This is a genomic window from Klebsiella sp. PCX (assembly GCF_021869705.1).
Classification (GTDB): domain Bacteria; phylum Pseudomonadota; class Gammaproteobacteria; order Enterobacterales; family Enterobacteriaceae; genus Klebsiella; species Klebsiella quasipneumoniae.
In genome coordinates this window covers 3,601,560-3,659,230 of record NZ_CP091527.1, presented here as the reverse complement: position 1 = coordinate 3,659,230, position 57,671 = coordinate 3,601,560, and the positions used below count along the sequence as shown (strand labels likewise).

Sequence of the window (57,671 nt, the reverse complement as noted above, 5' to 3'; positions counted from 1 at the left end):
ACGCTGATGCTGCTCGGCGGCGCGGTCGGTAAATCCGCCCAGCTGCCGCTGCAAACGTGGCTTGCCGATGCGATGGCGGGTCCGACGCCGGTTTCCGCGCTGATCCACGCCGCGACCATGGTCACCGCCGGCGTCTACCTGATCGCCCGTACCCACGGTCTGTTCCTGATGACGCCGGAAGTGCTGCATCTGGTCGGGATCGTCGGGGCGGTTACCCTGGTGCTGGCGGGCTTCGCCGCGCTGGTGCAGACCGACATTAAACGCGTTCTCGCTTACTCCACCATGAGCCAGATTGGCTACATGTTCCTCGCGCTGGGCGTGCAGGCATGGGACGCGGCGATTTTCCATCTGATGACTCACGCGTTCTTTAAAGCGCTGCTGTTCCTGTCGTCTGGTTCGGTGATTCTCGCCTGCCATCACGAACAGAACATCTTCAAGATGGGCGGCCTGCGCAAATCTATTCCGCTGGTGTACGTCTGCTTCCTGGTGGGGGGCGCGGCGCTGTCCGCTCTGCCGCTCATTACCGCAGGCTTCTTCAGTAAGGATGAGATTCTGGCGGGGGCGATGGCCAACGGCCATATCAACCTGATGGTGGCGGGCCTGGTCGGCGCCTTTATGACCTCGCTGTACACCTTCCGCATGATTTTCATTGTGTTCCACGGTAAAGAGCAAATTCACGCGCACGCAGGGAAGGGGATCACCCATCATCTGCCGCTGATTGTGCTGCTGGTGCTGTCCACCTTCGTTGGCGCGCTGATCGTGCCGCCGCTGGAAGGCGTCTTACCGCAGACCACTGAACTGGCGCACGGCAGCGTGATGACGCTGGAGATTGCCTCCGGGATCATCGCTATTGCCGGCATCCTGATCGCCGCATGGCTGTGGCTGGGCAAACGCACCCTGGTGACCTCTATCGCCAACAGCGCGCCTGGCCGCTTCTTCGGTACCTGGTGGTTCCATGCCTGGGGCTTCGACTGGTTATACGACAAAGTATTCGTTAAGCCATTCCTCGGCATTGCCTGGCTGCTGAAGAGCGATCCGCTGAACTCGTTGATGAACATCCCGGCACTCCTCTCCCGCTTCGCAGGTAAAGGCCTGCTGGTGAGCGAGAACGGCTATCTGCGCTGGTATGTGGCGTCAATGAGCATTGGCGCGGTGGTGGTGCTGGCGCTGCTGATGGTATTGCGTTGAGTTTGAGAACGATTGTGTTGCCCGGCGGCGCGGTGCTTGCCGGGCCTACGGGAGCGTAGGTCGGGTAAGCGTTAGCGCCACCCGACAAAACAAGCCTCAAACCGAAGTGAATTTTCTGTGAGAATTCGTTGAAAATCAGGTCGTAAAGGACAGGCGTTATCGGCGAAGTCAAAGTGGACGCCGCCTGCGCGGAGCAATCGGAGCGTACTAAAATACGTGAGGATTGTGAGCACAGCCGGAGTTCGTTATGACGAGTAAGATAGCCTGAACCGGACTTAAATAAGGAATAAAAATCACCATGTTATTGCCTTGGTTGATATTAATCCCCTTTATCGGCGGCTTCCTGTGCTGGCAGACCGAACGCTTTGGCGTGAAAGTGCCGCGCTGGATCGCGCTGATTACCATGGGACTGACGCTGGTGCTTGGCCTGCAGCTGTGGATGCAGGGCGGCTATTCTCTGACGCAATCCGCGGGTATTCCGCAGTGGCAATCTGAGTTCGTGCTGCCGTGGATCCCACGCTTCGGCATTAGCATTCATCTGGCGATCGACGGCCTGTCGCTGCTGATGGTAGTGCTGACCGGCCTGCTCGGCGTGCTGGCGGTGCTCTGTTCCTGGCGCGAAATCGAAAAATACCAGGGCTTCTTCCACCTCAACCTGATGTGGATCCTGGGCGGCGTCATCGGCGTGTTCCTCGCCATCGACATGTTCCTGTTCTTCTTCTTCTGGGAAATGATGTTGGTGCCGATGTACTTCCTGATCGCGCTGTGGGGCCACAAAGCCTCTGATGGTAAAACGCGTATCACGGCGGCCACCAAGTTCTTCATCTATACCCAGGCGAGCGGCCTGGTGATGCTGATTGCCATTCTGGCGCTGGCATTCGTCCACTTCAACGCCACCGGCGTGTGGACTTTCAACTATGAAGAGCTACTGAAAACCCCGATGTCCCACGGCGTGGAATATCTGCTGATGCTCGGCTTCTTCATCGCCTTCGCGGTGAAAATGCCGGTGGTGCCGCTGCACGGCTGGCTGCCGGACGCCCACTCCCAGGCGCCGACCGCCGGTTCCGTCGACCTTGCGGGGATCCTGCTGAAAACTGCGGCCTACGGTCTGCTGCGCTTTGCGCTGCCGCTGTTCCCGAACGCCTCCGCCGAGTTTGCGCCTATCGCCATGTGGCTGGGCGTGATCGGGATCTTCTACGGCGCGTGGATGGCCTTTGCCCAGACTGATATCAAACGTCTCATCGCCTACACCTCCGTGTCCCACATGGGCTTCGTGCTGATTGCTATCTACACCGGCAGCCAGCTGGCGTATCAGGGGGCGGTGATCCAGATGATTGCTCACGGTCTCTCCGCGGCGGGTCTGTTTATTCTCTGCGGCCAGCTGTACGAACGTCTACATACCCGTGACATGCGTCAGATGGGCGGTCTGTGGAGCAAAATCAAATGGCTGCCGGCGATGTCGATGTTCTTCGCCGTCGCCACCCTGGGGATGCCGGGCACCGGTAACTTCGTCGGCGAATTTATGATCCTGTTCGGCAGCTATAAAGTGGTGCCGGTGATCACCGTGATCTCGACCTTTGGTCTGGTATTCGCGTCCGTTTACTCGCTGTCGATGCTGCATCGCGCTTACTTCGGTAAAGCGAAAAGCGAAATCGCGGCGAAAGCGCTGCCGGGGATGTCCCTGCGTGAACTGTCTATCATCCTGCTGCTGGTGGTGCTGCTGGTGCTGTTGGGCTTCTTCCCGCAGCCGATCCTCGACACCTCGCATGCTGCGATGAGCAACATTCAGCAGTGGTTTGTTAATTCTGTTTCTACTACAAGGCCGTAATTCGCCATGACAATAACTCCACAACAACTGATCGCACTGCTACCGCTGCTGATCGTCGGCTTGACGGTGGTGGTTGTGATGCTCTCCATTGCGTGGCGACGCAATCATTTTCTCAATGCCACGCTGTCGGTTCTCGGGCTTAACGCCGCGCTGGTCTCGCTCTGGTTCGTCGGCCAGAATGGGGCAATGGACGTCACGCCGCTGATCCGCGTTGACGGCTACGCGATGCTCTACACTGGGCTGGTGCTGCTGGCGAGTCTCGCCACCTGTACTTTCGCCTATCCGTGGCTTGAGGGTTACAAGGACAACAAAGAAGAGTTCTACCTGCTGGTGCTGATCGCCGCCCTGGGCGGCATTCTGCTGGCCGGTGCGAATCATCTGGCGGCGCTGTTCCTCGGCATTGAGTTAATCTCGCTGCCGCTGTTCGGCCTGGTCGGCTACGCCTTCCGCCAGAAGCGTTCGCTGGAAGCGAGCATCAAATACACCATCCTCTCCGCGGCAGCCTCCTCTTTCCTGCTGTTCGGTATGGCGCTGGTGTATGCGAACTCCGGCAACCTGTCCTTCCTTGCGCTGGGCAAGAGCCTGGCGGACAACACGCTGCACGAGCCGCTGCTGCTGGCGGGTCTCGGCCTGATGATCGTCGGTCTTGGCTTTAAGCTGTCGCTGGTGCCGTTCCACCTGTGGACGCCGGACGTTTACCAGGGGGCGCCTGCGCCGGTCTCCACCTTCCTGGCGACCGCCAGCAAGATCGCCATCTTCGGCGTGGTGATGCGTCTGTTCCTGTACATGCCGGTGGGCAACAGCGAAGCGGTGCGCGTGGTGCTGGGGCTGATCGCCTTCGCCTCTATCATCTTCGGTAACCTGATGGCGCTGAGCCAGACCAATATCAAACGTCTGCTCGGTTACTCTTCTATCTCCCACCTCGGCTATCTGCTGGTGGCGCTGATCGCCCTGCAAAGCGGCGAAATGTCGATGGAAGCCGTTGGCGTCTACCTGGCCGGCTACCTGTTCAGCAGCCTCGGCGCGTTCGGCGTGGTCAGCCTGATGTCCAGCCCATACCGTGGCCCGGACGCGGACTCGCTGTTCTCCTACCGCGGTCTGTTCTGGCACCGTCCGATCCTGTCGGCGGTGATGACGGTGATGATGCTCTCCCTGGCCGGTATCCCAATGACTCTTGGCTTTATCGGTAAGTTCTACGTGCTGGCCGTCGGTGTTCACGCCCATCTGTGGTGGCTGGTTGCTGCGGTAGTTGTCGGCTCGGCGATCGGTCTCTACTACTACCTGCGCGTGGCGGTGAGCCTGTACCTGAGCGCGCCGGAGCAGCTGAACCGTGATGCGCCGTCGAACTGGCAGTACAGCGCTGGCGGTATCGTGGTGCTGATCTCTGCCCTGCTGGTGTTGGTGCTCGGTATCTGGCCGCAGCCGCTGATTAGCATCGTGCAGCTGGCGACGCCGCTGATGTAAGTGGATTGACTCAATAAAAAAACCGCCGGAATGGCGGTTTTTTTATGCCCGGAATGTTACGCCACCGTGTAAACCATAAAGTCTTCCGCCAGCAGGGTGTCCGGGAAAATCTCCCGGCATTCCGCCAGCATCCGCAGGCAGCCCTCGGCATCGTAGCGTGAGCTAAAGTGGGTGGCGATAAGCGTGCCGATGCCTGCCTCTTTAGCCAGCGTCGCGGTCTGCTGACTGGAGGAGTGGCCGCGACTATTGGCTTTCTCCGCCATCGCCTGCTCCAGGGTGGTCTCGTGGACCATCACATCCGCCCCGCGCGCCATCTCCAGCGCCTGCGGGCAGGGGGCGGTATCGCCAAAGATGGCCAGCGTTTTACCCGGCGTGGCGGGCCCCAGGTAGCGGCTGCCGTCGATCACCCGGCCATCCGCCAGCGTCACCTGTTCACCGCGCTTAAGGCGGTGAAACAGCGGCCCGGGAGGCACGCCGTCGGCAATCAGCTGGGCGGCGTCGAGGGCGCCGGGCTTGTCGTGTTGCTCAATGCGATACCCGTAGCACTCCACCGGATGGCTAAGCGGGAACGCGGTGACCCGATAGCCCTCTTCGTCGAACACCAGACCGGGGCCGACTTCGATGATGGTCAGAGGATAGTCGGTCCACGAGCCGCTGAGGCGCAGCGCGGTGTCAATGAATTCTTTTATTCCTGTTGGTCCGTAGACCGTCAGCGGCAGCGAATTCCCCTGCATCGAGCGGCTGCACAGCAGCCCGGGCAGGCCGAACAGATGGTCGCCGTGCAAATGGGTAATAAAGATCTTATTCAGTTTGCCAGGATGATGGGGCGTATGCAGAAACTGATGCTGGGTCCCTTCGCCGCAGTCAAACAACCACATTTCGGCGCGGGTTGGCTGTTGCAAATTGAGTATTATCGACGTCATATTACGCGTGCGGGTCGGCACCCCGGCGGATGTCCCCAAAAAAGTTAATTCCATCGTCCAGTGTCCTCAGGGCGAGTCGCAAAACATCAGTATATCAATAAGGAGCAGCAGATGATGACCTGGCAGGATCTCCATCATAGTGAACTCACCGTTCCCCAGCTGTATGCGCTGCTGAAGCTGCGCAGCGAAGTCTTTGTCGTGGAGCAGCAGTGCGCTTATCAGGATGTCGACGGCGATGATTTGGTTGGGGAAAATCGCCATCTTCTCGGCTGGCGCGATGGCGAACTGGTGGCTTATGCGCGGATCCTTAAAAGCGAAGAGATGTACGATCCGGTGGTGATTGGCCGGGTTATCGTCACCCCCGCCGCGCGCGGCGAAAAGCTTGGCCATCAGCTGATGGCGCAGGCGCTGGCCAGCTGTCAGCGGCACTGGCCGCAAAAGTCGATTTACCTTGGGGCGCAGGCGCACCTGCAAGCTTTTTACGCCCACTTCGGTTTTACGCCGGTGACTGAGGTCTATGATGAGGATGGCATTCCGCACATCGGCATGGCGCGGGAAAGCCGCGCTGTTTGACCCCTTAACACTCACATTCCAACCCTGTTCCGGGCCGGCGAGCAGGTGAGATAAAACCCGCTCCCTCGTCATGGGTACTGCTATTCCGCCGACGAACCCCTTATAATGTGGGGTTTTACTACCGTGGAGGTTTGCGTGCTGTCTGTTTCCACTGCGCTGGCCCGTTTACGTGACGGCCTGAGTGAGCCCTTTCCTGACTCACCCGGCACGCGAATTATCGATATTGCCTTTCCGCTGAATGATGCCTTCGATCCGCTGCTATGGTGCGGCCAGCAGCCGCAGTGGCCGCAGTTCTACTGGCAACAGCGCAATGGCGACGAGGAGATGGCGGCGCTGGGGGCGGTAAAAAGCTTTCCCTCGCTCGACGCGGCGAACCGCTTTTTACACCAGGCCGGACGGCAGGATCTGCGCATCTGCGGCCTGAATGCGTTTGCCCCGCAGCAAGGCCGGCTGGTGCTGCCGCGTCTGGAATGGCGTCGGTGCGGCGGCAGGGCCGTGATGCGGCTGGTGCTGCACAGCGACCTCTCCCTGCGCGACGATGCCGTGACGGCGCGTGATTTTCTCGCCAGCCTGACCACCGCCCAGGCGACCCCTGGCGGCGTACCGCCGCTGTTGAGCGAGCGCCACTCCTCCGATTATCCCCTGTGGCAGGCAATGATAGACCTGGCGACGCAGGCCATCGCCGCCGGCGACATGGATAAAGTGGTGCTGGCGCGGGCAACCGACCTGCAGTTTGCCGCGCCGCTGGATGCCGTGAGCATCATGGCCGCCAGCCGCAGCCGCAATCTTAACTGTTTTCATTTCCTGATGGCGTTCAATGCCCGTCAGGCGTTTTTCGGCTCCACGCCGGAGCGGCTGTGGCGCCGGCGCGGCGCGCTGCTGCGCACCGAAGCGCTGGCGGGCACCGTCGCTAATCATCAGGATGACGCGAAGGCGCAGCAGTTGGCCGACTGGTTGATGAAAGACGACAAAAATCAGCGGGAAAACATGCTGGTGGTGGAGGATATCTGCCAGCGCCTGCAGAGTGAGGCCTCGACGCTGGACGTTCTGCCGCCGCAGGTGGTGAGGTTGCGCAAGGTACAGCATCTTCGACGCTGCATCTGGACCGAGCTGGCGGAGCCTGACGACAGCCGCTGTCTGCTGCAGCTGCAGCCTACCGCCGCGGTGGCCGGCCTGCCGCGGCGGGCGGCGCTGGCATTCATTCAGCGCCATGAACCTTTTTCCCGTGAATGGTACGCCGGTTCCGCCGGGTATCTGTCGCTGGCGCAAAGCGAGTTTTGCGTGGCGCTGCGTTCGGCGAAAGTGGACAACGACACCCTGCGACTGTATGCCGGGGCGGGGATCGTCAGCGGCTCCGATGCGCTGCAGGAGTGGCAGGAGATTGACAACAAAGCGGCCGGGCTGCGCTCGCTACTCTGTCCATAAGCGGGAATGACGATGCATATCAAAACGCCGTCACTTTGGCTTATCTATACTTAGCATCAATATTTGATACCGGACAATTTCATGTCAGTAAGCGCATTTAACCGACGCTGGGCGGCAGTGATCCTGGAAGCTTTAACGCGCCACGGCGTGCAGCATATCTGCATCGCGCCGGGCTCGCGCTCGACACCCTTAACCCTGGCGGCGGCGGAAAACCGCGCCTTTATCCATCATACCCATTTTGACGAACGCGGCCTTGGCCACCTGGCGCTCGGTCTGGCGAAAGCCAGTCGCCAGCCGGTGGCGGTCATTGTGACCTCCGGGACCGCCACCGCGAACCTCTATCCGGCGCTGATTGAGGCGGGTCTCACCGGGGAAAAGCTGATTCTCCTGACCGCCGACCGTCCGCCGGAGCTGATCGACTGTGGCGCCAATCAGGCGATTCGTCAGCCGGGGATGTTCGCCTCCCATCCGTCGCAGACGATTTCTCTGCCGCGTCCCTCGCAGGATATTTCCGCCCGCTGGCTGGTCTCGACCATCGACCAGGCGCTGGGCGAGCTGCACGCCGGCGGGGTGCATATCAACTGCCCGTTCGCCGAACCGCTGTATGGCGATATGGATGATACCGGCGTGGAGTGGCAGCATCAGCTCGGCAGCTGGTGGCAGAGCGATAAGCCCTGGCTGCGTCAGGCGCTGCAGAGGGAAAGTGAGAAACAGCGCGACTGGTTCTTCTGGCGGCAAAAGCGCGGCGTGGTCGTGGCGGGCAGAATGAGCGCTGCCGAAGGGAAAAAAGTGGCCGAGTGGGCCCAAACCCTCGGCTGGCCGCTGATCGGCGATGTCCTGTCGCAGACCGGGCAGCCGCTGCCGTGCGCTGACCTGTGGCTGGGCAATGGCAAAGCGGTGAGCGAGCTGGCGCAGGCGCAGATCGTGGTTCAGCTCGGCAGCAGCCTGACCGGCAAGCGGGTTCTGCAGTGGCAGGCCACCTGCGAGCCTGATGAATACTGGCTGGTGGATAATCTGCCCGGTCGTCTCGATCCGGCACAGCACCGCGGCCGCCGTCTGCTTGCCAGCGTTGACCGCTGGCTTGAGCTGCACCCGGCGGAGAAACGCCAGCCGTGGGCGACGGCCATTCCTGAACTGGCCCGTCAGGCGTGGGAGGCGGCGGTCGCCAGCAACGAACCCTTTGGCGAAGCGCAGCTGGCGCAGCGAATTCGCCGCTATCTGCCGGAACAGGGGCAACTGTTTGTCGGCAACAGCCTGGTGGTGCGCCTGATCGACGCCCTGGCGCAGCTGCCGGCCGGCTACCCGGTTTACAGCAACCGCGGCGCCAGCGGCATTGATGGCTTGATCGCCACCGCCGCCGGCGTGCAGCGCGCCAGCGCCAGGCCAACCCTGGCCATCGTCGGCGATCTTTCGGCGCTGTACGATCTCAACTCGCTGGCTCTACTGCGCCAGGCGTCGGCGCCGCTGGTGCTGATCGTGGTGAACAACAACGGCGGGCAGATTTTCTCCATGCTGCCGACGCCGCAGGACGAGCGGCGTCAGTTCTACTTAATGCCGCAGGATGTTGATTTCAGCCACGCGGCGGCGATGTTCGGCCTGGCCTATCATCGCCCGGCTGACTGGCAGGCGCTGGATGAGGCGCTGGCCGGCGCCTGGCGCAGGGCAGGGGCGACGGTGATTGAGCTGGCGGTCAATGAGACCGACGGCACACAGACCCTCCAGCAGCTGCTGGCGCAGGTAAGCCGCCTGTGACTCTCAGCGCGGCTATCGAACATGGCCAGCCGGGTTATCCCTGGCTGGTCTTTCTGCACGGTTTTTCCGGCGACCGCAACGAGTGGCGGGAAGTGGGCGACGCGTTTCGCGCCTGGCCGCGGCTGTATCTCGATCTGCCGGGCCACGGCGGCTCCGCGAATATCGCAGTGCAGGACTTTGCCGGGGTCAATATCCTGCTGCAGGCTACGCTTAATAGTTACAACATACTTAAATACTGGCTGATCGGTTACTCGCTGGGGGGCCGGGTGGCGATGAACTTCGCCTGCCAGCCGCGCGCGGGTCTGCGCGGCCTGATCGTCGAAGGCGGCCATCCGGGCCTGCAGGATGCCGAAGCGCGGCGGGCGCGGCGCAGCAACGACAGCGCCTGGGCGGACCGTTTTCGCCATGAGCCGTTGGCACAGGTCTTTGCCGACTGGTATCAGCAGCCGGTCTTCGCTTCACTGAACGCCGGGCAGCGCGCGGCGCTGGTCGCCTTACGCAGCCGGAACAACGGCGCGACGCTGGCGGCGATGCTGCAGGCGACCTCCCTTGCCGGGCAGGCCGATCTGCGCGCACCCCTGCAGGCGCGCGATTTCCCCTTTCATTACCTGTGCGGCGAGCGCGACGCGAAGTTTCATGCCATCGCCCAGGCGCTCGCGGCGGATCTCCATCTTATTCACCATGCCGGACACAACGCGCACCGGGACAACCCGGCGGCGGTGATTGCCTGTCTGGCGCAGATTTTGGCAAGTTAACTGAAGGACATTCTATGATCTCTCTTGATGAAGCAATGCTCTATGCCCCTGTTGAATGGCGCGATTGTTCCGAAGGCTATACCGATATTCGCTACCACAAATCGGCCGACGGCATTGCCAAAATCACTATCAACCGCCCGCAGGTGCGCAACGCCTTCCGCCCGCTGACCGTCAAAGAAATGATCCAGGCGCTGGCGGATGCCCGTTATGACGACAATATCGGGGTGATTGTCCTGACCGGCGAAGGTGAGAAAGCCTTTTGCGCGGGCGGCGATCAGAAAGTTCGCGGTGATTACGGCGGCTATCAGGATGACTCCGGCGTACATCATCTCAATGTACTCGACTTTCAGCGCCAGATCCGCACCTGCCCGAAACCGGTGGTGGCGATGGTGGCCGGCTACTCTATCGGCGGCGGCCACGTGTTGCACATGATGTGCGATCTGACCATCGCGGCGGAAAACGCCATCTTCGGTCAAACCGGGCCGAAGGTCGGCTCCTTCGACGGCGGCTGGGGCGCCTCCTATATGGCGCGCATCGTCGGGCAGAAAAAAGCGCGGGAAATCTGGTTCCTCTGCCGTCAGTATGACGCCCAGCAGGCGCTGGATATGGGGCTGGTGAACACCGTGGTGCCGCTGGCGGATCTGGAAAAAGAGACGGTGCGCTGGTGTCGGGAAATGCTGCAGAACAGTCCAATGGCGCTGCGCTGCCTGAAAGCGGCGCTGAACGCCGACTGCGACGGCCAGGCCGGTCTGCAGGAGCTGGCGGGCAACGCCACCATGCTGTTCTACATGACGGAAGAGGGGCAGGAAGGCCGCAATGCCTTCAACCAGAAACGTCAGCCGGACTTCAGCAAATTTAAACGGAATCCCTAATGCGCGTATCGCAGGTTTACCGCTGGCAGATACCGATGGACGCGGGCGTGGTGCTGCGCGAACGGCGGTTAAAAACCCGCGACGGCTTGTTCATCCGCCTGCGGGAGGGTGAACGCGAAGGCTGGGGGGAAATTTCTCCCCTGCCGGGATTCAGCGCAGAGACCCTGGAGGAGGCGCAGGCGGCGCTATTGCTCTGGGCGCAGGCCTGGCGCGACGGCGCGGAGCCGGCGCTTCCTGCGCTGCCTTCTGTCGCGTTTGGCATCAGTTGCGCGCAGGCGGAGCTCAGCGGCGAGCTGCCGCTGGCCGCGGATTATCGCGCAGCGCCGCTCTGCTCCGGCGATCCGGATGAGCTGTTCGCCAGACTGGCGGCGATGCCCGGCGAGAAAGTCGCTAAGGTGAAAGTGGGGCTCTGGGAGGCGGTCCGCGACGGCATGGTGGTTAATCTGCTGCTGGAAGCCATCCCCGACCTGCAGCTGCGTCTGGATGCCAACCGGGCCTGGACGCCGCTGAAAGCGCAGCAGTTTGCGAAATACGTCAATCCGGCGTATCGCCAGCGCATTGCGTTTATTGAGGAGCCCTGTAAAACGCGGGAGGACTCGCGGGCCTTTAGCCGCGAAGCCGGGATCGCTATCGCCTGGGATGAAAGCCTTCGCGAGGCGGATTTTCGCTTTGTCGCCGAGCCGGGCGTGCGCGCGGTGGTGATTAAGCCGACGCTAACCGGCAGTTTACACCAGGTTCAGCAGCAGGTCGCCGCGGCCCATGCGCTGGGGCTGAGCGCGGTGATCAGTTCGTCGATCGAGTCCAGCCTCGGGTTAACTCAGCTGGCGCGGGTTGCCGCCTGGCTGACGCCGCAGACCATCCCCGGACTGGACACCCTGTCGCTGATGGGCGCCCAGCTGGTGCGGCCGTGGCCGGAAAGCACCCTGCCGATGATCAACATGGATACGCTGGAGGCGCTGTTGTGAGCTTTTGCGACTGGCCCTGGCGCCACTGGCGCCAGCGGCGCGGAGAGGCGCAGGCGCTGCGCCTGAATGACCAGCCGCTGACCTGGCGCGACCTGTGCGACCACGTTGACGCGCTGGCGGCCGGCTTTGCCGCGCAGGGCGTAACGGCAGGTCACGGGGTGGCGCTGCAGGCTTTTAACCAGCCCTCGACGCTGCTGGCCTGGCTGGCGCTGCTGCAGTGCGGCGCGCGGGTGCTGCCGCTGAATCCGCAGCTGCCCGCAGCGTTGCTGCAGGAACTGCTGCCAGCGTTGACCGTCCAGCATCAGCTGGTGCTTAACGGCGATGCGCTGCCGGGGGATTTACCGGCGTTAACCCTGCAGGCGGCAGCGGGAACCCATGCTGTGCCGTGGCGCGGGGATCGTTTCGCCTCAATGACGCTGACCTCGGGGTCGACCGGTCTGCCGAAGGCTGCAGTGCATGATGCCAGCGCCCATCTGGCCAGCGCCGCCGGCGTGCTGGCGCTGATGCCGTTTGCCGCAGAAGATGACTGGCTGCTGTCGCTGCCGCTGTTTCATGTCTCCGGCCAGGGGATTATGTGGCGCTGGCTGCTGGCCGGCGCGCGGCTGACGGTGCGCGATAAACAGCCGCTGGCGCAGATGCTGCAGGGCTGCACCCACGCTTCGCTGGTGCCGACTCAGCTGTGGCGCCTGCTGAATGACGGTGCTGCGCTCTCCCTCAAGGCGGTGCTGCTTGGCGGCGCGGCGATCCCCGTCGAGTTGACCGAGCGGGCGCGGGGGCAGGGGGTACGCACCTACTGCGGCTATGGCCTGACCGAATTTGCTTCCACCGTCTGCGCCAAAGAGGCCGACGGTGCGGCGGATGTGGGCGCGCCGTTGCCGGGGCGGGAGATGAAAATCGTTGCTGGCGAGGTCTGGCTGCGGGCGGCGAGTATGGCCGCGGGCTACTGGCGCGACGGTCAATTGTTGCCATTGACCAACGACGAAGGGTGGTTTGCCACCCGCGATCGCGGCGAGATCATCAATGGACGGCTCACTCTCCTCGGGCGCCTGGATAATCTCTTTTTCAGCGGTGGGGAAGGGATCCAGCCTGAGGAGGTGGAACGGATCATCGTGGCGCATCCGCAGATACAACAGGCGTTTGTCGTGCCGCTGGACGATGCGGAATATGGCCAGCGTCCGGTCGCGGTGGTGGAATGCGATGATGGCTGCGAAATGAGCGTGCTGGCGGCATGGAGCGCGGAGCGGCTGGCGCGTTTCCAGCAGCCGGTGCGTTGGCTGCGGCTGCCGGAAACGTTAAAGAACGGTGGGATTAAGATCTCGCGCCGGGCGCTGCGCGAATGGGTCAATTCGCCGGCTTAGCCGATATTGGCTTCGGCGCGACGCTGGCGCTGTTTACGCCGTAGACGCAGCAGCGGCGGCACCACCAGCACGGCGATGGCCAGCACCAGCAGCGTTTTGGTCACTCCACTTTGCCACAGGATCGCCAGGTTGCCGTTGCTGATGGACAGCGCGCGACGCAGGTTCTGCTCCAGCATCTCCCCCAGCACGAAGCCAAGGATCAGCGGCGACATCGGGAAGTGCATTTTGCGCATGATGTAGCCAAGCACGCCAAGCCCCACCATCAGCAACAGGTCAAAAGTGGTGCTGTGTACCGCGTAAACGCCGACGGCGGAGACCGCGGCGATGGCCGGGACCAGAAACCACAGCGGAATGGTCAGCATACGGGTGAACAGGCCGATCAGCGGAATGTTCATGATAAGCAGCATCACGTTAGCGATCAGCAGGGCGGCAATCAGCCCCCAGACGATATCCGGCTGTTCGGTGAACATCGCCGGGCCGGGCGTAATGTTATACAGCGTCAGCGCGCCCATCATCACCGCGGTGGTGCCGGACCCTGGCACGCCGAGCGTCAGCATGGGAATAAAGGAACCGCAGGCGGAGGCGTTATTGGCCGCTTCCGGCGCCGCCACGCCGCGAATATCTCCCTTGCCGAAGTTATCGCTGTTACCGCTGAGTTTTTTCTCCGTCATGTAGGTAATGGCGCTGGCGATGGTCGCCCCGGCGCCGGGCAGAATACCGACGAAGAAACCCACCACCGAGGAGCGCAGCGTCGCGCCGACGCACTGTGCGGCCTCTTTGGTGTTAAACAGCATCCGTCCGGTTTTCCGCACCAGGGTTTGTCCGCCGCTGGTGCTCTCCAGCATCAGCAGGATCTCCGAAACCGAGAACAGGCCGATCACTACCACAATAAACTGTACGCCGTCGGAGAGATGGACGCTGTCGAAGGTGAAGCGGTAAACCCCGGTATTAGCGTCTACGCCCACCGTCGCCAGTCCCAGGCCGATTAACGCCGCGAGGAACGACTTCAGCGGGTTCTGCGCCATCATGCTGCCAAGACAGGCGATGGCGAAGACCATCAGCGCGAAGTATTCCGCGGGACCGAACGCCAGCGACCACTGGGCGAGCAGCGGCGCGAACAAAATAATGCCGCCGATGGCGATCAGTGAGCCAAAGAAGGAACTGACGGCGGAAATCGACAGCGCAACGCCGCCGCGACCCTGCTGGGCCATCGGATAGCCGTCGAGGGCGGTCATAATGGCGGCGGCATCGCCGGGCACGTTCAGCAGAATCGATGAAATACGCCCGCCGTATTCGCAACCGATATAGACCGTCGCCAGCAGGATCAGCGCCGACTCCGCGGGTAAATGCAGGGCGAAAGCCAGCGGCAGCAGGATCGCCACGCCGTTGATAGGCCCCAGCCCCGGCAGCAGGCCGACGATAGTCCCGACAAAGCAGCCGATCAGGGCGATCAGCAGGTTCTCCGGCGTCATGGCGACGGCGAAGCCCTGCGAGAGATAGATCCAGGTATCCATAAACGCCTCCGTTAATTAAACCAGATGCCGAGGGGCAAGGTGACATCGAGCAGGGTGTCGAAGGCGTACCATAACGACACGCCCATCGCGACGCCGGCAATGCCCGCCGCCGGCAGCGTCGCGCCGAACAGCAGACCAATGATCGCCGTCAGCAGCGCGGTGGCCAACGGAAAACCGAGCCATTCAAACCCCCAGGCGTACACCACCAGCACCACGACCATGGTCAGCAGACGCTGCAGCACATGCCGTCCCGGCCACTCGACGGCGTCCGGGCGACGCAGCAGCATTAACGCCGAGCACAGCAGCATCAGGCCGATGATCCCGAGCGGGAAGGGGCGCGGGCCGACGGGTTCATAGGAGTATTCGCTATGGATCTGCCAGGCGATAAACAGACCGCCAGTACATAACAACAGCCATACTCCGGCAAAAATACGATCGCTCATGAGCGCCTCCGCGGTTTATTTTGCCAGGCCAAAGGCTTTCGCCTGTTCGCGGTAGTCGCTGACCTGCTGCTTAACGTAGGTATCGAGCGCCTTGCCGTTCATATTGAATTCAAACAGGCCGCGCAGTTCACGTTGCTTTTTGAACGCTTCGGTTTGCTGCAGTTTAGTGAATTCATCGACCCACCACTGGTACTCGGCGTCGCTGACTTTCGGGCCCATAAAGAAGCCGCGAATAATCGGCCAGACCAGGTCGTAGCCCTGCTCTTTTGCAGTGGGGACATCGGCGAGCGCCCCCGGCAGCCGTTCACTGGAGAAGACCGCCAGCACGCGGATTTTATTGCCCTGCAGATAGGGCACCATCTCGCTGAGATCGCCGGAGACTGCCTGCACATGGTTACCGAGCAGCGCGGTCACCGGCTCGCCGCCGCCTTCAAAGGCGACATAGCGCATTTTATGCGGGTCGACGTTGGCTTTTTGCGCCAGCAGCGCCGCTTTCATCCAGTCCTGACTGCCGATAGAGGCCCCGGCGCCAATCACGATACTGGAGGGGTTTTTCTCCATCGCGGTCATAAACGATTTCAGATCTTTCCATGGCGAATCGGCGCGCACGGCGATCATGCCGTAGTCGGTGCCGACGCTCGCCAGCCAGCGCACGTCATCGACGCTGTAACGGCCGAATTTACCCTGCGACAGGTTTAGCAGCGAGCCGCCGGAGAAGGCGACGACGGTCCCCGGCTCTGCCGGGCGTTGGGCGACAATGGCGTTGTAGGCCACCGCGCCCACGCCGCCGGGCATATAGGTGACGCGCATCGGTTTTTCGATGGCGCCGGTTTCCATCAGGCTCACCTGAATCAGCTTACAGGTCAGGTCAAAGCCGCCGCCCGGTTTAGCAGGCGCGATACATTCGGTGCGGGACGGGGCCTCCGCGGCGAAGGCGGATGTGGTACAGAGGCACAGCGCGATGGCGCTCAGATGACGGAGAAATGGCGTTTTCATAGGCTTCCTCAGCAGGTACAGGGCAGGTTTTTTTGATTATGTGAACCGACATATGGCGATTCGGTTGCATGATTGTTAAAACAGTTACCTTTCATTTCCCTTTCAATGCGGCAGCAACGTTACAGGATGTGATATGCGTCTCTTATTAGCCGAGGATAACCGTGAGCTGGCTCACTGGCTGGAAAAAGCGCTGGTGCAGGGCGGTTTTGCCGTGGATTGTGTCGCTGACGGGCGTGCAGCCGACCATCTGCTGCAAAGCGAGCAATATGCGTTGGCGGTGCTGGATATCGGTATGCCGGGGTACGATGGCCTTGAAGTGGTCCAGCGGCTGCGCAAGCGCGGGCAGACTCTGCCGGTGCTGTTGCTGACCGCCCGCAGCGCGGTAGCGGACCGGGTGAAAGGTTTAAATGCCGGCGCGGATGACTATTTACCCAAGCCCTTTGAGCTGGAAGAGCTTGACGCCCGCCTGCGGGCGCTGCTCCGGCGCAGCGAAGGGCAGGTGCATGAGGTGCAGCAGCTTGGTGAGCTGGCGTATTGTGACGAAGGCTATTTTTTACTCCGTGGCCAGATGCTGTCTTTGACGCCGCGTGAGCTGGCGTTATTGAAGGTGCTGATGTTTCGCCGCACCCGCCCGGTTTCGCGCCAGCAGTTATTCGAACAGGTGTTCAGTCTTAGCGACGACGTCAGTCCGGAAAGCATCGAACTCTATATTCACCGTCTGCGCAAGAAACTTCAGGCGAGCAATGTGCGTATAACCACCCTGCGCGGGTTAGGCTATCTGCTTGAGTGCGAGCGCCATGAGATGGGGTAAGCCGCAATCGCTCTATGCCCAACTGTTGCTGTTTCTCGGCCTGCCGCTGGTTCTGCTGTGGGGACTCTCCGCGTTTAATAGCTACGTCAGCGCGCTGCAGGCGGCGACGCAAGCCTACGATCGTACCCTGCTGTCGTCGGCGCGGACGGTGGCCGAGCGGTTGGTGGTTCGCGGAGGACAACTGGAGGTGAATGTGCCCTGGGTGGTGCTGGACAGCTTCGAGCTCAACATGAACGATCGCCTCTATTACAAGGTGCTTGACCCGCAGGGGAAGGTCATTTCCGGCTATGACGATCTGCCCGCGATGCCGCCCTCCACCTCGCGAACTCAGCTCTATCCGGCGCTGGCATGGTTTTATCATACCGAATATCGCGGTCAGGCAATTCGCGTGGCGCGCCTGCTGCAGCCCATCAACGAAGGGGGCATCGTGGGCATGGCGGAGATCTATATTGCCGAAACGCTGCAGTCCCGCCGCTGGCTGGCTGGACAATTACTCTTCTCATCCTGGGTGTCGCAGGGCTTACTGGTCCTGTTGACGCTGGTGCTGGCAGCCTGGCTGCTGCGCCGCGTGCTGCGGCCCATGCGCCAGCTCTCCGCGCTGATGGTGCGCCGTGAACCCGGCCTGCTGACGCCGCTGCCGGAGCTGCTGCCCTGGTCAGAAACGCGGCTGCTGATTGTCGCGTTCAACCGCTATATCGACCGCCTGCGGGTGATGATCTCCCGCCAGGAGCGCTTCAGCGCCGATGCGTCCCATCAGCTGAAAACCCCGCTGGCGGTGCTGAAAACGCAGGCTTCGGTTGCGCTGGCCAGCGACGATCCGCAACTGTGGCGCGAAAGCCTGCAGGCGATGCGCGCCACGCTGGACGATACGGTCTTGTTAACGGAGCGGTTGCTGCAGCTGGCGACGGTAAAACAGCGGGATCAGGCGTTTGCGGTGATTAACTTGCCGGAAATTGTGCGCAACAGCTGCTTTTCGCGTATTGCGCAAGCGCGGAGCAAACATATCGATCTTGGCTATGAGGGCGAGCAGTCGGCGGTACAGGTGGCAGGCGATAGCGTTCTGCTGGGGGAACTGTGCGCTAACCTGCTCGACAATGCCATTCGCTATACCCCGGAATATGGTACGGTCACGCTTAGCCTGCATCGCGACGGCGACGCCGTGCTGCTCAGCGTGGAAGACAGCGGCCCGGGAATTGACGACCAGCAGGTACACCAGGCGCTGATGCCGTTTCGCCGCCTCGATAACGCGGGCGCGATACCCGGCGCCGGGCTGGGGCTGGCGCTGGTAAACGATATCGCGCGTCTGCATCGTAGCCACCTGCAGCTTTCGCGCAGCGAAAGCCTGGGCGGACTGAAGGCGACGCTGCGCCTGCCGACCGTGGCGTCAGAGTAGCCCCTTCATGCTCAGGGTGAGGCGGGTAGCGGCGTTGAGATCGTAGTTTTTAAGCTCATCCGCTTTCACCCAGGCGTAATCGTCAAACTCCTCGTTGATCGTCACGTCACGATTGGCGCTGACGCAGTCGAAGATCAGATAGATCATATAGATCGCTTCCTGGCGCCCGTCGGGGTAAGTTTTAACACGGGTATCATCGCGGAAGCTCCACGGCGCAATATGGGTAAGGATGAGTTTTTCGCCGAGCTCTTCGCGGATTTCCCGGCGCAGCGCCTCTTCAAGACGTTCCCCAGGCTCTACGCCGCCGCCGGATAAGGCCCATTGTCCGGGAAAAACGCCGCGGTCGGCAGCCATCTTGCACAACAGGTAATGGCCATCATTTTGGATTAGCGGGCAAACAATCGTCCTTTGACGCATGATCTTTCTCCTTCGCAGTAAGTCGGGCTGGGTATCGAGGAAACAGTTTGCGAGGCGCCTCGGCAAACCGCAAGGGAAATACGGCGCTGGCTTTACAGAGTGATAAGTTAAGCGAAAATTATCGTATGGAGAGCCACCATGGAAAGGACCACCCATTCCCCACATGACGCCGTGTTTAAACACCTACTGTCGCATCGGGCGACGGCGCGGGATTTTCTGGACATTCACCTTCCTGAACATTTGCGAGAATTATGCAATCTGCAAACGCTGCAGTTGGAGTCCGGAAGTTTTATCGATGAAGACCTGCGCGCCAGCCATTCCGATATTCTTTACTCGCTGCAAACCCAGGCGGGGGACGGATATATCTATCTGCTTATCGAACATCAAAGCTCTGCGGACCGTCATATGGCATTTCGCCTGATGCGTTATGCGATAGCAGCGATGCAGCGCCATCTGGATAAAGGACATACGCAACTGCCATTGGTGATCCCGCTGCTTTTTTATCATGGGCAAGTCTCGCCCTGGCCGTATCCCATGTGCTGGCTGGAAGGATTTGCTCATCCGCAAACCGCGCGGCAAGTATACAATCAGGATTTTCACTTAATCGATATCACGGTGCTTCCTGACGATACAATAATGCAGCACCGACGGGTCGCGATGCTTGAGTTGCTGCAAAAGCATATCCGGCAACGCGATATGATGGAACTGCAGGAGCAACTAGCCAGCCTGTTAGCGCTGGGATACACTAGCCGCAGACAGCTCAGGACGCTGCTTCACTATTTATTGCAGGCAGGAAATGCCGCCGATCCGGTCGCCTTTTTACGTAATCTTGCGCAAAATGTCCCCAGGCGGCTGCATAAGGAGACGCTAATGAACATTGCCCAGTTTCTGGAACAACGCGGCCATCAGCAGGGCCTTGAGCAGGGCCTTGAGCAGGGCCTGCAGCAAGGTCTTGAACAGGGAGAACAATTGGCTGCGCAACGTATTGCCCAGGCGATGCTGGAAAACGGGCTTGATCTGGCGCTGGTGGCGAAGCTGACGGGGCTTGCGCCGGAGCGCCTGGCCCTGCTCGCCCATTAATTTTTCTGCTTCCTTCAAACAGCCTGCGCGACGGCGATTGCGCAGGTAAATATAGATTTATTTAATCAATACAACCTAATTAAATATAATTCCACTGAATTTGAATGCGATGAAATTTACTTTCTTTCGCAAATGCGCGGCGGTATTGCTGTAAAAAGACGCAACTGGTTACACTCTTGTGAAAAATCATTTCGCCAGGTCATTGATTCCTGACGAGTGCGCAGTAGAATTTTCGGGTTTTTTCGGGACTTCTTTGATTTTAATTTTCTGGATAGAGTAAATAATGAAAAAAAGCATTTTTATGGCGCTGGCTGGCGTCATGCTGGTTTCTTCGGCGGCCCATGCGATCAGCGTTACCGGCGAAGCAGGCGAGCATTACACCAACCTTGGGGTCGGCTTCGGCACCGAGTCCACCGGTCTGGCTGTTTCGGGTAACTGGTTGCACAGCGATAACGACGGCGACGCCGCGGGTTTAGGCCTGGGCCTGAATATTCCGCTGGGGCCGTTCCTCGCGACCGTGGGCGGTAAAGGGGTATACACCAACCCGAAACAGGGTGATGAAGGCTATGCGGCCGCGGTCGGCGGCGGCCTGCAGTGGAAAATCGGCGACAGCTTCCGTCTGTATGGCGACTACTACTATTCTCCAGATTCCCTCTCCAGCGGTATTGACAGCTATCAGGAAGCCAACGTCGGCGCCAGCTGGACCATTATGCGTCCGCTCAGCATCCAGGCGGGCTATCGCTATCTGAACCTGGCGGGTAAAGATGGCAATCGCGATAACACCATCGCCGACGGCCCGTACATCGGCGCCAGCGCCAGCTTCTAATCTCCTCCGGCGCGGTCTCTTCTTGCCGCGCCAGATTTTCCTCCTCGTCAGCCTCCCGCTTTGCGTTATAGTATTTGCCACCTGGCAGGCAAGGAGTGAGCAATGTTGAATGTGGAAATGCTGTCCACTGGCGATGAAGTGTTGCATGGTCAAATCGTTGACACCAATGCAGCATGGCTGGCGGATTTCTTTTTTAATCAGGGTTTACCGTTAACGCGCCGTCATACCGTCGGCGACGATCTCGATGCGCTGGTGGCGATTCTGCGCGAACGCAGCGAACAGGCGGATGTGCTGATCGTCAATGGCGGCCTCGGCCCCACCAGCGACGACCTGAGCGCGCTGGCCGCGGCCACCGCGAAAGGCGAAGGGCTTATTTTGCATCCGGAGTGGCTGGATACCATGACCCGCTTCTTTGCCGAACGTGGGCGGCCGATGGCGGAAAGCAACCGTAAGCAGGCGGAAATCCCCGCCAGCGCCGAGATGATCAATAACCCGGTGGGCACGGCCTGTGGCTTTGCCATCCAGCTCAATCGCTGCCTGATGTTTTTCACCCCCGGCGTACCCTCTGAATTTAAAGTGATGGTCGAGCAGGAGATTTTACCGCGTCTGCGCCAGCGCTTTACGCTGCCGGAGCCGCCGGTATGCCTGCGTCTGACCACCTTTGGCCGCTCGGAGAGCGAGCTGGCGCAAAGCCTCAATCCGCTGACGTTACCGCCTGGCGTCGTGATGGGCTACCGCTCGTCGATGCCGATCATTGAGCTGAAGCTGACCGGACCGGCTGAGCAGCGTGACGCCATGCTGGCTCTGTGGCCGGAAGTGCGTAAAGTGGCTGGCGACAGCCTGATTTTCGAAGGCACTGAAGGGTTACCGGCGCAGATTGCACGCTCCCTGCAGGAGCGGCAGCTGAGCCTGACGCTCAGCGAGCAGTTTACCGGCGGTCTGCTGGCGCTCCAGCTGTCCCGCGCCGGCGCGCCGCTGCTGGCCAGCGAAGTGGTCCCGGCGCAGGAGGAGACGCTGGCGCAGGCGGCCCGCTGGGCGGCCGAGCGGCGCATAAACCATTTTGCCGGCCTGGCCCTGGCGGTGAGCGGCCAGGAGAACGATCATCTTAACGTGGCCCTGGCCACCCCGGACGGCACCTTCGCGCTGCGGGTGAAGTTCAGCGTCACCCGCCACAGCCTGGCGGTACGTCAGGAAGTCTGCGCCATGATGGCATTAAACCTGCTGCGTCGCTGGCTGAATGGCCAACCGCTGGCCAGCGAACATGGCTGGATTAACGTGGTGGATTCCCTCTCGCTGTAAGTCGTTTCCCGGCGCACGGGCTTCTCCCTGGCGCCGGTTGTCCAGCCTGTTGTACTCTCCTGAAAAAATTCTGTGCGTTAAGTCGCAATTTTCCGCTGCGAACGGTCCAGCATACGGGAAAGCGATTGCCCCGCGATGTCGCTCACACTTTACCGCCCGGACAACCGCAACACTGATTCCAGTATTCAGGATTGGAGTCCAGTATGTTGGAATCAACGAAAGTCCCGGCGCTGACCCGCGCGATTGAGATCCTCAATTTAATTGGCCGCATCGGACCCTGCAGCGCGGCGACGATAATAGCGGAGCTGGGGATCCCGAAAAGCACGGTTTATCTGCTGCTGGGCGAGCTGAAAAAGCAGCGCTTCATCAGTATGGATAATCAGGATAACTACTGCCTGTGGACCAAACTGGTGGAGCTGGCCGGGCAGGCGCTAAGCAAAATGGACCTGCGCGAGCTGGCGCGGCCACGCCTGACCCGGCTGATGGATGAGTGCGGCCTGCTCTGCCATCTGGGCATTATCGATCACGGTAACGCCTACTACATTCTGAAAATTGAATCACCCGCCACCATTAGCGTGCGTTCGCACGAAGGAAAGAGCCTGTCGCTTTACCGCTCCGGGATCGGCAAATGTTTGCTGGCCTGGCAGCCCGCCGGGGTTCAGGCATCCATTATCGATGAACTGCAGTGGGAGCGGGCTACGCCAACGACCATCAGCAATGCTCAACAGCTGCGGGAGGAGCTGCGGCGGATCCGCGCCCGGGGCTGGAGCTTTGATAATGGCGAGGACTACCCGGATGTGCGCTGCGTGGCCGCCCCGGTTTTTAACGCCAATAACGACCTGACCGCCGCCATCTCGGTGGTGGGCACCCGTCTGCAAATCAATGAAGACAATCGCGATTATCTGGCCGGTAAGGCGATTGCCTGCGCGAAAGATATTTCACGACTGCTGGGGTGGAAAAGCCCCTTCGAACAACTCGCCTCATCATAAGGAGAACACCATGACCCTACCGAAAATTAAACACGTCCGTGCCTGGTTTACCGGCGGCGCCACGGCAGAGCAGGGCGCCGGCGGCGGCGATTACCACGATCAGGGGGCTAACCACTGGATTGACGATCATATCGCTACCCCGATGAGCAAATATAAACAGTATGAGCAGTCCCGCCAGTCGTTTGGCATCAACGTGCTGGGCACGCTGATTGTGGAAGTGGAGGCTGACAACGGGCAGACCGGCTTTGCCGTGTCGACGGCCGGAGAGATGGGCTGCTTTATCGTGGAGAAACATCTCAACCGCTTTATCGAAGGCAAATGCGTCAGCGATATCAAACTGATCCATGACCAGATGCTCAACGCCACCCTTTACTACGCGGGATCCGGCGGTCTGGTGATGAACACTATCTCCTGTGTCGACCTCGCGCTGTGGGATCTGTTCGGGAAAGTGGTTGGCCTGCCGGTCTACAAACTGCTGGGCGGAGCGGTGCGTGACGAAATCCAGTTCTATGCTACCGGCGCTCGTCCGGATCTGGCGCAGGAGATGGGCTTTATCGGCGGCAAAATGCCCACCCACTGGGGGCCGCACGATGGCGACGCCGGGATCCGCAAAGACGTCGCCATGGTGGCGGACATGCGCGAAAAATGCGGCCCGGATTTCTGGTTAATGCTGGACTGCTGGATGAGCCAGGACGTTAACTATGCCACCAAACTTGCCCATGCCTGCGTCCCTTACAACCTCAAGTGGATCGAAGAGTGCCTGCCGCCGCAGCAGTATGAAGGCTATCGCGAGCTGAAGCGCCAGGCGCCGGCCGGGATGATGGTGACCAGCGGCGAGCACCACGGCACCCTGCAGTCCTTCCGCACCCTGTCGGAGACCGGGATTGATATTATGCAGCCCGACGTCGGCTGGTGCGGCGGCTTAACCACGCTGGTGGAGATAGCGGCTATTGCTAAAGCGCGCGGGCAGCTGGTGGTGCCGCACGGCTCGTCGGTGTACTCACATCATGCGGTGATCACCTTCACCAACACGCCGTTCAGCGAGTTTCTGATGACCAGTCCGGACTGCGCCACGCTGCGTCCGCAGTTCGACCCGATCCTGCTCGACGAGCCGGTGCCTGAGAGGGGGCGCATTCATAAATCGGTACTGGATAAACCCGGTTTTGGCGTCGAACTCAATCGCGACTGCAACCTGAAACGTCCTTATCAACACTGATCCCCCGGGCCGCCCGGCGGCCCACGCCTGAGGATATTATGATGAGCAACACTCTGCTGGAGAGCGTGGTGAAGAAAAACCGCGCCCGCTTAATCCCCTTTATGCTGGCGCTGTACGTGCTGGCGTTTCTTGACCGTTCGAATATCGGTTTCGCCAAAGAGACCTACCAGCTGGATACGGGCCTCAGCAACGAAGCCTATGCGCTGGGGGCGGGGATTTTCTTTGTGGTCTATGCCTTTCTCGGGGTACCGGCCAACCTGCTGATGCGCAAATTCGGCGCCAGAAAATGGATCGGCTGCACCACGCTGCTGTGGGGCGTGCTGTCGGCGGCGATGGCGTGGGCGGATACGGAAGCGAAATTCCTGCTGGTACGCACCCTGCTGGGCGCGGCGGAGGCGGGCTTCTTCCCCGGCATGATCTACCTCACTTCACAGTGGTTTCCCCAGCAAAACCGCGCCAGCATTATGGGGCTTTTTTATATGGGGGCGCCGCTGGCGCTGACGCTCGGTTCGCCTTTATCCGGCGCACTGCTGGAGATGCATGGGTTTATGGGCCATCCCGGCTGGTTCTGGATGTTTGTGATTGAAGGCCTGCTTGCTGTCGCCGCGGGAGCGTTCACCTTCTTCTGGCTGGACGATTCGCCGCAGCATGCCCGCTTCCTGAGCGCTGCGGAGAAACAGGCGCTGATCGGCGAGCTGGCGCGAGAGGAGGAGAAAAAGGTCACCTCGCGCCTGTCCGATGCGCTGCGTAACGGGCGGGTCTGGCAGCTGGCGCTGATTTACATGACCATTCAGGTGGCGGTCTATGGCCTGATTTTCTTCCTGCCTACTCAGGTCGCCGCGCTGTTGGGCACCAAAGTCGGCTTCATTGCGTCGGTGGTGACGGCTATCCCATGGGTGGCGGCGCTGTTCGGCACCTGGCTTATCCCTCGCTACTCCGATCGCACCGGCGAGCGGCGCAATATTGCCGCGCTGACGCTGCTGGCGGCAGCGGTCGGGATTGCGGTTTCCGGGCTGGTGGCGCCGGTGCTGGCTATCATCGCGCTGTGCGTGGCGGCGGTTGGGGTGATTGCCGTGCAGCCGGTCTTCTGGACGATGCCGACGCAGCTGCTCTCCGGCACGGCGCTGGCCGCCGGGATTGGCTTCGTTAACCTGTTTGGCGCCATTGGCGGCTTTCTGGCGCCGATCGTTCGCGTGCAGGCCGAAACGCTGTTCGCCAGCAGCGCCGCCGGACTGTTAACCCTGGCCGGCGTGGCCATCGTCGGGGTGATCATCATCTTCTCATTAAGCCTCACCCGCGCGGTTCCTCAGCGCGGCAGCGTACAGCATTGATTAAAGGAATCGCTATGAACGCACTGTTATCTAACCCCTTCAAACGTGGATTATTACGCGGTGAGACGCAAATTGGCCTGTGGCTGAGCTCGACCTCCTCCTATATGGCGGAGATTGCCGCCACCTCAGGATATGACTGGCTGCTGATCGACGGCGAGCATGCCCCGAACACCATTCAGGACCTTTATCATCAGCTCCAGGCCATCGCTCCCTATGCCAGTCAGCCGGTGATCCGACCGGTGGAGGGCAGCCGCAGCCTGATAAAACAGGTGCTGGATATTGGCGCCAGAACGTTGCTGGTGCCGATGGTCGATACCGCCGAGCAGGCGCGGGAAGTCGTCTCGGCAACCCGTTATCCTCCCGTCGGTAGCCGCGGCGTGGGCGCCGGCGTGGCCCGGGCGGCACGCTGGGGCAGAGTGGAGAATTATATGGCGGAGGCGAATGACGAACTCTGTCTGCTGATTCAGGTAGAGAGCCGAACCGCGCTGGAAAATCTGGACGCTATCCTCGAGGTGGAGGGCATTGACGGCGTATTTATCGGTCCGGCGGATCTCTCCGCTTCGCTGGGGCACCCGGACGATGCCGGCCATCCTGACGTGCAGCGGGTGATTGAGCAGAGCATCCGGCGCATTCGCACGGCGGGAAAAGCGGCCGGATTTCTGGCGGTCGACCCGGCGATGGCGGAAAAATGTCTCGCCTGGGGGGCCAATTTCGTCGCCGTCGGGGTCGATACCATGCTCTACACCGAGGCGCTGGACCGCCGGCTGGCGATGTTTAAATCCGCCAGCGCTCAGCCGCAGGGGAAAGCGAGCTATTGACGGCGCAGGCTGGCGCCGGACTCAGGCGAGCGCCTGCGCCAGCACCGTCAGCGGATGTTCGCAGCGTTTGCTGGTGGACATTTCTATCTGCCATTTGCAGGTCTCGCAGTCGGTGACGACGATGTCGGCTCCGCTCTCCTCAATCTGACGGAACAGCGGGGCGCCGATAGCCTGGGATACCGCGTAATTCTCAGTCTTAAACCCGTAGGTGCCGGCGATGCCGCAGCACTGGGAATCCAGCACCTCCAGCTGCAGGCCGGGGATCAGCCGTAGCAGTTCGAGGGTATACAGCGACCAGCCCATTTTCTCCATATGGCACGGGGTGTGATAGACCACCTTCAGCGGCAGCCGGCGCAGCGGCAGCGTTTTGCCACTATCCAGTTGTTTCCAGATCCAGCGAGTGGCCAGTTCCACCCGGTCGCGGAGGTCGCTGTTGTCAACATCCAGGAGGTGAGGGTATTCATCGCGCAGGGTAAAGGTGCAGGTCGAAGAGGTGGCAATGATCGGCAGCGCGTTTTCCCGCATCGCGGCGACGTTGCTCAGCGCCTGCTTACGTGCTTTGTCAAAAAAGCCGTTGGCGATCAGCGGCACGCCGCAGCATTTTTCCCTTGATAACAACTGCACGCCGGTGCCCAGCGCATTGACGACGCGAATCAGGTCCTTGCCCAGCTGCGGGTGGTTATAGTTGACGTAGCAACCATGAAAGAAGGCCACCTGCTCAGGGTACTGCGTCTGGTGGGCCGCGAGCTGGCGGTAAGCGCGGCGGAAGGTACCGAAGCCATATTTCGGCAGCGTGCGGCGATGATCGATATGGAGCGCTGCGTCGAGCAGGCGGCGTACCGGTTTTAAGCCGGTGGTGGCATTAACCAGTGGGGCAAAGGGGGTGGAAAGGGTGCCCATCAGGTCGGTATGGCTGAGGATGGCGTCGCGCAGGGTCGGCTTTTGCTGGCCGTACTGTGCCCGGGCGCGTTGAATGATATCGCCAATTTTCACATCCGACGGGCAGGCCACCTCACAGCGCTTGCAGTTGATGCAGTACTTGAGCGCCTCATCGTACAGCGCGCCATCCTTCAGGCGGAGGCGTTCGCCATCCGGCCCCGCCTGTTTCGGCCCGGGATAACGCGGATTGACCCGGCTTACCGGACAGGTGGTGGTACAGACCGTGCACTTAATGCAGCTTTCAAAATGGGTATCGTTCATGGCCGGCCTCCGGCAAGGGCGTGGATCTGTCTGGCGGCGTGCAGCGCGGTGACGGCACAGACCCCGCCGCCGCAGCCGAGCTGAATGGCATCGAACCCGCCGAGCAGCGAACCGATGGCGAACAGATTGCTGAACGGCTGCCCGCTCAGCAGGGGACGCAGCAGGGCATCGGTTTTCACCCCGAAGCGCTGCCACGGCTGGGAGGCAAAGAAGTCCCGCTGGTACCAGTCGTCGCGCGGCAGGGTCTGTTGCAGATCGAGACCAAGAATGGGTTCGCGCACGCTCTCCCGCGTGGCGACAAGACCGTTACTGAAAAAGCTGCCGCTGGCCAGCACGGTAAAACGCGGACGCAGCGCAATATCGCCGTGATTTCGCGTCCAGACGGCCTCGACGGCGCCCTGTCGATGGCTGATGTTCACCACTTCATCGCCGGCAAGCCAGGTGCCGCCGCCGCGAATAAACTGCCGCTGCAGCAGACTGTGCAGGCGCATCCCGGGAACCGAAGGCGGCAGCGTTGGCAGCAGACGCAGCGGGCAGGGCAGGCGCGCCTGCAGCCAGTGGTACAGGCGATCGTCGGCGAGACCAAAGCAGGCGGGCATGATCAGCAGCTCATGCTGCTGCGCCAGCGGCAGCAGCGCCGCGTGCAGGGCAGGCCAGTGGTTTTCATCGTCGAGGAGGCGGGCGATATTGGCGGCGCGAAATTCGGTGGGGTTGTCACGCAACACATCCAGCAGCGGTAACTCGATTTCCGCCGCCACGGCGGTAACGCCGGTTTGCCCGAGCGCGGCGGCGGCGAGATGCGGCTGAAAATCGGCAAAGCCGCTGATCCCCACCAGGCAGACCCCTTGTCGGGGGAGTGGCGCGACAGGCACCTCCTGCGGCGATAGCCACGCCGCGCGCAGCGTCCCCAGCGGCGTTACTCGCCGGTGCGGGTGGTGCGCGTCGCCCTGCATCACCGCCCCGCAGGTGGTCAGCAGGGCTTCAGTCTGTTTAGCGTATTCGAGCACCGCCCCGGCCCCGAGCCGGGAATAAGGGTGCTCAGGAAGCAGTTCAGCGAGCTGCTGCAGACCTTGCGCGAGGTCAGTGACGTTATCGCCGTTCGGCAGCGCCGAGAGCAGATCTAACGACGCGGAGGAAAAATGCAGCGCGCTTTGCCCGCGGCTGATGATAACGCTGCGCAGGCCGGACTGATTCAGCGTCAGGCCGCACAGCAGACCGGCCAGTCCGCCGCCGATAATCGCGCAGTCAAATTTCATCCTGATGCTCCTGTGGCAGTCCGCACAGGCCGAGGTAGACCCAGCGGGTGAATTCGCTTTCGCGCAGCGCGTCGCCCCAGGCGATGGGCTGCACGCCCTTCCAGCGTTCATTGAGAAACGCCGACAGCTGGGCCAACGACTGCGCGGGGGTGGTGACGTTAAAGCGCTGCAGCAGCCCGGCGGCGCGGCAGGCGCAGAGTTCCCCCTGGCAGGTCCCCATGCCAATCCGGGTACGGCGGCGCAGGTCGAGCAGGGTGTTAACCGCCAGATTTTCCACCGCGTATTTCACTTCACCAGCGGTGACGGCTTCGCATTCGCAGACCAGGCTACGGTGCTGGCGGCTGTCGCCAAGCCAGGCCGGAGTGCGATCGCCATGGCGGTAGACGGCAGAGCCGCGCAGCGGGCCAGGCAGGGAGATAATTTTTCGCAGGGTGCTTTCCGTCGGCTCCTGTGAGCCGGGCAGCGGGCTCTCGGCCGTGGTACAGGGGGTGGTGTTGCCCAGCTTACGACAGACGGCGTCGGTGGCCCACTCGGCCATCAGGCGATAGGTCATCAGCTTGCCGCCGGTGATGGTAATGAAGCCTTCCATGCCGTCACGCTGAGCATGGTCGAGCAGGACGATGCCGCGGCTGACGCTGCGTCCGCTGGGATCGTTGTCGCTGGCCACCAGCGGGCGGACGCCGGAGTAGGCGCGGAGGATCCGGGTGTGGCCCATGACCGGCGCCAGCTTTTCGCCTTCGCGCAGCAGGGTATCGACTTCCGCGGTCGTGACCCGGTTGTCGTCAATTTCATCATAAGGAATATGCATCGAGGTGGTGCCAATCAGCGAGATGGTATCCCCAGGCACCAGAATATCGGCATCGGCCGGCTTACGGCAGCGGTTGATCACCAGGTTGTTAATCCGGTGGTCGAGGATCAACAGCGATCCCTTCGCCGGGAACATGGTGATGCGCAGGTCGGCATATTCCGCAATGCGCTGCCCCCAGATCCCGGCGGCATTAACCACTACCCCGGCGTACAGCGTGCGGGCCTGGTGAAGCTGACTGTCGTATACCTGGACGCCGCAGACGCGATCGCCCTGGCGCAGCAGGCCAGTGACTTCGCAGCCGGTGAGGATCTGCGCGCCGTGTTCGCGGGCGTCGAGCATATTGGCCGCGGTGAGGCGAAACGGGTCAATGGTGCCGTCCGGAACCTGCACCGCCCCCAGCAGCGCCGGGTTGACGGCGGGCTCGCGGCGCAGCGCCTCCTGCGCAGAGAGCGGCGTGGCCTCTATGCCAGCCTGCTGGCAGGCGGCGATAAAGGTCTGCTGATATGCCAGATCGTCTTCAGGCAGGGTTATGAACAGACCGCCGGCTGGTTCGATACAGTGACGGGCGATGCGGCGCAGGATGCGGTTCTCACTGATGCATTCGCGGGCGGATTCGTTGTCAGTCACCGCATAGCGGGCGCCGCTGTGCAGCAGTCCATGATTACGGCCGGTGGCCCCGGTGGCGATATCATGACGCTCAATGAGCAGTGTGCGTAATCCGCGCCGGGCGCAATCGCGGGCGATACCGGCGCCGGTTGCTCCGCCGCCGATGATAATAACCTCGCTATCCAGACGTCCCGTCATCTTCAGCTCCTTTGCTTTCGTTTAACACCATTTAGCCACAGTCTATAAGGTTATTGTTTGATTTCGAGCATATTCGCGCGTTATTTGAGCGTGTTATGTGATTTCGTGCTCACATTGGAACCTTTTGTCATATTTATGTAACAAATTGTGCGATGTTTCACAGTATCAGCTCTACGTATTGCCTACCATCGCGGCCAGATTCGAAGTTAGTGATTAATCTGGGATTGTTGTCGTGACGTTAGTAAAAAACAGCAAGGGCCACGGAGGCTGATATGTTAAGTATTTTTAAACCCGCCGCGCATAAAGCGCGTTTGCCAGCCGCGGAGATCGACCCGCTCTATCGTCGGTTACGCTGGCAGATTTTTATCGGCATCTTCTTTGGTTATGCCGCTTACTATCTGGTTCGTAAGAACTTTGCCCTGGCGATGCCCTATCTTATCGAGCAGGGTTTCTCCCGCGGCGACCTCGGTTTCGCCCTTTCCGGCATCTCCATTGCCTACGGATTTTCGAAATTCATCATGGGATCGGTCTCTGACCGTTCGAATCCGCGCATTTTCCTGCCGGCGGGGCTGATCCTCGCCGCGCTGGTGATGCTGGTGATGGGCTTCGTACCGTGGGCCACCTCGAGCATCATGATCATGTTCGTGCTGCTGTTCCTCTGCGGCTGGTTCCAGGGGATGGGCTGGCCGCCGTGCGGCCGTACCATGGTCCACTGGTGGTCGCAGAAAGAGCGTGGCGGAATTGTTTCAGTGTGGAACTGCGCGCATAACGTCGGCGGCGGGATCCCGCCGCTGTTGTTCCTGTTGGGTATGGCCTGGTTTAACGACTGGCACGCGGCGCTCTATATGCCGGCGTTCGCCGCTATCCTGCTGGCGATTTTCGCCTTTGCGATGATGCGCGATACTCCGCAATCCTGCGGCCTGCCGCCAATCGAAGAATATAAAAATGACTACCCGGACGATTACAGCGAAGAGCATGAACAAGAGCTGACGGCGAAGCAGATCTTTATGCAGTACATTCTGCCGAACAAGCTGCTGTGGTACATCGCGGTCGCCAACGTCTTCGTTTATCTGCTGCGCTACGGCATTCTCGACTGGTCGCCGACCTACCTGAAAGAGGTGAAGCACTTCGCGCTGGATAAATCCTCCTGGGCCTACTTCCTGTACGAGTACGCGGGGATCCCGGGCACCCTGCTGTGCGGTTGGATGTCGGATAAAGTGTTTAAAGGCAACCGCGGCGCCACCGGCGTATTCTTTATGACCCTGGTCACCATCGCCACCGTCGTGTACTGGCTGAACCCGCCGGGTAACCCGGGCGTCGATATGGCCTGTATGATTATTATCGGCTTCCTGATCTACGGCCCGGTGATGCTGATTGGTCTGCATGCGCTGGAGCTGGCGCCGAAGAAAGCTGCCGGTACCGCGGCAGGCTTCACCGGTCTGTTCGGTTATCTCGGCGGCTCCGTGGCCGCGAGCGCCATCGTCGGCTACACCGTCGATTTCTTCGGCTGGGACGGCGGCTTTATGGTAATGATCGGCGGCAGTGTGCTGGCGGTCGTCCTGCTGGTTATCGTGATGCTCGGTGAACGCCGCCATCATCAACAGCTGAAACAAGCCTAAGGAGCGGCGATGAACATGAAACTCACCGCGCTAATGAGCGGCATGATGTTGGCCAGTTCGGCGCTGTGCTTCAGCGCGACAGCGGCGGATAAAATGGTTATCGCCCACCGGGGCGCCAGCGGTTATCTGCCCGAACATACCCTGCCGGCGAAAGCGATGGCCTACGCGCAGGGGGCGGATTACCTTGAGCAAGACCTGGTGATGACCAAAGACGACCGGCTGGTGGTGTTGCACGACCATTATCTCGACCGGGTGACCGACGTCGCTCAGCGCTTCCCGCAGCGGGCGCGTCAAGATGGCCGTTTCTACGCCATCGACTTTACCCTGGCCGAGATTAAGTCGCTGAAGTTTACCGAAGGCTTTGAGCCGAAAGATGGCAAGAACGTGCAAACCTACCCCGGGCGTTTCCCGATGGGCAAATCCGATTTCCGCATTCATACCTTTGAAGAGGAGATTGAGTTTGTCCAGGGGCTGAATCATTCCACCGGCAAAAACATCGGTATTTACCCGGAAATCAAAGCGCCGTGGTTCCACCATCAGGAAGGCAAAGATATTGCTGCCAGCACCCTGAAAGTGCTGAAAGAGTATGGCTACACCAGCAAGCAGGATAAGGTCTATCTGCAGTGCTTTGACGCCAACGAGCTGAAGCGCATTAAAAATGAGCTGGAGCCGAAGATGGGCATGGATCTTAATCTGGTGCAGCTCATCGCCTATACCGACTGGAATGAAACCCAGCAGAAACAGGCCGATGGCCAATGGGTGAACTACAGCTATGACTGGATGTTCAAGCCGGGGGCCATGGCGCAGATTGCACAATACGCCGACGGCATTGGTCCGGATTACCATATGCTGGTGGCGGAAGGCTCAAAGCCGGGGGCGGTGAAGTTGACGGCGATGGTGAAAGAGGCGCACGCCAGCCATCTGCAGGTGCATCCGTACACCGTGCGCGCGGATCAGTTGCCGGAGTACGCGACTAACGTTAATCAGCTCTATGACCTGCTGTATAACCAGGCGGGCGTCGACGGCTTGTTTACCGATTTCCCGGATAAAGCGGTGCAGTTCCTGGACGCGAAACGCTAAAAAGCCGGGTGGCGGTTGCGCCTTACCCGGCGTACGAACTGCGGTTTTGTTGACACGGTTCTCGGCGTGCAACGATTTCGACCCGGGAATAACGTTTGTTCTATGATATTTCCTGGAAGATTGCGCTCCCGATATTTCTTCTGCGTTATGCCTTTCATAGCGCAGGGAGTGCACAGGGGGAGGCCAGTCGCCGCCTCCCCCTGTACCCCCGGGCTCCGGCCAGCAAAATCGCCGCTGCGCGGTCCCTTCGACTTATCCCTGCAGGCTTCGGATCGGGCCGAGGCAGCATCCAAGCAAAACACGGCCCTCAGCCCGCATCCATGCGGGCTGCCCCGGCCTTCCGGGAACGTCTCAGCGATTTTGAGGCCGTCAACACCGTCAGTTTCAGCAGCCCAGGGCGGCAGTACGTAAACGGCCGGTCCTGGAACAGTAGCTCAGGTAAGTGTAGCGCCACCTGACAAGACTACATCTCGATCTCAATATCGCCTTTCGCCCGGCAGCAGCAGGGCAAAATCTCGCCCGGCTGGATAAAGGCCAGCGGCTCGGTCAGCCAGTCAACCTGGCCGGAGACCAGACGGGTGCGGCAGGAGCCGCAATAGCCTGCGCGGCATTGATACTCGACGTCGATATTATGCGATTCAAGAGCAGCCAACAGGGAAGGGTGTTCATCCTGACACTCAAGGCGAGTGTCAGAGATTTTCAAGAAGATCCGCTTCATTACAGCTGGAAGTTGCTCAGATCGTCAGCGTCGACTTCAGAATCGATCTGGCCGACGAGATAAGAGCTGACTTCCACTTCCTGCGGCGCGACCTGAACGTTGTCGGAGACCAGCCAGGTGTTGATCCACGGGATCGGGTTGGAGCGGGTCTGGAACGGCAGATCAAGGCCCACCGCCTGCATGCGGATATTGGTGATGTACTCGACGTACTGGCAGAGAATATCTTTGTTCAGGCCAATCATCGAGCCGTCGCGGAACAGGTAGTCCGCCCACTCTTTCTCCTGCTGGGCCGCCAGCACGAACAGATCATAGCACTCCTGTTTGCACTCTTCGGCGATTTCCGCCATTTCCGGATCGTCGCTGCCGGAGCGCAGCAGGTTCAGCATATGCTGAGTGCCGGTCAGGTGCAGCGCTTCATCGCGGGCGATCAGGCGGATAATTTTGGCGTTGCCTTCCATCAGTTTGCGCTCGGCGAAAGCGAAGGAGCAGGCGAAGCTGACGTAGAAGCGGATCGCTTCCAGGGCGTTAACGCTCATCAGGCACAGATAGAGTTTCTTTTTCAGCTCGCGCAGATTGACGGTCACGGTCTTGCCGTTGACGGTGTGGGTGCCTTCGCCCAGCAGGTGCCAGTAGCTGGTCATTTCGATCAGCGAATCGTAATAGTGGGAGATCCCCTCGGCACGCTTCTGGATCTGCTCGTTGGTGACGATATCGTCGAACACGGTCGCCGGATCGTTGACGATGTTGCGGATGATATGGGTGTACGAGCGCGAGTGAATGGTCTCAGAGAAGGCCCAGGTTTCCACCCAGGTCTCCAGCTCCGGGATGGAGATCAGCGGCAGCAGAGCGACGTTCGGGCTGCGGCCCTGGATGGAGTCGAGCAGCGTCTGGTACTTCAGGTTGCTGATGAAAATGTGTTTTTCATGTTCCGGCAGCGCCTGGTAGTCGATGCGATCGCGGGAAACGTCAACCTCTTCCGGGCGCCAGAAGAAGGAGAGCTGCTTTTCAATCAGCTTTTCAAAGATGTCGTATTTTTGCTGATCGTAGCGGGCCACGTTAACCGGCTGGCCAAAAAACATTGGCTCAAGCAACTGATCGTTTTTCGTCTGTGAAAAAGTGGTGTATGCCATTGAAGTGAGTCCTGTTGAACTGTATTGCCCGGCGGGAATGGGTTGGCCGGGCCTACAAAATCGTAGGCCGGGTAAGCGTAGCGCCACCCGGCAAAAATACCTTAGATCTTACAAGCGCCGCTTTCGCAGCCGTCGTCCTGAATGGACGGGGCCAGGTCATCCTGAGCGTCTTCAGCGCCATCACGGGTGTTGTGATAGTACAGCGTTTTGACGCCGAATTTATAGGCGTTGAGCAGGTCTTTCAGCAACTGCTGCATCGGCACTTTTCCGGACGGGAAGCGCGTCGGATCGTAGTTGGTATTCGCAGAGATCGACTGGTCGATAAACTTCTGCATGATACCCACCAGCTGCAGGTAGCCGTCGTTGTTCGGCATTTCCCACAGCAGCTCGTAGGCGTTCTGCAGGTTTTCGTAGTCCGGCACCACCTGGCGCAGGATCCCATCCTTCGAGGCTTTGATACTCACGTGACCGCGCGGCGGCTCGATGCCATTGGTGGCGTTGGAGATCTGCGACGAGGTCTCGGACGGCATCAGCGCGGAGAGCGTAGAGTTGCGCAGGCCGTGGGTTTTAATGGACTCGCGAAGCGCTTCCCAGTCGTAGTGCAGGGATTCGCTGACGATGCTGTCCAGGTCTTTTTTGTAGGTATCGATCGGCAGGATACCCTGCGCATAGGTGGTTTCGTTGAACCACGGGCAGGCGCCCTGTTCGATAGCCAGCTCGTTGGAGGCCTTCAGCAGGTAGTACTGAATCGCTTCGAACGTTTTGTGGGTCAGGTTGTTGGCGCTGCCGTCGGAGTAGCGTTTGCCATGCTTCGCCAGATAGTAAGCGAAGTTGATCACGCCGATGCCCAGCGTACGGCGGCCCATTGCGCCGCGTTTGGCGGCCGGGATGGGGTAATCCTGATAGTCGAGCAGCGCGTCCAGGGCACGCACCGCCAGCACCGCCAGCTCTTCCAGCTCGTCGAGGCTGTCGATAGCCCCGAGGTTGAAGGCCGACAGGGTGCACAGCGCGATTTCGCCGTTTTCGTCGTTGACGTCTTCCAGCGGTTTAGTCGGCAGAGCGATCTCCAGGCACAGGTTAGACTGGCGCACCGGGGCGACCACCGGATCGAACGGGCTGTGGGTGTTGCAGTGGTCGACGTTCTGGATGTAGATGCGGCCGGTGGAGGCGCGCTCCTGCATCATCAGCGAGAACAGCTCAACCGCTTTAATGCGCTGCTTGCGAATGCTGTCGTCCTGCTCGTACTGGGTGTACAGGCGCTCAAACTCGTCCTGATCGGCGAAGAAGGCGTCATACAGGCCCGGGACGTCGGAAGGGCTGAACAGGGTAATGTCGCCGCCCTTCAGCAGACGGGTGTACATCAGCTTATTGATCTGCACCCCGTAGTCCATGTGACGAACGCGGTTGGCGTCGGTACCGCGGTTGTTTTTCAGCACCAACAGGCTTTCCACTTCCAGATGCCACATTGGGTAGAAGAGGGTCGCCGCGCCGCCGCGAACGCCGCCCTGCGAGCAGGATTTCACCGCGGTCTGGAAATGTTTGTAGAACGGAATGCAGCCGGTGTGGAAGGCTTCGCCGCCGCGGATCGGGCTGCCCAGCGCGCGAATGCGGCCGGCGTTGATGCCGATGCCGGCGCGCTGGGAAACGTATTTCACAATCGCGCTGGAGGTGGCATTGATGGAATCCAGGCTGTCGCCGCACTCGATCAGCACGCAGGAGCTGAACTGACGGGTCGGGGTACGCACGCCGGACATGATCGGCGTCGGCAGCGAGATTTTAAAGGTCGACACCGCGTCGTAGAAACGCTTGATGTAGTCCAGACGCGTTTCGCGCGGGTAGTTAGAGAACAGGCAGGCAGCCACCAGAATATAAAGGAACTGCGCGCTCTCATAAATTTCGCCGGTGACGCGGTTCTGTACCAGATACTTGCCTTCCAGCTGCTTCACGGCAGCGTAGGAGAAGTTCATATCGCGCCAGTGGTCGAGGAAACCGTCCATCTGCTGGAACTCTTCTTCCGTGTAGTCTTCCAGCAGATGATGATCGTATTTACCCTTCTCGACCATCTTCACCACGTGATCGTAAAGCGCCGGCGGCTCAAACTGGCCGAAGGCTTTTTTACGCAAGTGGAAGATCGCCAGACGTGCGGCGAGGTACTGGTAATCCGGCGCCTCGCGGGAGATCAGGTCCGCAGCGGCTTTAATAATGGTTTCGTGGATGTCCGCGGTTTTAATGCCGTCATAGAACTGGATATGCGAGCGCAGCTCTACCTGGGAAATCGAAACGTTATTCAGTCCTTCTGCCGCCCAATCCAGTACGCGATGGATTTTGTCGAGATTGATGCGCTCGGTGGTCCCGTCGCGCTTTGTCACCAGCAGACTCTGATTCATGTGGATTTTACCTGTCCGTGAAAGAAAATATCCCCCGTTTATCCACAGAAGGCCGTTGTGACTAACTCTGTGGATAAATACTATATGTAGGGGGTTGTCGATAAAAGGAACGCTATATGGTGAGTATTTTAGTAAGGAATCTTTTGAGTACAAGGGTTGATTTTGACGTTAAATTGAGGTTGCGGAAGGGTAATAATCCGCAAGTCCACGTCGCATAAGGCCTGGAGAAGAAGTCAATAAAACAGAAAAAAAAATGAAAATTTGATCGAGTGCTGATTTCTTCATCGGAAGAAATAATCACGCGGCTTGATGCCGCGCAATCATCATAAGCGCAGCTGCTGACGTCACGCTTTTTTGGCGCTGGTATGCAACATATAGTTAACATCAACCCCTGGCGCCAACTTGAAGGTGTTGGTCAACGGATTGTAATGCAGACCGATGATATGCTGCTCTTTCAGAGTAGTCTGATCTACCCAGCCCAGCAGTTCGGCCGGCTTGATAAACTTTTTCACATCATGGGTGCCTTTGGGCACCATCTTCATGACATATTCCGCGCCGACCACCGCCATCAGCCACGCTTTACCGTTGCGGTTGATGGTGGAGAAGAAGACCTGACCGCCAGGCTTCACCAGCCGCGCGCAGGCGTGGACTACCGACTGTGGGTCAGGGACGTGCTCCAGCATCTCCATGCAGGTGACGACATCGTATTGCTGCGCGTGCTTCGCGGCATGTTCCTCAACCGTTTCCTGAACATATTCCACCTGAATACCGCTCTCCAGGGCGTGCAGTTTCGCCACCTGCAGCGGCTCTGCGCCCATGTCCAGTCCGGTGACCGTCGCGCCTTCGCGCGCCATACTCTCGGCGAGGATGCCGCCGCCGCAGCCGACATCGAGGACTTTTTTACCGAACAGGCCGCCTGAGCGTTCGGCGATATAGCCCAGCCGCAGGGGATTAATGCGGTGGAGCGGTTTGAACTCGCCCTCCAGATCCCACCAGCGCGAGGCGACGGCTTCGAATTTGGCGATTTCAGCATGATCGACGTTAGGGGCTACCGACGTTTTTTCGGCATTCATGGGCGCTTTTACTCCTTTTCTGTTCAGACCTGGGAGTATATCAGCAGCGCGCCATGAATAAACCGTATTGCTTTACCTCTCTTAGCGCGGCTGTGTTATAATTTGCGACCTTTGAATCCGGGATACAGTAGAGGGATAGCGGTTAGATGAGCGACCTTGCGAGAGAAATTACACCGGTCAACATTGAGGAAGAGCTTAAGAACTCTTATCTGGATTATGCGATGTCGGTCATTGTTGGCCGTGCGCTGCCGGATGTCCGAGATGGCCTGAAGCCGGTACACCGTCGCGTACTTTACGCCATGAACGTATTGGGCAATGACTGGAACAAAGCCTATAAAAAATCAGCCCGTGTCGTTGGTGACGTAATCGGTAAATACCACCCGCACGGCGACTCCGCGGTATACGACACCATCGTCCGTATGGCGCAGCCGTTCTCGCTGCGTTACATGCTGGTGGACGGCCAGGGTAACTTTGGTTCCATCGACGGCGACTCCGCCGCGGCGATGCGTTATACCGAAATTCGTCTGGCGAAAATCGCTCATGAGCTGATGGCCGATCTTGAAAAAGAGACGGTCGATTTCGTTGACAACTATGACGGTACGGAGCGTATTCCGGACGTCATGCCGACCAAAATTCCTAACCTGCTGGTAAACGGCGCCTCCGGGATCGCCGTCGGGATGGCCACCAACATACCGCCGCATAACCTGACGGAAGTGATCAACGGCTGTCTGGCCTATGTCGACGACGAAGACATCAGCATTGAAGGGCTGATGGCGCATATTCCTGGCCCTGATTTCCCGACCGCCGCCATTATCAACGGCCGTCGCGGCATTGAAGAGGCCTACCGCACCGGTCGCGGTAAAGTCTACATCCGCGCGCGCGCGGAAGTGGAAGTGGACGCCAAATCCGGCCGCGAAACCATCATCGTGCATGAAATTCCTTATCAGGTGAACAAAGCGCGCCTGATTGAGAAAATCGCCGAGCTGGTAAAAGAAAAACGCGTGGAAGGCATCAGCGCGCTGCGTGATGAGTCTGATAAAGACGGGATGCGCATCGTGATTGAAGTGAAGCGCGACGCGGTAGGGGAAGTGGTGCTCAACAACCTCTATTCCCAGACCCAGCTGCAGGTCTCCTTCGGTATCAACATGGTTGCGCTGCACCATGGCCAGCCGAAGATCATGAACCTGAAAGACATCATCGCCGCCTTCGTGCGCCACCGCCGCGAAGTGGTGACCCGTCGTACGATTTTCGAACTGCGCAAAGCGCGCGACCGGGCGCATATCCTCGAAGCGCTGGCCGTGGCGCTGGCCAACATCGACCCGATTATCGAACTGATCCGTCGCGCGCCGACCCCGGCTGAAGCGAAAGCGGCGCTGGTTGCCCAGGCGTGGGATCTCGGTAATGTGGCGGCGATGCTGGAACGTGCCGGTGATGACGCCGCGCGTCCGGAATGGCTGGAGCCAGAGTTCGGCGTGCGCGAGGGTAAATACTACCTGACCGAGCAGCAGGCTCAGGCGATTCTGGATCTGCGTCTGCAGAAACTGACCGGCCTTGAGCATGAAAAACTGCTCGACGAATATAAAGAGCTGCTGGAACAGATCGCGGAACTGCTGCACATCCTCGGCAGCGCCGACCGTCTGATGGAAGTGATTCGCGAAGAGCTGGAGCTGATCCGCGACCAGTTCGGCGACGAACGTCGTACCGAAATCACCGCCAACAGCGCTGATATCAACATCGAAGATCTGATCAACCAGGAAGACGTGGTGGTCACCCTGTCGCATCAGGGCTATGTGAAGTATCAGCCGTTGACCGACTACGAAGCACAGCGTCGTGGCGGTAAAGGCAAATCGGCAGCGCGCATTAAAGAAGAAGACTTTATTGACCGCCTGCTGGTGGCCAACACCCATGACACTATCCTCTGCTTCTCAAGCCGCGGTCGTCTGTACTGGATGAAGGTCTATCAGCTGCCGGAAGCCAGCCGCGGCGCGCGCGGTCGTCCGATCGTCAACCTGCTGCCGCTGGAAGCCGATGAGCGTATCACCGCTATCCTGCCGGTCCGCGAGTACGAAGAGGGCGTTAACGTCTTTATGGCCACCGCCAGCGGTACCGTGAAGAAAACCGCGCTGACCGAGTTCAGCCGTCCGCGTTCCGCTGGCATCATCGCGGTGAACCTGAACGAAGGCGATGAGCTGATCGGCGTCGATCTGACCTCTGGTCAGGACGAAGTGATGCTGTTCTCTGCGGCCGGCAAGGTCGTGCGCTTCAAAGAAGATGCCGTTCGCGCCATGGGCCGTACCGCCACCGGCGTACGCGGCATTAAGCTGGCGGAAAACGACAGCGTCGTCTCGCTGATTATTCCGCGCGGCGAAGGCGCGATCCTGACGGTGACGCAAAACGGTTACGGTAAACGTACCGCCGCGGCTGAGTATCCGACCAAGTCGCGTGCCACTCAGGGCGTTATCTCGATCAAAGTCACCGAGCGTAACGGTTCCGTGGTCGGCGCCGTACAGGTGGATGATTGCGATCAGATCATGATGATCACCGACGCCGGGACGCTGGTGCGTACCCGCGTTTCCGAAGTGAGCATCGTGGGCCGTAACACCCAGGGCGTGATCCTCATCCGCACCGCGGAAGATGAAAACGTGGTGGGTCTGCAGCGCGTCGCTGAGCCGGTAGACGATGAAGAGCTGGACGCCATCGACGGTAGCGCGGCGGAAGGCGATGATGATATCGCCCCGGAAACAGATACCGATGACGACATCGCCGAAGACGAAGAGTAATCGTCCCAGGTAAATGTTCTGAAAGGGCCGGGTATTCTCCCGGCCCTTTTTGCATTAACATTGCGGCAAAGCCGGTTTACCGCTACTTTAACCCCATTCTGTTGAGTCCCTGACGGCCGAGCATCGCCACATTGAAATATCTTGCCTCTTTCCACACAACCCTGAAGGTTTCACGTTATCTGTTCAGAGCGCTGGCGGTATTGCTGTGGCTGCTGATTGCGTTTGTCTCTGTGTTTTATATCGTCAACGCGCTACACGAGCGGGAAGCCGAGATCCATCAGGAGCTCAATCTCAATGCCGATCAGGCCCAGCGCTACATTCAGCGTACGGCGGACGTGATTAAAGAGCTCAAGTATGTCGCCGGTAACCGGCTGTCGGCAGGGGATGCGGTAGCGCAAGGGCAAAGCGGCGATATTGCGATCCCCAGCTTTGAACCCCTGTATCCTGACTCCGACTGCAGCGCGATGAGTAGCGCCTGGCGTAATTCGCTCCAATCGCTGGCGTGGTTTATGCGCTACTGGCGGGATAATTTTACCGCCGCCTACGACCTTAACCGCATCTTTCTCATCGGCAGCGATAATCTCTGTATGGCCAACTTTGGCCTGCGGGACGTGCCGATTGAGCGCGATCAGGCGCTGAAAGTCCTGCATCAACGCATTGAGCAATACCGCAATGCGCCGCAAAACGAGCGCGGCAACAACCTGTTCTGGATAAGCCAGGGCGTGCGCCCCGGGGTGGGCTACTTTTACGCCCTGACGCCGATCTATATGGCCAATCGCCTGCAGGCGATGCTCGGCGTGGAGCAGACCATCCGCATGGAAAGCTTCTTTACGCCGGGCAGCCTGCCGATGAGCGTGACGATCTTCGACGATAACGGCCAGCCGCTGATCTCGCTGGCCGGCGCGGAAGGCAAAGTCCAGAGCGAAGCGAAGTGGATGCAGGAGCGAATGTGGTTTGGCTACAGCACGGGTTTCCGCGAGCTGGTGCTGAAGAAAAGCCTCGCGCCGTCCTCCCTGAGCATCGTCTATTCCGTCTCGGTAGACCAGGTGCTGGAGCGGATCCGCATGCTGATCATCAACGCCATCGTTCTCAATATCCTCAGCGGCGCGATGCTGTTTGCGCTGGCGCGGATGTATGAGCGGCGCATTTTTATCCCGGCGGAAAATGACGCTCAACGGCTGGAAGAGCATGAGCAGTTCAACCGCAAAATCGTGGCCTCCGCCCCGGTGGGGATCTGTATTCTGCGCACCCTCGACGGGACCAACATTCTCAGTAACGAGCTGGCGCACAACTATCTGAACATGCTGACCCACGAGGACCGCCAGCGGCTGACGCAGATTATCTGCGGCCAGCAGGTCAACTTTGTCGATGTGCTGACCAGCAACCATACCAACCTGCAGATTAGCTTTGTCCACTCGCGCTATCGCAATGAAAACGTGGCGATTTGCGTGCTGGTGGACGTTTCCGCCCGCGTGAAGATGGAGGAGTCGCTGCAGGAGATGGCCCAGGCGGCGGAGCAGGCCAGCCAGTCGAAATCGATGTTCCTTGCCACCGTCAGCCATGAGCTGCGTACCCCGCTGTATGGCATCATCGGTAACCTCGATCTGCTGCAGACTAAAGCCTTGCCGAAAGGCGTCGATCGCCTGGTGACGGCGATGAACAACTCCTCGAGCCTGCTGCTGAAAATCATCAGCGATATTCTCGATTTCTCCAAAATCGAGTCCGAGCAGTTGAAGATCGAGCCGCGGGAATTTTCCCCGCGCGAGGTCATGAACCATATCTCCGCCAACTATCTGCCGCTGGTGGTGCGCAAGCAGCTGGGTCTGTACTGCTTTATCGAACCGGACGTTCCGGAACAGATGTCCGGCGACCCGATGCGTCTGCAGCAGGTGATCTCAAACCTGCTGAGCAATGCGATCAAGTTCACCGACACCGGCTGCATTATCCTCCACGTTCAGTGCGCGGGAGATTATCTGCAGATTAGCGTCCGCGACACCGGGGAGGGGATCCCGGCGAAAGAGGTATTGCGCCTCTTCGACCCTTTCTTCCAGGTGGGGACCGGCGTGCAGCGCAACTTCCAGGGCACCGGCCTTGGCCTGGCGATCTGCGAAAAACTGATCAGCATGATGGATGGCGATATCGCCGTGGAAACGGAGCCGGGAATGGGCAGCCGCTTTACCATCCGCATTCCGCTGTATGGCGTGCAGAACACGCCGCAGGTGACGGCGGACGGTTTCGCTGGCAAGACCTGCTGGCTGGCCATCCACAACACCTCGTTGGCGATGTTCGTCACCTCGCTGCTCAGCTATCACGGCCTGACGGTACGCCGCCATGTCGGAGAAACCCCGGACGCCGAGGATGTCTTACTCACTGACGATGAAGCGCTGAGCGGCTGGCAGGGAAGGGCGATGGTCATCTTCTGCCGTCGTCATATCGGTATTCCGCAGGAGCGGGCCGCCGGCGAGTGGCTGCATAGCGTGACGACGCCGCATGAACTGCTGCCGCTGTTGGGACGTATTTTCCACGTCGCGCTGGCCAGTGCGGAGAATAGCCGGGCGCTGATGGCGCCGGAGGCGCAGGTCGGCAATAACGACGACATGATGATTCTCGTGGTCGACGATCATCCGATCAACCGCCGCCTGCTGGCGGATCAGCTGGGATCGCTCGGCTACCAGTGCGTGACCGCCAACGACGGGGTCGACGCGCTCAACGTCCTCAGCAAGCAGCACATCGATATCGTGCTCAGCGACGTCAACATGCCAAATATGGATGGTTATCGCCTGACGCAGCGTATTCGTCAGCTTGGCCTGACGCTGCCAGTGATTGGCGTAACGGCCAATGCCCTGGCGGAAGAGAAGCAGCGCTGTCTGGAATCGGGGATGGACAGCTGTCTGTCCAAGCCGGTGACGCTTGACGTGCTGAAGCAAACGCTGACGGTATATGCGGCGCGGGTACGTAAAGGGCGGGAATAATCGGGAGCTCCGTCTCGCCAGGGCGAGACGGAGAGCGCGTCGGGATTACTCTTTGTCCGTCGAGCTCAGCGAGACGGAGGAGAGGTAGTTCAGCAGGGCGATGTCGTTTTCGACGCCCAGCTTCATCATCGCCGACTTTTTCTGGCTACTGATGGTTTTGATGCTGCGGTTAAGCTTTTTGGCGATCTCGGTCACCAGGAAGCCTTCGGCGAACAGACGCAGCACTTCGCTCTCTTTCGGCGACAGGCGTTTATCGCCATAGCCGCTGGCGCTGATTTTTTCCAGCAGACGAGAGACGCTTTCCGGGGTGAATTTCTTTCCTTTCTGCAGCGCGGCCAGCGCTTTAGGCAGATCGGTCGGCGCCCCCTGCTTGAGGACGATCCCTTCGATATCCAGATCCAGCACCGCGCTGAGGATCGCCGGGTTATTGTTCATGGTCAGAACAATGATCGACAAATCCGGGAAGTGGCGCTTGATGTATTTGATCAGCGTGATCCCGTCGCCGTATTTATCACCGGGCATGGACAGATCGGTGATCAGCACATGGGCGTCCAGCTTCGGAAGATTGTTGATAAGGGCCGTGGAGTCTTCAAACTCGCCAACGACGTTCACCCACTCAATTTGCTCAAGTGACTTACGAATACCGAACAGTACGATCGGATGGTCATCGGCAATAATTACGTTCATAGTGTTCATGTATAAGGCTACCTTCTACAGCAAGCTCTTGACGTAAGCGTCAATGTCGCTGATATATTTTTCTATGCCTTGCGCATCCTTTTCGCGAATAAGATGCTCAAGCGTTTCACATAACTGCTTGCCGGGTATCAGATTAAGCATAGCAAATGCCCCTTTGAGGCGGTGGGCGGTTTGCGCCAGAGCAGCAAAATCACCCGCTTCGTTTTCAGTATACAATCTCTGAACATCATCCGGTACCGTATCGGCAAACAGTGCGTAATAGCCGCTGGCATGGAGTTCGGCGTTACTCTCGTTTCCTGAGGTGGCGGGCTGAACCGCCTCCTCCGCCAGCTGCTGCTCAATAAGCTGCAGGATAGCCTCCTGCATCGCCGTGCTAATATTAAAGTTGACCCGCAGTTGGCCCGGGCCGATTTTGCGTATCCCAACCTCATCATCGCTTAAAAGCAAGCCCGAAGCAGTAAGATTAGACGGATTATCCGTTAAATACAGATCGAACGCTTGACTTGTCGCTCGATCGTCCGGCGTGATGCAGGACGCCCCCCAGCTCTCCAGCTGGCGGGTGACAATCCGCCGTACTTCGCTGGAGGTCACATCCAGCAGGACGATAACGTCATCCAGCAGATGTTCTCCCGCCTCTGGCGCCTCTTCGCTGGCCGGCATTTTCAGATGCAGGCTATAGCGAGTCCCCAGCGACTCCCGCGCTTTGATGGTCAACTGCCCGCCCAGCTTGCGCGTCATGCGGTCACATAACCAGAAGGTAAGGGCGTTCGCTTTGCCGTACAGATCGCTCTGAGTCTCATTGAGATACGGGAAGTGCATATTGTCGATCTCGTTTGCCGAGACCCCGTTGCCAGTATCCAGTATGCGGAAGGTCAGGCGATCGCTGGCCGACTCTTCCTGGCAGACGTCGAGGGTGATCTTGCCGATAGGCGTGGTGGTGATGGAATACTGGATCAGCAGTACCAGCGTGCGCCGCAGGGCTTCACGGTCGCCATAGCGTTGCTCGCCGGCAGGCAGCGCGTTATTGATAAGCAACTGCAGACCCTTGCGCTTCATCGCCGGCAGCACCTCCGGTACGACGTCGTCGATCAGCTCCTGCACCGAGAACAGCGACTGGCTGGTTTTCCAGGCATCGCTTTCCAGCAGGTTGGCGAGCTGAATATCATCGATCAGTTTGACCAGCTCATCGGCATGCTGCGCCAGCGTCCGGCTCTCCGCGCCGTCGAGCGCCGCTGCCTCAGCCGCCAGGTTAAGGGCTGGCTGCTTCAGGGCGCTGCCGATATGCCGCATAAAGGTCGTCCGGCCCTGCTGGTTTTTCTCATACAAGCGCTGGGCCTGTTTGAGCTTTTTATTGACCAGCACTTCGCGGTCCTGGTCTCGGATAATCAGGATCTGCGTGCGAGGCGCGACCTGGCTGCGATACTGGCGGATCTCATACTGTTCGTTGTTGACGGTGGCCTGGATCACCCCCTGATGCTGGTCCGCCATGTTAGTGATGTTCTGCAGATTCAGGTGCGGAAGCAGATGGTCGGCAATCGGGTTGCTGATCACCGTTCGGTTGGCTTCCTGATCGTGGACCAGCAGCCCCAGCGGCAGCAAAGAAACAATTTCTTCATTAAGGGCGCGCAGTAAACGCAGTTCGCTATTGGCGGCGGAGGGGAGCCCGGCGCCCGAGGTGCTGCTGCGACCTTTATAATTCCGGAAGGTCGTGAAACCGAACAGCGCCAGCGCCAGCAGGCCAATGTTAAGCAGCAGCGGCAGAAGAATGTTTTGCAGGGATTCCAGCAGCATGGTGCTCATCGGTACCGTCCACACTAACTGCATACCGGTGGTGCTGATGTCGGTGGCGATGTCAATCTGCATGCCGTTGAAGGTGATCCCGATATGATCGCTAGCCTCTTTCTCGGGGCTGGCGGCCACATTTTGCGTGGGATCAGGCTCGATACGAAAGCTATCCAGCGCCATGCCCGGCGGGATCAGATCGTTAATCGGCAGGTCGAAGGCGACCACCGTTGCCAGGTGTCCTGGCTGATTGAAGGTAGTACGTAACGTGAAGTAGTGCGCGTTCTGCCAGGCAAGATGGCGCAGCGGCGAGAAGGTCTCGCGCTCATCAAGGGTATTGGCCTGCAGCAGCATTTCCGCGCGCCGGGATTCCACCACGCTGCTGATCGTTGACTCTTTAAAGCTTGAGGAGAGGTCCTTCAACGGCAGGGTGGAGATAAGGATCAGGCTATTGTCCAGCCCATTGAGATAGTACATCGACCACGGAATGGTCTCCGCGCCCCACAAAATATCGAGATAATCGGACATTTTCTGCGTCATCTCGAGGGTCGAACTGTCGTGGGAGCCAAAGATCAGGGCTTCGGTTTTACGCCGGGGCTTCTCCAGATAGTACACGTCCTGCTTTAAACGCGTCTCCTGCAGACCGCCGCTGGCGGTGTTGGCGGAGGTGGCGGCGATATTGTCGTAGATCTGCCAGGTGGCATAGCGCCAGGTATCAATGCGTTGGTGCAGGGCATGGGAGACATCAACTACCTGATAGCTCTTCTCTTTCAGCCAGGCATTGACGGCGCTTTGAATCATCACCCCCATCGTCGCCAGCAGGACAATAACCATCAAAATGAAGAAGCGGCTGATGTTGCCGGGGATCAGAGAGAATTTTTTCGGGGTCATCTTGTGGCTGAACGACTCATCATTGTTTGTAAACAGGATGTAGCGCCAGAGTAACTGGCAACAAAGCAGATGCTGCAGGCAGTATAAAGGCTAATGGCGTAAATCCATACTACAGATTGGTGCCAGCGGCGCGATACCGCCCAGGAATTATCTTAGAAACGAAGCGTAAATGAAACCGCGTCCGCAAGACTGACCAGTGACGATATTGACAGAAACAAAAGCCAGGAATCGCACGAAATAACAAGACATTGGCAGAATAAGCGCAAAAGACGGCCTAATTGATTGATTAATAGTCGTTAGGGAATCATTGGCTGTAGCACAGATAAATTAAAGTTGTGTAAAGAAGGGTAAAAAAAACCGGATGCGAGGCATCCGGTTGAAATAGGGGTAAACAGACATTCAGAACTGAATGACGGTAATAAATAAAGTTAATGATGATAGCGACTATTATTTTAGTCACCGATGATCATTTTGTTTTACCATTCAGTGCTATAGGCTTAGTTTTGTATATCGTGTTGATTTTAAATGGCTAAATAATTTTTTTGATTATTAGTGCGTATTTCCCTGGCCATTTTGGGGTAAAAAAAAGTTCCGCCATATTTACAAATTGAAACATCTTGTGGGAACTTTGAAACATCTTAGAAGTTTTAGTATCATATTCTTGTTGGATTATTCTGCATTTTGCAGCACAATGAAATAGCCGACTGATTAGAAGGGTAATCAGTAAGCAGTGGCATAATAAAAGGCATATAACAAACAGAGGGTTAATAACATGAAAGTTAAAGTACTGTCCCTCCTGGTACCGGCTCTGCTGGTAGCAGGCGCAGCAAATGCGGCTGAAATTTATAACAAAGACGGCAACAAATTAGACCTGTACGGTAAAATTGACGGTCTGCACTACTTCTCTGACGACAAGAGCGTCGACGGCGACCAGACCTACATGCGTGTAGGCGTGAAAGGCGAAACTCAGATCAACGACCAGCTGACCGGTTACGGCCAGTGGGAATACAACGTTCAGGCGAACAACACTGAAAGCTCCAGCGATCAGGCATGGACTCGTCTGGCATTCGCCGGTCTGAAATTTGGCGACGCGGGCTCTTTCGACTACGGTCGTAACTACGGCGTAGTATACGACGTAACGTCCTGGACCGACGTTCTGCCGGAATTCGGCGGCGACACCTACGGTTCTGACAACTTCCTGCAGTCCCGTGCTAACGGCGTTGCAACCTATCGTAACTCTGACTTCTTCGGTCTGGTTGACGGCCTGAACTTTGCTCTGCAGTACCAGGGTAAAAACGGCAGCGTCAGCGGCGAAGGCGCGACCAACAACGGTCGTGGCGCTCAGAAACAGAACGGCGACGGCTTCGGTACCTCTGTAACTTATGACATCTTTGATGGCATCAGCGCTGGTTTCGCGTACTCTCACTCTAAACGTACCGACGATCAGAACAACCTGGTTCTGGGTAACGGCGACAACGCTGAAACCTACACCGGCGGTCTGAAATACGACGCGAACAACATCTACCTGGCCACTCAGTACACCCAGACCTACAACGCGACCCGCGCTGGTTCTCTGGGCTTTGCTAACAAAGCGCAGAACTTTGAAGTGGTTGCTCAGTACCAGTTCGACTTCGGTCTGCGTCCGTCCGTGGCTTACCTGCAGTCTAAAGGTAAGGATCTGGAAGGCTACGGCGACCAGGACATCCTGAAATATGTTGACGTGGGCGCGACCTACTACTTCAACAAAAACATGTCCACCTATGTTGACTACAAAATCAACCTGCTGGACGACAACAGCTTCACCCGCAACGCCGGTATCTCTACCGACGACGTGGTTGCACTGGGCCTGGTTTACCAGTTCTAAGTCGCAAGCTGCAAAACAAAAAGGCGCCTCCGGCGCCTTTTTTTATGTCTGGTTTAACCTCGCTGGTATACTCTTGTCGCCCTGGTAAGAGGAGCCTCGATTAATGGATATGACTTTCTTTCGCGCCGCGCTGTTGGGCGCCTGCGTACTCTTCTCTGGCTGCGATTCAGCCACCACTCCCGCGACACCCGCATCAACGGCCACCGTGCTGGATGGTAAAACAATGGGCACCTTCTGGCGGGTCAGCGTTATCGGCGTGGATGAGGCAAAGGCCCAGGCGCTGCGCGCCAAGGTTCAGGCCCAGCTGGACGCCGACGATCGCCTGCTGTCGACCTGGAAAAACGACTCGGCGCTGATGCGTTTCAACCACGCGGCGGATACCCGGCCCTGGCCGGTGAGCGAAGCGATGGCGGACATCGTGACCCTGTCGCTGCGGATTGGCGCCAAAACGCATGGCGCGATGGATATCACCGTCGGGCCGCTGGTCAATCTGTGGGGCTTTGGCCCGGATAAACAGCCGGTTGCCACTCCGGATGCGCAGGCGATCGCCGCGGCGAAAGCGCGCACCGGCCTGCAGCATCTGCAGGTTATCAATCAGAGCGGCAGGCAGTTCCTGCAAAAAGATATTCCCGATCTGTTTGTCGACCTCTCCACCGTGGGTGAAGGCTATGCCGCCGACCACCTCGCGCGCTTGATGGAGCAGGAAGGGATCTCCCGCTATCTGGTGTCGGTAGGCGGGGCGCTGGTCAGCCGCGGGATGAACGGCGAAGGCAAGCCCTGGCGGGTGGCAATCCAGAAACCGACCGACCGGGAAAACGCCGTTCAGGCGATTGTCGACATCAATGGTCACGGCATCAGCACCTCTGGCAGCTATCGCAACTACTATGAACTCGATGGCAAACGTATCTCGCACGTCATCGATCCGCAGACCGGGCAGCCGATAACCCATAAGCTGGTCTCCGTGACCGTCATTGCGCCAACGGCGCTGGAGGCGGACGGCTGGGATACCGGGCTGATGGTGCTGGGGCCGGAAAAAGCGCAGCAGGTGGTGCGCGAGCAGGGCCTGGCGGTCTACATGATCGTCAAAGAGGGGGAGGGCTTTAAAACCTGGATGTCGCCGCAGTTCCGTACCTTTCTCGTCGGCGAAAAAAATTAAAAAGCAAGATTGCGGGTTTTTTGCTGCGGGCTTTACCGCAGACTGAGGATACACTTACAGCAGGAGACCCGTGATGAAACCGATAGTTGCCGATACCGATGACCGCCGCTGGCAGGCGGTCTGCGAGCGTGATACCCGGGCCGATGGTCAGTTCGTCTTTGCGGTACTGACCACCGGCGTCTGCTGCCGTCCCTCCTGCCGCTCACGGCGCGCGCGGCGGGAAAACGTGCGCTTTTTTGCTGACGTCGCTGCTGCCGTGGCGGCGGGATTCCGCCCCTGCAAACGCTGCCAGCCGGATAAAGACTCTCCGCAGCAGCAAAGGATCGACAAGGTGGCGCAGGCCTGTCGGCTGCTGGAGCAGGAGGCGCCCCTGACCCTCGAGGCGCTGGCGCGCGAGCTGGCGGTCAGCCCGTTTCATTTCCACCGTTTATTCAAATCCGTCACCGGCATGACCCCGAAAGCCTGGCAGCAGGCGTGGCGCGCGCGACGCCTGCGGGAGGCGCTGGAGCAGGGGAAACCGGTGACCCGCGCCGCGCTGGCGGCCGGCTTTCCCGACAGCAGCAGCTATTATCGCCAGGCCGATGCCGCATTAGGGATGACCGCCAGCCAGTTTCGCCGCGGCGGCGCCGCCACCGTGGTGACCTGGACGACGGGCGACTGCGCGCTGGGCCGCTGCCTGGTGGCGCAAAGTGAACGCGGTGTCTGCGCTGTGCTGCCGGGTGATAACGATGCTGCTTTGCTCGACGATCTGCGTCAGCGCTTTCCCCGCGCCGAGCTGCGTCAGGGCGACCCTGAGTTTCGTCGTCAGATGGCGGAGATTTTCGCCCACCTCGACGACAGCCGGCGGCCGGTGTCGCTGCCGCTGGATCTGCGGGGCACCGCGTTCCAGCTGCAGGTCTGGCAGGCGCTGCGGCAGATCCCGGCGGGGGAGACCCGAAGCTACCGCCAGGTGGCCGAGCATATTGGCCAGCCGCGGGCGGTAAGAGCCGTGGCCGGCGCCTGCGCGGCGAATTCACTGGCGGTGATCGTTCCCTGCCATCGGGTGGTGCGTGAAGATGGCGCGCTATCCGGTTATCGCTGGGGAACGGCGCGAAAAGCGCAGCTGCTGGCGCGCGAGGCGCAACGAGAGGAGGAGTAATGCTCGATCTGTTTAGCGATACCCCACCGTGGCAGGAGCCGCTGGCCCCCGGCGCGGTGGTGCTTCGCCGCTTTGCCCGCGAGCGTGCCCCAGGGCTGCTGCAGGCGATTGCCGACGTCGCCCGCCAGTCGCCGTTTCGCCAGATGGTCACGCCGGGCGGGTACACCATGTCGGTCGCGATGACCAACTGCGGCCGGCTGGGCTGGACCACCGATCGCCACGGCTACCTCTACGCCCCGGTCGATCCGGTCACCCGTCATACCTGGCCGCCGATGCCGGCCGTATTCCATGAACTGGCGCTGGCGGCAGCCGCGGCCGGCGGCTATCCGGGCTTTTCCCCCGACGCCTGTCTGATTAACCGCTACCAGCCCGGCGCAAAGCTGTCGTTGCATCAGGATAAAGATGAACAGGATCTGCGGGCGCCGATCGTCTCGGTCTCCCTGGGCCTGCCGGCCATCTTTCAGTTTGGCGGGTTGCAGCGCAGCGACCCGCTGCGGCGGCTGTTGCTGGAGCATGGCGATGTGGTGGTCTGGGGCGGGGAGTCGCGCCTGTTTTATCATGGCGTTCAGCCGCTGAAAGCGGGCCATCATCCCGAGACCGGCGACTGTCGATATAACCTCACCTTTCGGCAGGCGGGCCGTCCCGGCGATTAAAATAAGAATTATTCTTGATGTCACCGGCGAGCCGTTTAAACTGCTGGCTGTTTTGCTTTTCCGGATAGCCTGTTATGGAACTTCTTTCTCTCGTCTGGCGCCAGTATCGCTGGCCGTTTCTGGGCGTTATTGCCCTTAGCCTGCTCAGCGCCGCGCTGGGTATCGGCTTAATCGCTTTTATTAACATGCGCCTGATCGCCACTGTCGATACCTCGCTGCGGGTGCTGCCGGAATTTCTTGGCCTGCTGGGGCTGTTAATGGCGGTGACCCTGGGCTCGCAGCTGGCGCTGACCACCCTCGGCCACCATTTTGTTTTTCGCCTGCGCGGCGAGTTTGTGAAACGCATCCTCGATACCCAGATTGAACAGGTGGAGAAGATCGGCAGCGCGTCGCTGCTTGCCGGGCTGACCAGCGATATCCGCAATATTACCATCGCCTTTGTACGCCTCCCTGAGCTGGTGCAGGGGATCATTCTCACCTTCGGCTCCGCCGCTTATCTGGCCTGGCTGTCAGGAAAAATGATGCTGGTGACGGCGCTGTGGATGGCGCTCACCATCTGGGGCGGCTTTGTGCTGGTGTCGCGGGTGTACAAACATATGGCCAGCCTGCGCGAAACGGAAGATAAGCTCTATCACGACTACCAGACGGTGCTGGAAGGGCGTAAAGAGCTGACCCTCAACCGGGAGCGCGCGGAGTATGTGTTTAATCAGCTCTATCTCCCGGACGCCCGCGACTACCGGCACCACATCGTTCGCGCCGATACCTTCCATCTCAGCGCGGTCAACTGGTCGAATATTATGATGCTTGGCGCCATCGGGCTGGTGTTCTGGATGGCCAACAGCCTCGGCTGGGCCGATACCGCCGTGGCGGCGACCTACTCCCTGACGCTGCTGTTTTTGCGCACGCCGCTGCTCTCCGCCGTCGGCGCGCTGCCCACGCTGCTTAGCGCCCAGGTGGCGTTCAACAAGCTGCGCCAGTTCTCGCTCGCCCCTTACCGGGCGGATTTCCCCCGGCCGCAGCCGCAGGCTGACTGGCAGACGCTGGAGCTGCGCGATGTCACCTTCCATTATCCGGACCAGCGCTTTGCGGTAGGGCCGCTTAATCTGACGCTAAAACGCGGCGAGCTGGTGTTTCTCATCGGCGGCAACGGCAGCGGCAAATCAACCCTGGCGATGCTCCTGACCGGCCTGTATCAGCCGATTTCCGGTCAGATTCTGGTGGACGGCCAGCCGCTGGCGGCGGATAAACCGGAGGCGTACCGCAAACTGTTCTCCGCGGTGTTTACTGACGTCTGGTTGTTCGACCGTCTGCTCGGGCCGCAGGGCGAAGAGGCCGATCCGGCGCTGGTGGCAACGTGGCTGGAGCGTCTGCAAATGGCCCACAAGCTGCAGCTGGAAAACGGTAAGATCGGCGACCTGCGGCTGTCGAAAGGGCAGAAGAAGCGCGTGGCGCTCCTGCTGGCGCTGGCCGAGTCCCGGGATATCATTCTGCTGGATGAATGGGCGGCGGATCAGGATCCGCATTTCCGCCGCGAGTTCTACCAGGTCCTGCTGCCGCTGATGAAGCAGATGGGGAAAACCGTGTTTGCCATCAGCCATGACGATCACTACTTCCAGCACGCCGATCGCCTGCTGGAGATGCGTGCCGGGCAGCTGTCCGAGCTCACTGGCGAAGAGCGGGCGCAGGCCTCCCGCGATGCGGTGGCCCGCACGGCCTGATTCACGCTGCGCGCCCGGGGAAAGCCGGGCGCCGCTGAAATTTTCAGCGTCTACAGTGCTGACGGTTATTATTTCCCCCTCCTCGCGCTATGCTTAAGGCTTCCGGCCCGCAGGCCGGCTCACTATTCTCAAAAGGATTGCCTGACCGATGTCCGTTTTGCATAAAAAAAGCGCCCGCTTGCGTGACGAAGAGCGCGCCCGTCTGATTTGGCTCTTGAGCACCGATAAAGCGGTGACCTCCGCGCTGCTGGGCAAACTGACGCTGGCCGAACGTTACGATGAAGGGACGCTGGCCGATGACCTGGCTGAAGTGGAAATGCTGGTCTCGCATCTGCCGCCGCCGGATCTCGCCGATGCGCTGGAAGCGCTCCCCTATGACGCCCGCACCGCGCTGTGGTGCCTGGTGCCCGACGATAAACGCGGCGAAGTGCTGCTGGAAGCTTCAGAAAACGTCTGGGGCGACCTCATCGATAAGATGAGCGACCACGAGCTGCTGCAGGCGATGCAGCCGCTGGATATCGATGAACAGGTTTACCTGCTGCAGCATCTGCCGCGCAATCTGACCGGACGGTTGCTGGCGACCCTGCCGGCTGAGAAGCGCGCCCGTATTCGCCAGATTATGCGCTATGCCGACAACAGCGTCGGGTCGATCATGGAGTTTGAGGTCATTACGGTGCGGCCGGAGGCCACCCTGGCGGCGGTCCAGCGCTATCTGCGGCGTCTCGGGAAAATGCCGGAGAACACCGATAAACTGTTCGTCACCACCCGCAATAAGCTGCTGCTCGGCGAGCTGGAGCTGCAGACCATTCTGCTCAACGATGCGCAGAAGCGGGTGGGGGAGGTGATGGAGGGCGATCCGGTCACCTTTCAGCCGCATGAAGAAGCGGAGAAGGTGGCGCGCACCTTCGAGCGTGATGACTTGCTCAGCGCCGCCGTTATCGATGCCGATGGCAAACTGATCGGCCGTCTGACCATCGATGAGATCGTCGATGTGGTCTATGAAGAGACCGACAACGATCTGCGGCGGATGGGCGGCCTGAGCGATGAAGAAGATGTCTTCGCCCCGGTCAGCAAAGCGGTGAAAACGCGCTGGGCGTGGCTGGCGGTGAACCTGTGTACGGCGTTTATCGCTTCCAGGGTCATCGACGGCTTCGAACATACCATTTCACAGCTGGTGGCGCTGGCCTCGCTGATGCCGATCGTCGCCGGGATCGGCGGCAATACCGGCAACCAGACGATCACCATGATCGTTCGGGCGATGGCGCTGCAGCAGATCCAGCCCGGCAGCTTTACCTTTCTGATCCTGCGTGAAATGGGCGTTGCACTGATTAATGGCCTGGTGTGGGGCGGGATCATGGGGGCCATCACCTGGTGGCTGTATGACGATCCGCAGCTTGGCGGGGTGATGACGCTGGCCATGATGCTCAACCTGCTGATGGCGGCGATGATGGGCGTGATAATCCCGATGGTCATGGTGAAGCTGGGGCGTGACCCGGCGGTCGGCTCCAGCGTAATGATCACCGCTATCACCGACACCGGCGGCTTCTTTATTTTTCTGGGTCTGGCGACGCTGTTTCTGATGTAGCCTGCGCTTTTGCCCGCAGGCGGCGGGGGATGATCGCCATCGCGACAATCCCCGCCAGCACGCCAATCGCCAGATTGCTGGTTCCCACCGTCGCGGCGACGGTCATCAGCATCACCAGCGTTTCCGGCCACGGATTGCGCGCCAGCTCGCCCGGGAGAATGCTGTGCCAGCTAAAGGTCTTCACCGCCACGATCACCATCACCCCGGCCAGGACCGCCATCGGGATCTTCGCCATCACCTGGCTGAGCGCTGTCACCAGCAGGAGCAGCACCAGGCCGGCGATAACCGTTGAGAGACGGCTACGGGCTTTGCCCATTTCCACGTTAACGATAGTCTGGCCGATCATCGCGCAGCCCGCGATACCACCATAACAGCCGGCGAGGATGTTGGCGATCCCCAGCCCGGCGCTCTCCCGCGATTTATTCGACGGCGTATGGGTCAGGTCATCCACCAGCTTAGCCGTCAGCAGAGACTCCATGAGGCCGACAAAGGCGATGCTGAGGGCGCACGGCCAGATTATCTGCAGGGTGGTCAGGTTCAGGGGAACGGTCAGGGCGGTGAACCCCGGCAGGCCGCCGCTCATTGACCCTTCATCACCCACGGTCGGCAGCAGCTGGCCGGTGGTCGCGGTATAGAGAGTGAGCGCGACGATGGCGATCAGCGGCGCCGGGATAGTCTTAATAAAGCGCGGCGCCCACAGAACGATAAGCAGCGTCAGGACGAACAGGCCGACGATCAGCGGCTGGCGGCTCCAGAAGTGCGGCACCTGGGCGAAGAAAATCAGGATCCCGAGGGCGTTGACGAACCCGGTCATCACCGCCGGGGGAATAAAGCGCATCAGGCGCGCCATGCCGCACAGACCAAACAAAATTTGAATCATACCCGCCAGAATGACGGCTGGCAGAATGTAACCCACGCCGTGCTGATGCACCATCGGGCCAATGACCAGCGCCACTGATCCCGCGGCGGCGGTGACCATCGCCGGGCGTCCGCCGAGTATCGACATCGCCAGACAGAGCACGACGGAAGCAATCAGGCTCACCTGCGGGTCAACGCCGGCAATAACCGAAAACGAAATCACTTCAGGAATTAACGCCAGGGCGGTGAGCACGCCGGCCAGGACTTCGCGCGTCAGCAGCGACGGAGAACGAAGGATTGGACGCAGGTTGCCGGAAGCGGCGGGGTCTGAAACTGGGGGCATAAAAAAAGTTCGCAGATTATAAAAAAAGGAGGAGCGGTGTCAGGCCCTGCTTCCGTGCGGTCTGTCACAAAACCAGGGATGATAGCGCGGAATCTGCCAGGGCACCAGTACAAAAAGTGATTTGGTGTATACATTTATTAAACATTTTTATAACGGATCTCAAAACAGAACTTAAAATTTAAACAATATTTAAATTTTTGAGCTTCGGTGGTAACGTGAGGGGTGACAATCGTATCACCTGCGCTAAATAAAACAGCGAGTAAAGTAAGGCTCAAATCCGATGAATAAAAAGATGGCCGTACCACGCTCACAGGCGGTTGGTCCCAACAGCACTCGGACCAACACCCGCCATGAGCAAGAGACGGATGTATTGTTGATTGGCGGCGGCATTATGAGCGCCACACTGGGAACCTGGCTGCAGGAGCTTGAGCCAGACTGGTCTATTACCATGGTTGAGCAGATGTCCAGCGTGGCGGAAGAGAGCTCAAACGGGTGGAACAATGCGGGTACCGGCCACGCGGCGCTGATGGAGCTGAACTATACGCCGCAGACCGCCAACGGCATCAATATCGACAAAGCGGTCGACATCAACGAAGCCTTCCACATCTCGCGTCAGTTCTGGGCGCATCAGGTGACGCGCGGCGTCCTGAACAAACCAAAATCATTCATTAACAGCGTGCCGCACATGAGCTTTGTGTGGGGCGAAGATAACGTCAACTTCCTGCGCGCACGTTATGCGGCGCTGCAGCAGAGCGAACTGTTCCGCGGCATTCGTTATTCTGAAGACCATCAGCAGATCAAAGCCTGGGCGCCGCTGGTGATGGAAGGCCGCGACCCGCTGCAAAAGGTGGCCGCCACCCGTACGGAAATGGGAACCGACGTCAACTATGGGGAAATCACCCGCCAGCTGATCGCCAGCCTGCA

Annotated in this window: 45 protein-coding genes (2 of these 45 cut by a window edge); 30 read left to right on the top strand and 15 right to left on the bottom strand. The window is 59.6% G+C overall.

The window, feature by feature from the left end:
• The 3 genes from nuoL to nuoN form a co-directional block, all read left to right on the top strand.
• Positions 1 to 1,188 carry the 3' portion of an NADH-quinone oxidoreductase subunit L gene (gene nuoL / locus GQR96_RS17325; protein ID WP_004201740.1) on the top strand. 654 nt of this gene lie to the left of the window's left edge, so only the last 1,188 of its 1,842 coding nucleotides appear in the window; the start codon falls outside the window, past its left edge; its stop codon occupies positions 1,186 to 1,188.
• Positions 1,189 to 1,486: 298 nt separating this feature from the next.
• Entirely contained in the window at positions 1,487 to 3,016 is a 1,530-nt protein-coding gene (gene nuoM, locus GQR96_RS17320; RefSeq protein WP_004201738.1) for an NADH-quinone oxidoreductase subunit M, read from the top strand.
• Positions 3,017 to 3,022: 6 nt separating this feature from the next.
• A complete protein-coding gene (nuoN, locus tag GQR96_RS17315) occupies positions 3,023 to 4,480 on the top strand; it encodes an NADH-quinone oxidoreductase subunit NuoN (RefSeq protein WP_004201737.1) in 1,458 nt (485 codons plus the stop codon).
• 56 nt (positions 4,481 to 4,536) lie between these two features.
• Here nuoN and rnz read toward each other — a convergent pair whose 3' ends face one another.
• A complete protein-coding gene (gene rnz, locus GQR96_RS17310; protein ID WP_069734073.1) occupies positions 4,537 to 5,457 on the bottom strand; it encodes a ribonuclease Z in 921 nt (306 codons plus the stop codon).
• 57 nt (positions 5,458 to 5,514) lie between these two features.
• Here rnz and GQR96_RS17305 point away from each other — a divergent pair, with 57 nt between their 5' ends.
• The 7 genes from GQR96_RS17305 to menE all read left to right on the top strand — a co-directional run bounded on the left by GQR96_RS17305 (position 5,515) and on the right by menE (position 13,103).
• Positions 5,515 to 5,976: a GNAT family N-acetyltransferase gene (locus GQR96_RS17305; protein ID WP_065903328.1), complete on the top strand. Its 462-nt coding sequence runs from the start codon at positions 5,515 to 5,517 to the stop codon at positions 5,974 to 5,976.
• Between the two features lie 135 nt (positions 5,977 to 6,111).
• Positions 6,112 to 7,401 (top strand): isochorismate synthase MenF, encoded by a 1,290-nt coding sequence (gene menF / locus GQR96_RS17300; protein WP_065903326.1) that lies wholly within the window; start codon positions 6,112 to 6,114, stop codon positions 7,399 to 7,401.
• Positions 7,402 to 7,482: 81 nt separating this feature from the next.
• A complete protein-coding gene (menD, locus tag GQR96_RS17295) occupies positions 7,483 to 9,153 on the top strand; it encodes a 2-succinyl-5-enolpyruvyl-6-hydroxy-3-cyclohexene-1-carboxylic-acid synthase (RefSeq protein WP_065803080.1) in 1,671 nt (556 codons plus the stop codon).
• Complete coding sequence (gene menH / locus GQR96_RS17290) at positions 9,150 to 9,908, top strand: 2-succinyl-6-hydroxy-2,4-cyclohexadiene-1-carboxylate synthase (RefSeq protein ID WP_065903320.1); 759 nt, start codon at positions 9,150 to 9,152, stop codon at positions 9,906 to 9,908. The genes menD and menH overlap by 4 nt, the downstream gene beginning before the upstream one ends.
• A 14-nt stretch (positions 9,909 to 9,922) precedes the next feature.
• Positions 9,923 to 10,780 carry a 1,4-dihydroxy-2-naphthoyl-CoA synthase gene (menB, locus tag GQR96_RS17285; protein ID WP_032456427.1) on the top strand — a complete coding sequence of 286 codons (858 nt, stop codon included), beginning with the start codon at positions 9,923 to 9,925 and terminating at the stop codon, positions 10,778 to 10,780.
• Entirely contained in the window at positions 10,780 to 11,745 is a 966-nt protein-coding gene (menC, locus tag GQR96_RS17280; protein ID WP_065903318.1) for an o-succinylbenzoate synthase, read from the top strand. The genes menB and menC overlap by 1 nt, the downstream gene beginning before the upstream one ends.
• Complete coding sequence (gene menE, locus GQR96_RS17275; RefSeq protein WP_065903316.1) at positions 11,742 to 13,103, top strand: o-succinylbenzoate--CoA ligase; 1,362 nt, start codon at positions 11,742 to 11,744, stop codon at positions 13,101 to 13,103. Before menC ends, menE begins: the two co-directional genes overlap by 4 nt.
• On the opposite strand, the gene GQR96_RS17270 is transcribed toward menE, so the two are convergent.
• From GQR96_RS17270 to GQR96_RS17260, 3 genes are read right to left on the bottom strand one after another with little or no spacing between them, the layout of a single operon-like run.
• A complete protein-coding gene (locus GQR96_RS17270) occupies positions 13,100 to 14,617 on the bottom strand; it encodes a tripartite tricarboxylate transporter permease (RefSeq protein WP_004201726.1) in 1,518 nt (505 codons plus the stop codon). The genes menE and GQR96_RS17270 overlap by 4 nt on opposite strands.
• 11 nt (positions 14,618 to 14,628) lie before the next feature.
• On the bottom strand, positions 14,629 to 15,060 hold the full coding sequence (locus GQR96_RS17265) for a tripartite tricarboxylate transporter TctB family protein (protein WP_004201725.1): 432 nt from the start codon (positions 15,058 to 15,060) through the stop codon (positions 14,629 to 14,631).
• Between the two features lie 15 nt (positions 15,061 to 15,075).
• Positions 15,076 to 16,056 (bottom strand): Bug family tripartite tricarboxylate transporter substrate binding protein, encoded by a 981-nt coding sequence (locus GQR96_RS17260; RefSeq protein ID WP_017899284.1) that lies wholly within the window; start codon positions 16,054 to 16,056, stop codon positions 15,076 to 15,078.
• A 133-nt stretch (positions 16,057 to 16,189) separates the two neighbouring features.
• On the opposite strand from GQR96_RS17260, the gene tctD reads away from it, so the two are divergent.
• Complete coding sequence (gene tctD / locus GQR96_RS17255; RefSeq protein WP_004201723.1) at positions 16,190 to 16,867, top strand: transcriptional regulator TctD; 678 nt, start codon at positions 16,190 to 16,192, stop codon at positions 16,865 to 16,867.
• Complete coding sequence (locus GQR96_RS17250; RefSeq protein WP_032456424.1) at positions 16,854 to 18,260, top strand: sensor histidine kinase; 1,407 nt, start codon at positions 16,854 to 16,856, stop codon at positions 18,258 to 18,260. Before tctD ends, GQR96_RS17250 begins: the two co-directional genes overlap by 14 nt.
• Here the strand turns inward: GQR96_RS17250 and nudI are convergent.
• A complete protein-coding gene (nudI, locus tag GQR96_RS17245; RefSeq protein ID WP_017899287.1) occupies positions 18,252 to 18,677 on the bottom strand; it encodes a nucleoside triphosphatase NudI in 426 nt (141 codons plus the stop codon). The genes GQR96_RS17250 and nudI overlap by 9 nt on opposite strands.
• Before the next feature lie 138 nt (positions 18,678 to 18,815).
• Here nudI and GQR96_RS17240 point away from each other — a divergent pair, with 138 nt between their 5' ends.
• The 7 genes from GQR96_RS17240 (at position 18,816) to yfaU (ending at position 26,236) form a co-directional block, all read left to right on the top strand.
• A complete protein-coding gene (locus GQR96_RS17240; protein ID WP_043520260.1) occupies positions 18,816 to 19,757 on the top strand; it encodes an Rpn family recombination-promoting nuclease/putative transposase in 942 nt (313 codons plus the stop codon).
• Between the two features lie 283 nt (positions 19,758 to 20,040).
• On the top strand, positions 20,041 to 20,583 hold the full coding sequence (locus GQR96_RS17235) for a YfaZ family outer membrane protein (protein ID WP_004201712.1): 543 nt from the start codon (positions 20,041 to 20,043) through the stop codon (positions 20,581 to 20,583).
• A 102-nt stretch (positions 20,584 to 20,685) separates the two neighbouring features.
• Positions 20,686 to 21,882: a nicotinamide mononucleotide deamidase-related protein YfaY gene (locus GQR96_RS17230; RefSeq protein ID WP_064187523.1), complete on the top strand. Its 1,197-nt coding sequence runs from the start codon at positions 20,686 to 20,688 to the stop codon at positions 21,880 to 21,882.
• Between the two features lie 203 nt (positions 21,883 to 22,085).
• Entirely contained in the window at positions 22,086 to 22,871 is a 786-nt protein-coding gene (locus GQR96_RS17225) for an IclR family transcriptional regulator (RefSeq protein ID WP_048325206.1), read from the top strand.
• 10 nt (positions 22,872 to 22,881) lie between these two features.
• Positions 22,882 to 24,087 (top strand): L-rhamnonate dehydratase, encoded by a 1,206-nt coding sequence (gene rhmD / locus GQR96_RS17220; RefSeq protein ID WP_065903311.1) that lies wholly within the window; start codon positions 22,882 to 22,884, stop codon positions 24,085 to 24,087.
• A 41-nt stretch (positions 24,088 to 24,128) separates the two neighbouring features.
• A complete protein-coding gene (locus GQR96_RS17215; RefSeq protein ID WP_004201705.1) occupies positions 24,129 to 25,418 on the top strand; it encodes an MFS transporter in 1,290 nt (429 codons plus the stop codon).
• Positions 25,419 to 25,432: 14 nt separating this feature from the next.
• Positions 25,433 to 26,236 carry a 2-keto-3-deoxy-L-rhamnonate aldolase gene (gene yfaU, locus GQR96_RS17210; protein ID WP_048325201.1) on the top strand — a complete coding sequence of 268 codons (804 nt, stop codon included), beginning with the start codon at positions 25,433 to 25,435 and terminating at the stop codon, positions 26,234 to 26,236.
• Between the two features lie 21 nt (positions 26,237 to 26,257).
• Here yfaU and glpC read toward each other — a convergent pair whose 3' ends face one another.
• The 3 genes from glpC to glpA are packed head-to-tail and all read right to left on the bottom strand — an operon-like array spanning position 26,258 to position 30,304.
• Positions 26,258 to 27,436 carry an anaerobic glycerol-3-phosphate dehydrogenase subunit GlpC gene (glpC, locus tag GQR96_RS17205; RefSeq protein WP_043520268.1) on the bottom strand — a complete coding sequence of 393 codons (1,179 nt, stop codon included), beginning with the start codon at positions 27,434 to 27,436 and terminating at the stop codon, positions 26,258 to 26,260.
• A complete protein-coding gene (gene glpB / locus GQR96_RS17200; protein ID WP_049092580.1) occupies positions 27,433 to 28,692 on the bottom strand; it encodes a glycerol-3-phosphate dehydrogenase subunit GlpB in 1,260 nt (419 codons plus the stop codon). The genes glpC and glpB overlap by 4 nt, the downstream gene beginning before the upstream one ends.
• Positions 28,682 to 30,304, bottom strand: a complete 1,623-nt coding sequence (gene glpA / locus GQR96_RS17195; protein ID WP_040181368.1) for an anaerobic glycerol-3-phosphate dehydrogenase subunit A — start codon at positions 30,302 to 30,304, stop codon at positions 28,682 to 28,684. Before glpA ends, glpB begins: the two co-directional genes overlap by 11 nt.
• A 272-nt stretch (positions 30,305 to 30,576) precedes the next feature.
• Between glpA and glpT the strand changes: the two genes are divergently transcribed.
• Entirely contained in the window at positions 30,577 to 31,923 is a 1,347-nt protein-coding gene (gene glpT, locus GQR96_RS17190; protein ID WP_065903300.1) for a glycerol-3-phosphate transporter, read from the top strand.
• 9 nt (positions 31,924 to 31,932) lie between these two features.
• Complete coding sequence (gene glpQ, locus GQR96_RS17185) at positions 31,933 to 33,003, top strand: glycerophosphodiester phosphodiesterase (RefSeq protein WP_064178367.1); 1,071 nt, start codon at positions 31,933 to 31,935, stop codon at positions 33,001 to 33,003.
• A 463-nt stretch (positions 33,004 to 33,466) separates the two neighbouring features.
• On the opposite strand, the gene yfaE is transcribed toward glpQ, so the two are convergent.
• From yfaE to ubiG, 4 genes are all read right to left on the bottom strand, one after another.
• Positions 33,467 to 33,721: a class I ribonucleotide reductase maintenance protein YfaE gene (gene yfaE / locus GQR96_RS17180; RefSeq protein WP_004201692.1), complete on the bottom strand. Its 255-nt coding sequence runs from the start codon at positions 33,719 to 33,721 to the stop codon at positions 33,467 to 33,469.
• Positions 33,721 to 34,851 carry a class Ia ribonucleoside-diphosphate reductase subunit beta gene (nrdB, locus tag GQR96_RS17175; protein WP_004140835.1) on the bottom strand — a complete coding sequence of 377 codons (1,131 nt, stop codon included), beginning with the start codon at positions 34,849 to 34,851 and terminating at the stop codon, positions 33,721 to 33,723. The genes yfaE and nrdB overlap by 1 nt, the downstream gene beginning before the upstream one ends.
• Before the next feature lie 101 nt (positions 34,852 to 34,952).
• Positions 34,953 to 37,238: a class 1a ribonucleoside-diphosphate reductase subunit alpha gene (nrdA, locus tag GQR96_RS17170; RefSeq protein WP_043520274.1), complete on the bottom strand. Its 2,286-nt coding sequence runs from the start codon at positions 37,236 to 37,238 to the stop codon at positions 34,953 to 34,955.
• Positions 37,239 to 37,582: 344 nt separating this feature from the next.
• Entirely contained in the window at positions 37,583 to 38,311 is a 729-nt protein-coding gene (ubiG, locus tag GQR96_RS17165; RefSeq protein ID WP_004201690.1) for a bifunctional 2-polyprenyl-6-hydroxyphenol methylase/3-demethylubiquinol 3-O-methyltransferase UbiG, read from the bottom strand.
• Positions 38,312 to 38,457: 146 nt separating this feature from the next.
• On the opposite strand from ubiG, the gene gyrA reads away from it, so the two are divergent.
• Entirely contained in the window at positions 38,458 to 41,091 is a 2,634-nt protein-coding gene (gene gyrA / locus GQR96_RS17160) for a DNA topoisomerase (ATP-hydrolyzing) subunit A (RefSeq protein WP_065903297.1), read from the top strand.
• 131 nt (positions 41,092 to 41,222) lie between these two features.
• A complete protein-coding gene (gene rcsC / locus GQR96_RS17155; RefSeq protein WP_065903293.1) occupies positions 41,223 to 44,063 on the top strand; it encodes a two-component system sensor histidine kinase RcsC in 2,841 nt (946 codons plus the stop codon).
• 45 nt (positions 44,064 to 44,108) lie between these two features.
• Here the strand turns inward: rcsC and rcsB are convergent, their stop codons facing one another.
• Together rcsB and rcsD are read right to left on the bottom strand one after the other, a co-directional pair.
• On the bottom strand, positions 44,109 to 44,759 hold the full coding sequence (gene rcsB / locus GQR96_RS17150) for a response regulator transcription factor RcsB (RefSeq protein WP_004201684.1): 651 nt from the start codon (positions 44,757 to 44,759) through the stop codon (positions 44,109 to 44,111).
• Between the two features lie 15 nt (positions 44,760 to 44,774).
• Positions 44,775 to 47,432, bottom strand: coding sequence for a phosphotransferase RcsD (gene rcsD, locus GQR96_RS17145; RefSeq protein ID WP_004201683.1), 2,658 nt, complete (start codon positions 47,430 to 47,432; stop codon positions 44,775 to 44,777).
• Positions 47,433 to 48,204: 772 nt separating this feature from the next.
• On the opposite strand from rcsD, the gene ompK36 reads away from it, so the two are divergent.
• The 6 genes from ompK36 (at position 48,205) to mgtE (ending at position 55,546) form a co-directional block, all read left to right on the top strand.
• Positions 48,205 to 49,296 carry a porin OmpK36 gene (gene ompK36, locus GQR96_RS17140; protein ID WP_017899299.1) on the top strand — a complete coding sequence of 364 codons (1,092 nt, stop codon included), beginning with the start codon at positions 48,205 to 48,207 and terminating at the stop codon, positions 49,294 to 49,296.
• A 103-nt stretch (positions 49,297 to 49,399) separates the two neighbouring features.
• On the top strand, positions 49,400 to 50,452 hold the full coding sequence (gene apbE / locus GQR96_RS17135) for an FAD:protein FMN transferase ApbE (RefSeq protein WP_053810124.1): 1,053 nt from the start codon (positions 49,400 to 49,402) through the stop codon (positions 50,450 to 50,452).
• A gap of 73 nt (positions 50,453 to 50,525) precedes the next feature.
• Positions 50,526 to 51,590 (top strand): bifunctional DNA-binding transcriptional regulator/O6-methylguanine-DNA methyltransferase Ada, encoded by a 1,065-nt coding sequence (gene ada / locus GQR96_RS17130; RefSeq protein WP_043520280.1) that lies wholly within the window; start codon positions 50,526 to 50,528, stop codon positions 51,588 to 51,590.
• Positions 51,590 to 52,243, top strand: coding sequence for a DNA oxidative demethylase AlkB (gene alkB, locus GQR96_RS17125; RefSeq protein WP_064178370.1), 654 nt, complete (start codon positions 51,590 to 51,592; stop codon positions 52,241 to 52,243). Before ada ends, alkB begins: the two co-directional genes overlap by 1 nt.
• Before the next feature lie 74 nt (positions 52,244 to 52,317).
• The gene (locus GQR96_RS17120) at positions 52,318 to 53,961 is read left to right on the top strand and encodes a multidrug ABC transporter permease/ATP-binding protein (protein ID WP_043520285.1); all 1,644 of its coding nucleotides are present in this window, start codon (positions 52,318 to 52,320) and stop codon (positions 53,959 to 53,961) included.
• A gap of 148 nt (positions 53,962 to 54,109) precedes the next feature.
• Positions 54,110 to 55,546 carry a magnesium transporter gene (gene mgtE, locus GQR96_RS17115; RefSeq protein ID WP_004201674.1) on the top strand — a complete coding sequence of 479 codons (1,437 nt, stop codon included), beginning with the start codon at positions 54,110 to 54,112 and terminating at the stop codon, positions 55,544 to 55,546.
• Here mgtE and GQR96_RS17110 read toward each other — a convergent pair.
• Entirely contained in the window at positions 55,509 to 56,747 is a 1,239-nt protein-coding gene (locus GQR96_RS17110; protein WP_062914179.1) for a SulP family inorganic anion transporter, read from the bottom strand. The genes mgtE and GQR96_RS17110 overlap by 38 nt on opposite strands.
• A 280-nt stretch (positions 56,748 to 57,027) precedes the next feature.
• Here GQR96_RS17110 and mqo point away from each other — a divergent pair, with 280 nt between their 5' ends.
• Positions 57,028 to 57,671, top strand: the beginning of a protein-coding gene (gene mqo, locus GQR96_RS17105; protein ID WP_032456413.1) for a malate dehydrogenase (quinone). The gene runs 991 nt beyond the window's last position; the window shows 644 of its 1,635 coding nt (coding positions 1–644); its start codon is at positions 57,028 to 57,030; the stop codon falls past the right edge of the window.

What these genes read in the sequence shown, in the direction of transcription:
- nuoM (WP_004201738.1), top strand. Translation starts at nt 1,487, where the DNA reads ATGTTATTGCCTTGGTTGATATTAATCCCCTTTATCGGCGGCTTCCTG.
- nuoN (WP_004201737.1), top strand. Translation starts at nt 3,023, where the DNA reads ATGACAATAACTCCACAACAACTGATCGCACTGCTACCGCTGCTGATC.
- rnz (WP_069734073.1), bottom strand. Translation starts at nt 5,457, where the DNA reads ATGGAATTAACTTTTTTGGGGACATCCGCCGGGGTGCCGACCCGCACG.
- GQR96_RS17305 (WP_065903328.1), top strand. Translation starts at nt 5,515, where the DNA reads ATGATGACCTGGCAGGATCTCCATCATAGTGAACTCACCGTTCCCCAG.
- menD (WP_065803080.1), top strand. Translation starts at nt 7,483, where the DNA reads ATGTCAGTAAGCGCATTTAACCGACGCTGGGCGGCAGTGATCCTGGAA.
- menB (WP_032456427.1), top strand. Translation starts at nt 9,923, where the DNA reads ATGATCTCTCTTGATGAAGCAATGCTCTATGCCCCTGTTGAATGGCGC.
- menC (WP_065903318.1), top strand. Translation starts at nt 10,780, where the DNA reads ATGCGCGTATCGCAGGTTTACCGCTGGCAGATACCGATGGACGCGGGC.
- GQR96_RS17270 (WP_004201726.1), bottom strand. Translation starts at nt 14,617, where the DNA reads ATGGATACCTGGATCTATCTCTCGCAGGGCTTCGCCGTCGCCATGACG.
- GQR96_RS17265 (WP_004201725.1), bottom strand. Translation starts at nt 15,060, where the DNA reads ATGAGCGATCGTATTTTTGCCGGAGTATGGCTGTTGTTATGTACTGGC.
- GQR96_RS17260 (WP_017899284.1), bottom strand. Translation starts at nt 16,056, where the DNA reads ATGAAAACGCCATTTCTCCGTCATCTGAGCGCCATCGCGCTGTGCCTC.
- tctD (WP_004201723.1), top strand. Translation starts at nt 16,190, where the DNA reads ATGCGTCTCTTATTAGCCGAGGATAACCGTGAGCTGGCTCACTGGCTG.
- GQR96_RS17250 (WP_032456424.1), top strand. Translation starts at nt 16,854, where the DNA reads ATGAGATGGGGTAAGCCGCAATCGCTCTATGCCCAACTGTTGCTGTTT.
- nudI (WP_017899287.1), bottom strand. Translation starts at nt 18,677, where the DNA reads ATGCGTCAAAGGACGATTGTTTGCCCGCTAATCCAAAATGATGGCCAT.
- GQR96_RS17240 (WP_043520260.1), top strand. Translation starts at nt 18,816, where the DNA reads ATGGAAAGGACCACCCATTCCCCACATGACGCCGTGTTTAAACACCTA.
- GQR96_RS17235 (WP_004201712.1), top strand. Translation starts at nt 20,041, where the DNA reads ATGAAAAAAAGCATTTTTATGGCGCTGGCTGGCGTCATGCTGGTTTCT.
- GQR96_RS17230 (WP_064187523.1), top strand. Translation starts at nt 20,686, where the DNA reads ATGTTGAATGTGGAAATGCTGTCCACTGGCGATGAAGTGTTGCATGGT.
- GQR96_RS17225 (WP_048325206.1), top strand. Translation starts at nt 22,086, where the DNA reads ATGTTGGAATCAACGAAAGTCCCGGCGCTGACCCGCGCGATTGAGATC.
- rhmD (WP_065903311.1), top strand. Translation starts at nt 22,882, where the DNA reads ATGACCCTACCGAAAATTAAACACGTCCGTGCCTGGTTTACCGGCGGC.
- GQR96_RS17215 (WP_004201705.1), top strand. Translation starts at nt 24,129, where the DNA reads ATGAGCAACACTCTGCTGGAGAGCGTGGTGAAGAAAAACCGCGCCCGC.
- yfaU (WP_048325201.1), top strand. Translation starts at nt 25,433, where the DNA reads ATGAACGCACTGTTATCTAACCCCTTCAAACGTGGATTATTACGCGGT.
- glpC (WP_043520268.1), bottom strand. Translation starts at nt 27,436, where the DNA reads ATGAACGATACCCATTTTGAAAGCTGCATTAAGTGCACGGTCTGTACC.
- glpB (WP_049092580.1), bottom strand. Translation starts at nt 28,692, where the DNA reads ATGAAATTTGACTGCGCGATTATCGGCGGCGGACTGGCCGGTCTGCTG.
- glpA (WP_040181368.1), bottom strand. Translation starts at nt 30,304, where the DNA reads ATGACGGGACGTCTGGATAGCGAGGTTATTATCATCGGCGGCGGAGCA.
- glpT (WP_065903300.1), top strand. Translation starts at nt 30,577, where the DNA reads ATGTTAAGTATTTTTAAACCCGCCGCGCATAAAGCGCGTTTGCCAGCC.
- glpQ (WP_064178367.1), top strand. Translation starts at nt 31,933, where the DNA reads ATGAACATGAAACTCACCGCGCTAATGAGCGGCATGATGTTGGCCAGT.
- yfaE (WP_004201692.1), bottom strand. Translation starts at nt 33,721, where the DNA reads ATGAAGCGGATCTTCTTGAAAATCTCTGACACTCGCCTTGAGTGTCAG.
- nrdB (WP_004140835.1), bottom strand. Translation starts at nt 34,851, where the DNA reads ATGGCATACACCACTTTTTCACAGACGAAAAACGATCAGTTGCTTGAG.
- nrdA (WP_043520274.1), bottom strand. Translation starts at nt 37,238, where the DNA reads ATGAATCAGAGTCTGCTGGTGACAAAGCGCGACGGGACCACCGAGCGC.
- ubiG (WP_004201690.1), bottom strand. Translation starts at nt 38,311, where the DNA reads ATGAATGCCGAAAAAACGTCGGTAGCCCCTAACGTCGATCATGCTGAA.
- gyrA (WP_065903297.1), top strand. Translation starts at nt 38,458, where the DNA reads ATGAGCGACCTTGCGAGAGAAATTACACCGGTCAACATTGAGGAAGAG.
- rcsB (WP_004201684.1), bottom strand. Translation starts at nt 44,759, where the DNA reads ATGAACACTATGAACGTAATTATTGCCGATGACCATCCGATCGTACTG.
- rcsD (WP_004201683.1), bottom strand. Translation starts at nt 47,432, where the DNA reads ATGACCCCGAAAAAATTCTCTCTGATCCCCGGCAACATCAGCCGCTTC.
- ompK36 (WP_017899299.1), top strand. Translation starts at nt 48,205, where the DNA reads ATGAAAGTTAAAGTACTGTCCCTCCTGGTACCGGCTCTGCTGGTAGCA.
- apbE (WP_053810124.1), top strand. Translation starts at nt 49,400, where the DNA reads ATGGATATGACTTTCTTTCGCGCCGCGCTGTTGGGCGCCTGCGTACTC.
- ada (WP_043520280.1), top strand. Translation starts at nt 50,526, where the DNA reads ATGAAACCGATAGTTGCCGATACCGATGACCGCCGCTGGCAGGCGGTC.
- alkB (WP_064178370.1), top strand. Translation starts at nt 51,590, where the DNA reads ATGCTCGATCTGTTTAGCGATACCCCACCGTGGCAGGAGCCGCTGGCC.
- GQR96_RS17120 (WP_043520285.1), top strand. Translation starts at nt 52,318, where the DNA reads ATGGAACTTCTTTCTCTCGTCTGGCGCCAGTATCGCTGGCCGTTTCTG.
- mgtE (WP_004201674.1), top strand. Translation starts at nt 54,110, where the DNA reads ATGTCCGTTTTGCATAAAAAAAGCGCCCGCTTGCGTGACGAAGAGCGC.
- GQR96_RS17110 (WP_062914179.1), bottom strand. Translation starts at nt 56,747, where the DNA reads ATGCCCCCAGTTTCAGACCCCGCCGCTTCCGGCAACCTGCGTCCAATC.